This window comes from Streptomyces triticisoli, assembly GCF_003270085.1.
In the GTDB taxonomy this organism is placed as follows: domain Bacteria; phylum Actinomycetota; class Actinomycetes; order Streptomycetales; family Streptomycetaceae; genus Streptomyces; species Streptomyces triticisoli.
Window position 1 is genome coordinate 1 of the sequence record NZ_QFDQ01000220.1, and the last position, 46235, is coordinate 46235.

Genomic DNA, 46235 nt, shown 5'->3' on the forward strand with positions numbered 1-46235 from the left:
GTCGTCCGGGGGTCGTCCGGGCGCCGCGGTCCCGGCGGGGCCAGGGGCCAAGTCCCGCCCGGCGGGCGGTGGTGCGCGCCAGGCCGTGCGCAGTGCGGCCCCGTGCGCCTGGGCGGCAGCGGCAGCGGACGGTACGGGCCGTACACCGGCGTCCCGGGCACTCACACCCAGGCAGCGGTACCGTTCGGCCGGCCCCTGTCCGGCCAGTACCCCGCCCCGGTGGCAGCCCCACCGCGCACTCCGCCCACCCGGTGGCAGCCGGCCGCGCGCCCGTGCGACCGCCCGGCCTCCTGCACGTCCTCCTCTTGGGGCTCCCTGGGAGGGGGTTGCACGGGGGGCTTGCGACACGCTTCGTGCGCCTCCTGTGCGCCCTATATCGACACTGAACCTTCCTTCGATAGGCTGTAGGTAACCCACCCGCCGCATATGCCCTCGCATATGGCGCGGCGCCGCGTCGTCTCCGCGGCCTGAGGGTTCTCGTGCCCATCGAGTGTCCACCGAGTGTCATTCGACCATCACGCAGCTCAAGGAGAGTCAACGAGCGATGGCCGGTCCAGCGTTCCGCGCCGCCGCCGTCCGGGTGCGCGTCCCCGCCACCAGCGCCAACCTCGGCCCGGGCTTCGACGCCCTCGGCCTCGCGCTGGGGCTCTACGACGACGTGGTGGTCCGGGTGGCCGACTCCGGGCTGCACATCGACATCGCCGGCGAGGGCAGCGAGACGCTGCCGCGCGACGAGAAGCACCTGCTCGTCCGCTCGCTGCGCACCGCCTTCGACCTCCTCGGTGGACAGCCGCGCGGGCTGGAGATCGTCTGCGCCAACCGCATCCCGCACGGCCGCGGCCTGGGCTCCTCCTCCGCCGCCATCTGCGCCGGCATCGTCGCCGCCCGCGCCGTGACCATAGGCGCCGAGGCCAGGCTCGACGACACCGCGATGCTCGAGCTGGCCACCGAGATCGAGGGCCACCCGGACAACGTGGCGGCCTGTCTGCTGGGCGGGTTCACCCTGTCCTGGACGGAGGCCGGCGCCGCCCGGGCCATCAGGATGGAGCCCTCCGATTCCATCGTTCCGGTGGTTTTCGTACCGGCGAAGCCGGTCCTCACCGAAACCGCCCGCGGCCTGCTCCCGCGCACCGTGCCGCACGTCGACGCCGCCGTCAACACGGGCCGCGCCGCCCTGCTCGTCGAGGCCCTCACCCGGCGCCCCGAGCTGTTGCTCCCGGCCACCGAGGACCGCCTCCACCAGGAGTACCGCGCCCCGGCCATGCCGGAGAGCGCCGCCCTCGTGGAGCGGCTGCGGGCCGACGGCATCGCCGCGGTCATCTCCGGCGCCGGGCCCACCGTCATGGCGCTGGCCGACGCGGACACCGCCGACAAGGTGGAGCAGTTGGCGGGCGCCGACTGGGCCGCCAACCGGCTGAGTCTCGACCTGAAGGGAGCCTGCGTACTGCCGCTCGCCGCCGGTACGGAGAGCTGAAAGTCGGTGATTGCCGGATTTGGAGAGGGGGAATGTTTGTTGGATCCGGTAGTGTTAACCTCAAGTCTGCACCCGACCGCACCATGGCGAGGTGCTTTGTGTCCCCGTCCGGGACAGACATTCCTCCGGGAGCCCCCCGAACCGCACTGCGTGGTGTACGTCGTACCTGGGTAGTACGCCGTACGCGCACACTGAGCGGTCCACCGGGCGCGCTCCGGAATCGGTGCGACCACGCCACGTGACACAGCGAAACTTGGTGCCACGGATCGTCGAGGAAGCGCCAATCACCAGAAATTCTTCCGCCGCTTTGGCGGACCACCGCCGGGCACGGTCCCCACGCAAGGACCGAAGCCGGACAGCACAACCGGTCGCCGAGCCATGAAGGCCGACGTCCGCTCCAGGGAAGGACCCTTCGTGAGCGACACCACCGATCTGATGGGCGCACGTGTCGAGGAGACCGCTGCCGCGCCTGCCACGGACGCCTCCGCGCCTGCCACGGGTGCCGGCTCCCGGCGTCGCCGCGGTACCGGCCTCGAGGGCATGGTGCTGGCCGAGCTGCAACAGGTCGCATCCGGCCTCGGTATCAGGGGCACCGCGCGCATGCGCAAGAGCCAGCTGATCGAGGTCATCAAGGAGGCGCAGGCGGCAGGAGGCGCCCCCGCCGCGAAGGCCGCGCCCGCCGCGGAGGACGCCACCGAGAACAAGCCGAAGCGCCGCGCCACCTCCCGGGCCCGTACGGGCGAGGAGGCCGCACCCGCCCAGAAGGCGGAGACGAAGGCGGCCGAAGCCCCCGCCGAGAAGGCGGACAAGGCCGACAAGGCCGTGGCCCAGAAGCAGATCGAGATCCCCGGCCAGCCGGCCAGCGAGGACGTTCCCGCCGAGCGCCGCCGCCGGGCCACCGCCGAGGCGGGCGCCCCGGCGAGCAGCGCCGAGACGGTCGCCGCCGAGGCGAAGAGCGAGCCGCAGAGCGAGTCGAGGGCCGAGACCTCCGCACAGCCGCAGCAGCAGGACCAGCACTCCCAGCAGCAGGGCGAGGCGGCCAGGGGCGACGCCGGTGACAACGGCGAGGGCCGCCGCCGTGACCGCGACCGCAGCCGGGACCGCGGCCGGGACCGCGACCGCCACGGCAAGGGCGGCGACCAGCAGAACCAGAACGGCCAGCAGCGCCAGCAGCAGAACCAGCAGCAGGGCGGCGGCGGCCGCCAGGACCGTCATCACCAGGACGACGACGACTTCGACGGCGGCCGCCGGGGCCGTCGCGGCCGCTACCGCGACCGCCGTGGCCGCCGTGGCCGCGACGACGTGTCCGAGCCGCAGATCGCCGAGGACGACGTCCTGATCCCGGTCGCGGGCATCCTGGACATCCTCGACAACTACGCCTTCATCCGTACGTCCGGCTACCTGCCGGGTCCGAACGACGTGTACGTCTCCCTCGCCCAGGTCCGCAAGAACGGCCTGCGCAAGGGCGACCACGTCACCGGCGCCGTGCGCCAGCCGAAGGAGGGCGAGCGCCGGGAGAAGTTCAACGCGCTGGTCCGCCTCGACTCCGTCAACGGCATGGCGCCCGAACACGGCCGCGGGCGGCCGGAGTTCAACAAGCTGACGCCGCTGTACCCGCAGGACCGGCTCCGTCTGGAGACCGACCCGGGCGTCCTGACCACCCGGATCATCGACCTGGTCTCGCCGATCGGCAAGGGCCAGCGCGGTCTGATCGTGGCCCCGCCGAAGACCGGCAAGACCATGATCATGCAGGCGGTCGCCAACGCGATCACGCGCAACAACCCCGAGTGCCACCTGATGGTCGTCCTCGTCGACGAGCGTCCGGAAGAGGTCACCGACATGCAGCGGTCGGTCAAGGGCGAGGTCATCTCCTCGACCTTCGACCGCCCGGCCGAGGACCACACCACGGTCGCCGAGCTCGCCATCGAGCGCGCCAAGCGCCTGGTGGAGCTGGGCCACGACGTGGTCGTCCTGCTGGACTCCATCACCCGCCTGGGCCGCGCCTACAACCTCGCCGCCCCGGCCTCCGGCCGCATCCTGTCCGGTGGTGTGGACTCCACGGCCCTGTACCCGCCGAAGCGCTTCTTCGGTGCGGCCCGCAACATCGAGGACGGCGGCTCGCTGACCATCCTCGCCACCGCCCTGGTGGACACCGGGTCCCGCATGGACGAGGTGATCTTCGAGGAGTTCAAGGGCACCGGCAACATGGAGCTCAAGCTCGACCGGAAGCTCGCCGACAAGCGCATCTTCCCGGCCGTCGACGTCGACGCGTCCGGTACGCGCAAGGAGGAGATCCTGCTCGGCGCGGAGGAGCTCAACATCGTCTGGAAGCTGCGGCGGGTGCTGCACGCGCTCGACCAGCAGCAGGCGATCGAACTGCTCCTGGACAAGATGAAGCAGACCAAGTCGAACGTCGAGTTCCTGATGCAGATCCAGAAGACGACCCCGGCGCCGGGCAACGGCGACTGAGGCAGGCGCATCAGCTGAAAGGGCCGCTCCCGTGCCATGGGGGCGGCCCTTGTGCTTGGCGGGACCTGTGCCGCGGAGCGTTGTGCAACCTTTTTCCGGTTTCCCCCGTCTGACCGTAAGGGTGACGATGGTCAGGTATGGGCTCGTCGACCGGGCCTGGCCCCGGGAACACGGGGTAGCCGACCGGATACGAGACCTGAGGAGCACATGTCCGCCGAGAGCACGCCGGGCCCCGGCATACCGGAGGAGACCGGCGACACCAGTCCCCGCCGCCGTGCCAGGGGCCGACGCCGCAAGCCCCGCACCGGGCGGCGCAGGGCCCTGACGGTCGCGGCCTGGACCGCCGCGGGGATCGTCGTGCTCGGCGGCACCGGAGTGGGCTACCTCTACTTCAAGCTCAACGGCAACCTGGAGACGGTCGACATCAACCAGGTCCTCGGCACCGACCGGCCCACCAAGGCCGACAACGGCTCCGAGAACATCCTCGTCCTCGGCTCCGACACCCGGTCCGGCGGCAACAGGAAGCTGGGCGGCGGCCCCGACGACGGCAGCGCCCGCTCCGACACGGCGATGATCGTGCACGTCTACGAGGGCCACCGGAAGGCCGGCGTCGTCTCCATACCCCGCGACACCCTCGTCGACCGCCCCGAGTGCACCGACGCCAAGGGCGGTACGCACCCCGCGGCCCACGGCGTGATGTTCAACGAGTCGTACTCCACCGGCGGCGCCGCCTGCGCCGTGAAGACCGTCGAGTCGATGACCGGCATCCGCATGGACCACTACCTGGAGGTCGACTTCAGCGGCTTCCGGAGACTCGTCGACGAACTCGGCGGCGTCCCGATCACCACGACGAAGAACATCGACGACCCGAAGAGCCACCTGGACCTCGAGGCCGGCACCCACACCCTCGACGGCCGGCAGGCCCTCGGCCTGGTCCGCACCCGGCACGGCGTGGGCGACGGCTCCGACCTCGGCCGCATCCAACTCCAGCAGGCATTCCTCAAGGCCCTGGTCGACCAGGTCGAGCAGGTGGGCCTCTTCACCAACCCGAAGAAGCTCTACGACCTCGGCAACACCGCCACCAAGTCCGTCACCACCGACTCCGACCTCGGCTCGGTCAACGCCCTGATCTCCTTCGCCGACAGCCTCAAGACCATCGGCTCCTCCGACATGACCATGATCACCATGCCGGTCCAGTACGACCCGGCGAACAGGAACCGGGTCGTGGTGGAGAAACTCAAGGCCAACCAGGTCTGGCAGGCCTTGAAGAACGACCAGCCGATCCCCAGGGCGGCCACCAAGGGAACGGCCACCGGCGAAGCCAAGGATGTGGTGACTCCCTGAGGGGCGCGGGGCTGTACCGACATGCGGCTCTGCCGCGTGGGCGCGAACAACCCACAACAACCCGCCCCCGCCCACAACAACCCGCCCCCGCCCACGACGAAACCGCCCACCCCCATAGGCGCAATCCCGCCCTCGCCCCGCAGGGACCCGCGGGGAATACACGACCGAACCCCCCGGTTTGGGGAGATGGCCCCAGTCCTGGCAGACTGGAGCGTCGGCTCCGGTTCACGCACCGCATCCCGCGGCTGCGACCCGGCGCCCTCCAGGATCGGTAGGAGAACCCCTTGAAGCGCGACATCCACCCCGCGTACGTCGAGACGCAGGTCAGCTGCACCTGTGGCGCGTCGTTCACGACCCGCAGCACGATCGAGTCCGGCACCATCCGGGCCGAGGTCTGCTCCGAATGCCACCCGTTCTACACGGGCAAGCAGAAGATCCTCGACACCGGTGGCCGTGTGGCCCGCTTCGAGGCCCGCTTCGGCAAGAAGGTTGCCGCCGGCTCCAAGAAGTAGCGAGCCCCTTTCCGCCGGTCCATGGCCGCGCCCCTGCCGGGGAGTGCGCCGGGACCGGCGTTTTTGGTCGCTCGCCTTCCCCTTCCCCGCAGCACCCGCAGAACAGCAGGCAGTACAGGAGCCGAAAGATGTTCGAGGCCGTCGAGGAACTCGTCGCCGAGCACGCCGACCTGGAGAAGAAGCTCGCCGACCCGTCGGTCCACTCCGACCAGGCCAACGCGCGCAAGCTCAACAAGCGCTACGCCGAGCTCACCCCGATCATCGCCACGTACCGCTCCTGGAGGCAGACCGGCGACGACGTCGAGACCGCGCGCGAACTGGTCGCCGACGACCCGGACTTCGCGGCCGAGCTCAAGGACCTGGAGCAGCAGCGCGAGGAGCTGACCGAGAAGCTGCGACTCCTGCTCGTCCCGCGCGACCCCAGTGACGACAAGGACGTCATCCTGGAGATCAAGGCCGGCGCCGGCGGTGACGAGTCGGCGCTCTTCGCCGGCGACCTGCTGCGCATGTACCTGCGCTACGCCGAGCGGGTCGGCTGGAAGACCGAGATCATCGACGCCACCGAGTCCGAGCTGGGCGGCTACAAGGACGTCCAGGTCGCGGTGAAGGCCCGCGGGCAGAGCGAGCCCGGCCAGGGCGTGTGGGCCCGGCTGAAGTACGAGGGCGGGGTGCACCGCGTGCAGCGGGTGCCGGCCACCGAGTCCCAGGGCCGTATCCACACCTCCGCCGCCGGTGTGCTGGTCACCCCGGAGGCCGAGGAGGTCGACATCGAGATCAGCCCGAACGACCTGCGCATCGACGTCTACCGGTCCTCGGGCCCGGGCGGGCAGTCCGTCAACACCACCGACTCCGCCGTGCGCATCACGCACGTCCCGACCGGAGTCGTCGCCTCCTGCCAGAACGAGAAGAGTCAGCTGCAGAACAAGGAGCAGGCACTGCGTATCCTGCGCTCCAGGCTGCTCGCCATGGCGCAGGAGGAGGCGGAGAAGGAGGCCGCCGACGCCCGCCGCAGCCAGGTCCGCACCGTCGACCGCTCCGAGAAGATCCGCACCTACAACTTCCCGGAGAACCGCATCTCGGACCACCGGGTCGGCTTCAAGGCCTACAACCTGGACCAGGTCCTGGACGGCGACCTGAACGCGGTGATCCAGGCCTGCGTCGACGCGGACTCGGCAGCCAGGCTCGCGGCCGCGTAAGGCACACAGGCGCAGGACGCAGGACGCAGGACACAGCACGTAGGACGACGTACGAGTACCGGAGGACCAGCGGTGCAGCAAGGAATCGGGGGGCGGCCCCCCAGCCCCCGCAGCGTGCTGCTCGCCGAGGTGGCCCGGGCCACGCAGCGGCTGGCCGACGCCGGCGTGGACTCGCCGCGCACCGACGCCGAGGAGCTCGCCGCGTTCGTGCACGGCGTCAAGCGGGGCGAGCTGCACTCCGTGAAGGACGCCGACTTCGACGCCCGGTACTGGGAGGTCATCGCCCGCCGCGAGCAGCGCGAGCCGCTGCAGCACATCACCGGCCGGGCCTACTTCCGCTACCTGGAGCTCCAGGTCGGCCCCGGCGTGTTCGTGCCCCGGCCCGAGACCGAGTCCGTGGTCGGCTGGGCGATAGACGCCGTACGGGCCATGGACGTCGTCGAGCCGTGCATCGTCGACCTGTGCACCGGCTCGGGCGCCATCGCGCTCGCCCTCGCCCAGGAGGTGCCGCGCTCGCGCGTGCATGCCGTGGAGCTGAGCGAGGACGCGCTGGAATGGGCCCGCAAGAACGTCGAGGGCTCCAGGGTCGACCTGCGCCAGGGCGACGCCCTGACCGCGTTCCCCGACCTCGACGGCCAGGTCGACCTCGTCATCTCCAACCCGCCGTACATCCCGCTCACCGAATGGGAGTACGTCGCCCCCGAGGCCCGCGACTACGACCCGGAGCTGGCGTTGTTCTCCGGGGAGGACGGCCTCGACCTGATCCGCGGCCTCGAACGCACCGCGCACCGGCTGCTGCGGCCCGGCGGAGTCGTCGTCGTCGAGCACGCCGACACCCAGGGCGGCCAGGTGCCGTGGATCTTCACCGAGGAGCGGGGCTGGGCCGACGCCGCCGACCACCCCGACCTCAACAACCGGCCGCGGTTCGCCACCGCCCGCAAGGCACTGCCGTGACGCCCGCACAGCCCCCCACCAGCACTTCGACCCAGCAGGACGCGTACGAGGAGGCCCGCTGACCATGGCACGGCGATACGACACCAACGACGCCACCGACCGCGCGACGGGCCTGCGCGAAGCCGCGTCCGCCGTCCGCCGGGGCGAACTCGTGGTGCTGCCCACCGACACCGTCTACGGCATCGGCGCCGACGCCTTCTCCTCCGAGGCCGTGGCCGACCTGCTCGCGGCCAAGGGCCGGGGACGCACCATGCCCACCCCCGTCCTCATCGGCTCCCCGAACACCCTGCACGGGCTGGTCACGGACTTCTCCGAGATGGCCTGGGAACTCGTCGACGCCTTCTGGCCGGGCGCGCTGACGCTGGTCGCCCGGCACCAGCCGTCCCTGCAGTGGGACCTGGGGGACACCCGGGGCACGGTCGCCGTGCGGATGCCGCTGCACCCGGTCGCCATCGAACTGCTCACCGAGGTCGGCCCGATGGCCGTCTCCTCGGCGAACCTGACCGGCCACCCCGCGCCGGAGAACTGCGACGCCGCGCAGGAGATGCTCGGCGACTCCGTCTCCGTCTACCTCGACGGCGGCCCGACCCCCGGCAACGTGCCGTCCTCCATCGTCGACGTCACCAGCCGGGTGCCCGTGCTGCTGCGCGAGGGCGCCCTGTCCCCGGAGGAGCTGCGGAAGGTCGTACCCGACCTCGAGGTGGCGAATTGACGGCGCCCGAATCCCCCAAGCTCTCGGCTGCGCTCGAGCAGGGGGGACCCCCATGCGCGGCATAGGCGACACCTTCCGCATCCTCCACGTCAGCACCGGCAACGTGTGCCGCTCGCCCATCACCGAGCGGCTGACCCGGCACTTCCTGGCGGACCGGCTCGGGGACCCCCGGGGCGGCGGGCTGATCGTGGAGAGCGCGGGCACCTGGGGCCACGAGGGCGCGCCCATGGAGGCCAACGCGGAGACCGTGCTGGCCGACTTCGGCGCGGACGCCTCCGGCTTCGTGGGCCGCGAACTCCTGGACGAGCACGTGATCATGGCCGATCTCGTGCTGACCGCCACCCGCGACCACCGCGCCCAGGTCATCTCCATGGGCCACTCGGCGGGTCTGCGCACCTTCACCCTCAAGGAGTTCACCCGCCTGGTGCGGGCGATAGACCCGGCCACGCTGCCTCCCCTGGAGGACGGCGCGGTCGAACGCGCCCGCGCCCTGGTCCGCGCCGCCGCCGCTCTACGCGGGTGGCTCCTGGCCCCCACGGCCGAGGCGGACGAGGTCCACGACCCCTACGGCGCCCCCCTGCCCTTCTTCCGCTCGATCGGCGACGAGATACACCAGGCGCTGGACCCGGTGGTGACGGCGCTGACGGGGGTGGCCGCGCGGGCTTGAGCGGGGCGGGGCCCCACACAAGCGTCCGGTGACGGGACAGGGCGGTGGGCCGGCGGGTTCACGGGACCGTCCGTCACGGCACCGCGCCGTCACAGCGCCCCCGAAACCCCCGGCCTCGTATGCCCGCGTCCGTGACCCCGTGGGCCCGACAGGACCTGGGGGCCAACGGCGCACCCGGACGGCACCGGATCACACGGGCCCGACGAGGCCGTGATCCCCCCCGTGCGCCCGGGAGGGCCCGAGGGCCGCGCGGGGCCCACGAGCCAAGGTTTCCCGGTGTGATGGGAGGTCCTGGGGGGTGTGTGGGGTCTGTGGGGCTGGGTTTCCCGGTGTGTCGGGACGCCCGAGGACCGCGCGGGCCTTGTGAGGCCCGGGGTTCGCGGTGTGCCCGGGACGGCGTAAGGGTCGCGCGGGGTGGTGGGGGGCGGGCCTACATTGGACGTACGTCACCGTCGACCGTCCGGAGCGCGTCATGTCGGTCATCCCCGTTCTCGAGGCAGACGTCCTGCGGCGGCAGGACCCCGAACTGGCCGACATCCTGCTGGGGGAGCTGCAGAGGCAGTCGACGACGCTGCAGCTGATCGCCGCCGAGAACTTCACCTCGCCGGCAGTGCTGGCCGCGCTCGGCTCGGCGCTGGCGAACAAGTACGCCGAGGGCTACCCCGCCGCCCGGCACCACGGCGGCTGCGAGATGGCCGACGCCGCCGAACGCCTCGCCGTGCAGCGGGCGAAGGACCTGTTCGGCGCCGAGCACGCCAACGTCCAGGCGCACTCGGGCTCTTCGGCGGTCCTCGCCGCCTACGCGGCGCTGCTGCGCCCCGGAGACACCGTGCTCGCCCTCGGACTGCCGCACGGCGGCCACCTCACCCACGGCTCGCCCGCGAACTTCTCCGGCCGCTGGTTCGACTTCGTCGGCTACGGCGTCGACGCCGAGACCGGACTCATCGACCACCTCCAGGTGCGCACCCTCGCCCACGCGCACCGCCCCAAGGCGATCGTGTGCGGGTCGATCGCCTACCCCCGCCACATCGACTACGCCTTCTTCCGCTCCGTCGCCGACGAGGTGGGCGCCTACCTGATCGCCGACGCCGCCCACCCCATGGGGCTGGTGGCCGGGGGAGCGGCGCCCAGCCCCGTGCCGTACGCCGACATCGTGTGCGCCACCACCCACAAGGTGCTGCGCGGCCCGCGCGGCGGGATGATCCTGTGCGGCGGCGAGCTCGCCGAGCGCGTCGACCGCGCCGTCTTCCCCTTCACCCAGGGCGGCGCGCAGATGCACACCATCGCCGCGAAGGCCGTCGCGTTCGCCGAGGCCGCGACCCCGGCCTTCGCCGCCTACGCCCACCAGGTCGTCGCCAACGCACGGGTGCTCGCGGCCCGGCTGGCCGCCGAGGGCCTGAACGTCACCACCCGCGGCACCGACACCCACCTGATCACCGCCGACCCGGCGCCGCTCGGCGTCGACGGGCGCACCGCGCGCGGCCGTCTGGCCGCCGCCGGGATCGTCCTCGACTGCTGCGCCCTGCCGCACGCCGGCGCCCGCGGGCTGCGCCTGGGCACCGCCGCGGTGACCACCCAGGGCATGGGCCAGGGCGAGATGGAGTGGATCGCCGTACTGTTCGGCAAGGTGCTGCGCGGCGAACTCGACGGGGCCAGGGCACGTGAGGACGTGCGTGAACTCACCGGCCGGTTTCCGCCATATCCCGGCTGAGGTGGGGTAGACGCCCAGTCGGAGGGTCGCTTCCTGAATCTGTGGTGGTTTCCACCTGTTCCGCACGGGATCGGTTCGGGCTGGACCGCAACCCTCGGGTTGGAAGCCCCCCTCCTTCAGGCAGGGGAGCGGAGTCACACATATGCCTGCGTCGCTAGCTCGCTAGGCTGAGAGCCTGTCGTCAAACTTCTGTCGTTCGCCCGAAGGGCAGGCGGGAGCTTGACGACAGGCTCTGAGACGGCCAGCGAGACCTGTGGGGAAGCCCGTGCGTGAATACCTGCTGACGCTCTGCATCACGGCCGCGGTGACGTATCTGCTGACAGGGCCGGTACGGAAGTTCGCGATCGTGGCGGGGGCGATGCCGGAGGTCCGGGCACGTGACGTGCACCGGGAGCCCACTCCCCGGCTCGGCGGAATCGCGATGTTCTTCGGGTTGTGCGCGGGCCTGCTGGTCGCCGGCCACCTCACCAACCTCAGTCAGGTCTTCGACAAGTCGAACGAGCCACGCGCGCTGCTTTCCGGGGCCGCCCTGATCTGGCTGATCGGCGTCCTCGACGACAAGTTCGAGATCGACGCACTGATCAAGCTGGGCGGCCAGATGATCGCCGCCGGTGTGATGGTCGTGCAGGGTCTGACGATCCTGTGGCTGCCGGTGCCGGGCGTGGGCACGGTCGCGCTGACCCAGTGGCAGAGCACCCTGCTGACGGTGGCGCTGGTCGTGATCACCATCAACGCGGTCAACTTCGTCGACGGACTGGACGGTCTGGCCGCCGGCATGGTGTGCATCGCGGCCGTCGCGTTCTTCATGTACGCCTACCGGCTGTGGTACGGGTACAACATCGAGGCCGCCGCCCCCGCCACACTCTTCGCCGTCATCCTCATGGGCATGTGCCTGGGCTTCCTGCCGCACAACATGCATCCCGCGCGGATCTTCATGGGTGACTCGGGGTCCATGCTGATCGGCCTGGTCCTGGCGGCGGGCGCGATCTCGGTGACCGGGCAGATCGACCCGGATGTGATGAAGCTGTTCTCCGGCTCAGAACGCAACACCGTGCACCAGATGGTGCCGGTCTACATCCCGCTGCTGATGCCGCTGACGATCATCGCCATTCCGGCCGCCGACCTGGTCCTGGCCATCGTGCGGCGCACCTGGCACGGACAGTCGCCGTTCGCCGCGGACCGGGGGCATCTGCACCACCGCCTGCTGGAGATCGGCCACTCGCACAGCCGGGCCGTGCTGATCATGTACTTCTGGTCGGCGCTGATCGGCTTCGGCGCGCTGGCCTACTCGGTCAACTCCGCGTCCATGTGGATCGTGCTGGGCGTCGCCCTGCTCAGCTTCGTCGGGCTGGTGCTGCTCCTGCTGCCGCGCTTCACCCCGCGTGCGCCGCGCTGGGCCGAGCAGCTCGTGCCGCCGCGCTACCGGCACCCGCGCCCGGCCACGGCGCCGGACGCCTCCAGGCCGGCGGCCGCGGAGCCCCTTGCCACGGCTGATGTCACGGGGACTTCCGGCGTACGGGTCCGGGCCGGCGTGGCCGGCGTCAACGGAGCGACCGCTCTGGGCGCCCGTTCGCGTCTCCTGGACAGGCGCAAAGCAGGAACGTCACGCTGAGGGTCGAGGCCGAGCGTCAAGGCTGAGGGTCAAGGTAAGAATCTGACTAAGGCGTTGCCCAGTCATGGGGTTGTGAATCCGGGCAATATTGGACATATTGGTCCAGGTTTTGCGCAGGTGTGTGGCGTGAGCCTCGACTGTGAGGGTGCGCACACCCGGCGGGTAAAGACCTCATCAAATAGTTTGTGATACCGTTCACGAGTATCCCGGACAGAGTCGAAGGCCCTGAGTGCAACGGTCCTTCGGGGCCGAGGTTTCTCTCTCGACGCCGGGACTACGCTCGTCCCATGACGACACCCTTCCCCCAGTGATTTGCGGAGTCGCCGCCATGCCCTCCAGTGACGCCCGGACCCTGATCCAGGCTGCCGTGCCCACTGCTGCCGTAGGCGCGGTCGCCGTCGCGATCGGCGGCGCCGTCGAAGGCGGCAAGGGTGCGATCGGAGCGGTCATCGCGACAGTGCTCGTGATCCTGCTCATGGGGGCGGGTCTGTACGTCCTCCAGTGGACCGCCAAGTCACTGCCGCATCTGTTCCAGGCGATGGGGCTGATGATGTACATGGCGCAGATCCTGCTGATGTTCACCTTCATCGCGCTCTTCAAGAACACGACGCTGTTCCACCCGAAGGTCTTCGCCCTCGCGCTGCTCGTGTGCACCCTGACCTGGGTCGCCGCGCAGGCACGCGCCCAGATGAAGGCCAAGATCCTTTACGTGGAACCCGATTCGACGACGGGCGAGAAGAAGGAGACTCAGGGGCACTCGTCGTGAGACGTAGGGCCGGGATAAAGGTGCATCAGAGATCCTGCTATCGTCCGGTGCCAACTGCGGCATCGCGGGCGCGGGCATCCGAGCTGACGCCTGCAATATCGCGAGGCGAGATGCCCCACAGTCGCCCCCACATCCGTAACACCAGTCCCGTGCCGATCCGCGGCCCCGTGCCGCGCCGACACCACGAGGTTGCCGAATCCATGCGCCACGCCGAAGGAGCCCGCGGTGAGTGCTGACCCGACGCAGGTGCTCGCCTTCGAGACCGACTGCCACATCTTCGCCGACTGTGGCTTTCCGTCTCCCGGGCTGCACTCGTTCCTCTTCGAGCCCCTCTGGGGCAACGGCGACAGCAACGTGTACTTCAACAAGACGATGCTGCTGGCGCTGCTCGGGTCGATCATCGTGATCGGCTTCTTCTGGGCGGCCTTCCGCCGGCCCCAGGTCGTCCCCGGCAAGCTGCAGATGGTCGCCGAGGCCGGCTACGACTTCGTCCGCCGGGGCGTCGTCTACGAGACGATGGGCAAGCGCCAGGGCGAGAAGTACGTCCCGTTCGTCGTCGCGCTGTTCTTCTTCGTCTGGATGATGAACCTCTGGTCGATCATCCCGTTCGCCCAGTTCCCGGTGACGTCGGTCATCGCGTACCCGATGGTGCTCGCGCTGGTCGTCTACCTCGTGTGGGTCTCGCTGACCTTCAAGAAGCACGGCTTCGTCGGCGCCCTGAAGAACTTCACCGGCTACGACAAGTCGCTCGGTGCGGCACTGCCGGTCGTCATGCTGATCGAGGCCTTCTCGAACCTGCTCGTCCGGCCCTTCACCCACGCCGTGCGACTCTTCGCGAACATGTTCGCGGGCCACATCCTGCTGGTGCTGTTCACCATCGCCAGCTGGTACCTGCTGAACGGCATCGGGATCGCCTACGCCGGCGTCTCGTTCCTGATGGTCCTCGTGATGACCGTCTTCGAGCTGTTCATCCAGGCCCTGCAGGCGTACGTCTTCGTCCTGCTGACCTGCACCTACATCCAGGGCGCGCTCGCCGAGCAGCACTGAGCGTCCCGAACCCGCCCCCAATCGTCCGGTGGCGCACCCCCACCGGCTCGTGAAGAAAAGGAAGAACTGGCATGTCCCAGACCCTCGCCGCCGTCACCGGCTCGATCGCTTCCATCGGCTACGGCATCGCCGCCTTCGGCCCCGGCATCGGCGTCGGCATCATCTTCGGTAAGGGCACCGAAGCCATCGCCCGTCAGCCTGAGGCGGCCGGCCTGATCCGTGCCAACCAGATCCTTGGTTTCGCCTTCTGTGAGGCGCTGGCCCTCATCGGCCTGGTCATGCCGTTCGTCTACGGCACGTGATCTCTGATCCACGACCGGCTCACTAGACGAAAGGCACACTGATATGAGCCCACTGCTTCATATCGCGGCTGAGGGGGAGCTTCAGAACCCCCTTGTCCCGCCGATTCCCGAGGTCGTCATCGGCCTGCTCGCCTTCGTCATCGTCTTCGGTTTCCTCGCCTGGAAGCTCCTCCCGAACATCAACAAGGTTCTGGAGGAGCGCCGCGAGGCGATCGAGGGCGGGATCGAGAAGGCCGAGGCCGCTCAGACCGAGGCTCAGAGCGTGCTCGAGCAGTACAAGGCCCAGCTCGCCGAGGCCCGGCACGAGGCCGCGCGCCTGCGCCAGGAGGCGCAGGAGCAGGGCGCCGTGCTCATCGCCGAGATGCGCGCGGAGGGCCAGCGGCAGCGTGAGGAGATCATCGCCGCCGGCCACGCACAGGTCGAGGCCGACCGCAAGGCCGCTTCGGCGGCGCTGCGCCAGGACATCGGCAGGCTGGCCACCGACCTGGCCGGCAAGCTCGTCGGCGAGTCCCTCGAGGACCACGCCCGGCAGAGCCGTGTGATCGACCGCTTCCTCGACGGGCTCGAGGAGAAGGCCGAGGCCGCTCGATGACCATGCACGGAGCGAGCCGTGAGGCTCTGGCCGCTGCACGTGAGCGTCTCGACGCGCTGACGGACTCCACGTCCGTGGACGCCGCACGGCTCGCCGAGGAACTGGCGGCCGTCACCTCGCTGCTCCACCGCGAGGTCGGTCTGCGCCGGGTCCTCACCGACCCGGCGCAGACCGGCGAGGCCAAGGCCACGCTGGTGCAGCGCCTGCTCGGCGGCCAGATCGGCGGTACGACCGAGGACCTGGTGTCCGGCCTGGTGCGCTCCCGCTGGTCGCAGCCCCGCGACCTGGTGGACGCGCTGGAGGAGCTGGCGAGCATCGCCGACCTCACCGCGGCGCAGCGGACCGGTGCGCTCGACGACGTCGAGGACGAGCTGTTCCGCTTCGCGCGGATCATCTCGTCGAACACCGGACTGCGCTCGGCCCTGACGGACCGGGCCGCGACCGCGTCGGCCAAGACGGAGCTGTTGAACCGGCTGCTCGGCGGCCGGGCCGACGTGACCACGGTGCGTCTGGTGACGCGCCTTGTGACCGCGCCGCGGGGACGTAGCCTTGAAGCGGGACTGGAGTCCCTCGCCAAGCTCGCCGCCGACCGGCGCAACCGCATGGTCGCCGTCGTCACCTCGGCGGTCCCGCTGAGCGGCACGCAGAAGCAGCGCCTCGGCGCCGCTCTCGCCAAGCTCTACGGCCGTCAGATGCACCTGAACCTCGACGTGGACCCCGAGGTCGTCGGAGGGATCCGGGTGCAGGTCGGCGACGAGGTCATCAACGGCTCTCTCGCCGACCGGCTCGAAGACGCCGCCCGCCGCATGACGAGCTAGCAGCAACTCAACACAAGACGTACACGACGGCCCTGGTTGGGCCGTGCAGAGGATTCACCTCGTTATTGGGGGGAGTCCCCATACCCCCCAAGTGAAACTTCGGGCCCAACAAGGAGAGCAGGGAACCCAGATGGCGGAGCTCACGATCCGGCCGGAGGAGATCCGGGACGCGCTGGAGACCTTCGTCCAGTCGTACAAGCCGGACGCGGCCTCGCGCGAGGAGGTCGGTGCGGTCACCCTTGCCGGCGACGGCATCGCGAAGGTCGAGGGCCTGCCCTCGGCCATGGCCAACGAACTGCTGAAGTTCGAGGACGGCACCCTCGGCCTCGCCCTCAACCTCGAGGAGCGCGAGATCGGTGCCATCGTCCTCGGTGAGTTCAGCGGCATCGAGGAGGGCCAGCCGGTGCAGCGCACCGGTGAGGTCCTGTCCGTCGCCGTGGGCGAGGGCTACCTCGGCCGCGTGGTGGACCCCCTCGGCAACCCGATCGACGGCCTCGGCGAGATCGAGACCGAGGGCCGCCGCGCCCTCGAACTGCAGGCCCCCACGGTCATGCAGCGCAAGTCGGTGCACGAGCCGATGGAGACCGGCTACAAGGCCGTCGACGCCATGACCCCGATCGGCCGCGGTCAGCGTCAGCTGATCATCGGCGACCGCGGTACGGGCAAGACCGCCCTCGCGGTCGACACGATCATCAACCAGCGCGACAACTGGCGCACCGGCGACCCGAGCAAGCAGGTCCGCTGCATCTACGTCGCCATCGGCCAGAAGGGCTCCACCATCGCGTCGGTCCGCCGCGCGCTGGAGGAGAACGGCGCGCTGGAGTACACGACCATCGTCGCCGCCCCGGCGTCCGACCCGGCCGGCTTCAAGTACCTGGCGCCCTACACCGGGTCCGCCATCGGCCAGCACTGGATGTACCAGGGCAAGCACGTCCTGATCATCTTCGACGACCTGTCCAAGCAGGCCGACGCCTACCGCGCCGTGTCGCTGCTGCTGCGCCGCCCGCCGGGCCGCGAGGCCTACCCGGGCGACGTCTTCTACCTGCACTCCCGGCTGCTGGAGCGCTGCGCCAAGCTGTCCGACGCCATGGGTGCCGGTTCGATGACCGGTCTGCCGATCGTCGAGACCAAGGCCAACGACGTCTCGGCGTTCATTCCGACCAACGTCATCTCCATCACCGACGGCCAGTGCTTCCTGGAGTCGGACCTGTTCAACGCCGGTCAGCGCCCCGCGCTGAACGTCGGTATCTCCGTCTCCCGAGTCGGTGGTTCCGCCCAGCACAAGGCGATGAAGCAGGTCTCCGGCCGTCTGCGCGTGGACCTCGCCCAGTTCCGTGAGCTGGAGGCGTTCGCCGCCTTCGGTTCCGACCTGGACGCGGCCTCCAAGGCCCAGCTGGAGCGCGGTCAGCGCATGGTCGAGCTGCTGAAGCAGGACCAGTACCAGCCGATGGCCACCGAGGACCAGGTCGTCTCCGTGTGGGCCGGTACCACCGGCAAGATGGACGACGTGCCGGTCGCCGACATCCGCCGCTTCGAGAAGGAGCTCCTCGAGTACCTGCACCGCAAGGAGCAGGGCCTGATGACCTCCATCAAGGAGGGCGGCAAGATGTCCGACGACACGCTGCAGGCCGTCGCCGAGGCGATCGCCGACTTCAAGAAGCAGTTCGAGACGGGCGACGGCAAGCTGCTCGGCGAGGACACCCCGGCCGCTGCCGCCAAGTGACGTAAGGAAGGGACCTGACTCATGGGAGCCCAGCTCCGGGTCTACAAGCGTCGCATCCGTTCCGTCACCGCGACCAAGAAGATCACCAAGGCGATGGAGATGATCGCCGCCTCGCGCGTCGTCAAGGCGATGCGCAAGGTGTCGGCCTCCACGCCGTACGCGCAGGAACTGACCCGCGCGGTCACGGCGGTCGGTACCGGGTCCGACGTCAAGCACCCGCTGACCACGGAGGTGGAGAACCCGACCCGTGCCGCGGTCCTGCTCCTCACGAGCGACCGCGGCCTGGCCGGCGCCTTCAACTCCAACGCCATCAAGGCGGCGGAGCAGCTGACCGCCCGCCTCGAGGGCGAGGGCAAGCAGGTCGACACGTACATCGTCGGCCGGCGCGGTGTCGCCCACTACAACTTCCGTGAGCGCAAGGTCACGGAGTCGTGGACCGGCTTCACCGACGAGCCCGCGTACGCGGACGCCAAGACGGTGGCGGCCCCGCTGATCGAGGCCATCAAGACGGACACCGAGGACGGCGGCGTGGACGAACTCCACATCGTCTACACCGAGTTCGTCTCGATGATGACGCAGACGGCGACCGGCGCCCGGCTGCTGCCGCTGCGCCTCGAGGAGGTCGCGGAAGAGGTGGCGAAGAAGGACGAGATCCTTCCGCTGTACGACTTCGAACCCTCGGCGGAGGACGTCCTCGACGCGCTGCTGCCGCGCTACGTGGAGAGCCGTATCTACAACGCGCTGCTCCAGTCGGCCGCTTCCAAGCACGCCGCCACACGGCGCGCGATGAAGTCGGCCACCGACAACGCGGGCGAGCTGATCGACAACCTCGCCCGGCTTGCCAACGCGGCCCGCCAGGCCGAAATCACCCAGGAAATCAGCGAGATCGTCGGTGGCGCGAGCGCCCTGGCCGACGCGACCGCGGGGAGTGACAAGTAATGACCACCACTGTTGAGACGGCCACGGCGGCGGGCCGCGTCGCTCGGGTCATCGGCCCGGTCGTCGACGTGGAGTTCCCCGTCGACGCGATGCCGGACATTAACAACGCCCTTCACGTCGAGGTCGCCGACCCGGCGAACGCGGGCGAGAAGAAGACGCTGACCCTGGAGGTCGCCCAGCACCTGGGTGACGGCATCGTCCGCACGATCTCCATGCAGCCCACCGACGGCCTGGTCCGCCAGTCCCCGGTGACGGACACCGGCTCCGCCATCTCCGTCCCGGTCGGCGACTTCACCAAGGGCAAGGTGTTCAACACCCTCGGTGAGGTGCTGAACGTCGACGCCGAGTACGACGGCGAGCGCTGGCCGATCCACCGCAAGGCGCCGAACTTCGACGAGCTCGAGTCGAAGACCGAGATGTTCGAGACCGGCGTCAAGGTCATCGACCTGCTGACCCCGTACGTCAAGGGCGGCAAGATCGGTCTGTTCGGCGGCGCCGGCGTCGGCAAGACGGTGCTCATCCAGGAGATGATCTACCGCGTCGCCAACAACCACGACGGTGTGTCGGTGTTCGCCGGTGTCGGTGAGCGCACCCGTGAGGGCAACGACCTCATCGACGAGATGACCGAGTCCGGCGTCATCGACAAGACCGCGCTGGTCTTCGGTCAGATGGACGAGCCCCCGGGCACCCGTCTGCGCGTCGCGCTGGCCGGCCTGACCATGGCCGAGTACTTCCGCGACGTCCAGAAGCAGGACGTGCTGTTCTTCATCGACAACATCTTCCGCTTCACCCAGGCCGGTTCCGAGGTCTCCACACTGCTCGGCCGTATGCCGTCCGCGGTGGGTTACCAGCCGAACCTGGCCGACGAGATGGGTCTGCTCCAGGAGCGCATCACCTCGACCCGCGGTCACTCGATCACCTCGATGCAGGCGATCTACGTCCCCGCCGACGACCTGACCGACCCGGCCCCGGCCACCACCTTCGCCCACCTCGACGCGACGACGGTTCTCTCCCGTCCGATCTCCGAGAAGGGCATCTACCCGGCCGTGGACCCGCTGGACTCCACGTCCCGGATCCTGGACCCGCGCTACATCTCGCAGGACCACTACAACGCGGCCATGCGCGTGAAGAACATCCTGCAGAAGTACAAGGACCTCCAGGACATCATCGCGATCCTCGGTATCGACGAGCTCGGCGAGGAGGACAAGCTCGTCGTCCACCGGGCCCGTCGCGTGGAGCGCTTCCTGTCCCAGAACACCCACGTGGCCAAGCAGTTCACCGGTGTGGACGGCTCGGACGTGCCGCTGGACGAGTCGATCACCGCGTTCAACGCGATCTGCGACGGCGAGTACGACCACTTCCCCGAGCAGGCGTTCTTCATGTGCGGTGGTCTTGAGGACCTGAAGAAGAACGCGAAGGAGCTGGGCGTCTCCTGAGCCACGTGCTCACCGGAGGGGGCGGGCGCGTCCCGCCCCCTCTCTCACTCCCTTTAGAATTGACCCCAACACCCGGCAGTCCCGCCGGGTGGTGACCCGAGGAGCCACCCTTGGCTGCTGAGCTGCACGTCGAGCTCGTCGCCGCCGACCGCCAGGTCTGGTCCGGCGAGGCCACCCTGGTCGTCGCGCGCACCACGTCCGGCGACATCGGCGTCATGCCCGGTCACCAGCCGCTGCTCGGTGTGCTGGAGTCGGGCCCGGTGACCATCCGTACGAGTGAAGGTGAGACGGTCGTCGCCGCGGTGCACGGCGGTTTCATCTCCTTCGCGGACAACAAGCTGTCGCTGCTGGCGGAGATCGCCGAACTCGCGGACGAGATCGACGTCAAGCGCATCGAGCAGGAGCTGCAGCGAGCGAAGGCGGAGGGCGACGTCCATGCCGAGCGTCGCGCGGAGGTCCGACTGCGCGCTGCGACGGCGAGCTGAACCAAGCCAGCCGTGCGATGACGTCACTCAGCCGCGGCCGGTACCGGAGCAATCCGGAACCGGCCGCGGCTGAGGTGAATGTGGGTGTTTTTTCCGTTCCATTACCTAGGAGACGAGGAGGTCGGTGTCGATGGTCCTCGCTCTGACTGTGTGCGGGCTGGTGGTCCTGCTCGTGGTGGTGGGACTGTTCGTCTTCGGGCTGCGGCGCAGGCTGATCCAGCGCTCCGGCGGCACCTTCGACTGCAGTCTGCGCTGGGACGTGGCGGAGAAACCCGACACCAGCGGCAAAGGCTGGAGCTACGGCGTCGCCCGCTACAACGGCGATCGCGTGGAGTGGTTCCGCGTCTTCTCCTACGCCCCCCGCCCGCGCCGCGCCCTGGAGCGCGAGTCCATCGAGGTGGCCGGCCGGCGTCTCCCCGAGGGGGAGGAAGAGCTCGCCCTGCTCTCCGACGCGGTCGTCCTCACCTGTCTGCACCGCGGCACCCGCCTGGAGCTCGCCATGAGCGAGGACGCCCTGACCGGCTTCCTGGCCTGGCTGGAGGCGGCGCCGCCCGGGCAGAGGGTGAACGTGGCATAGAGACGGGGAAAGCTCCCCCGGACCTCGTCCGGGGGAGCTTTCCTGTCGGTCCGCTCGGTCCGCTGCGGGCGGGAGCCCTTACGACAGACCGCTCCTCATGGCGCTCACCAGTTCACCGCCTGCGGTGTCACCGCTGAACTCCCAGAAGAAGGCGCCGCCGAGGCCCTGGCTGTTGGCCCAGGCCATCTTCGACTTGATGGTGGCCGGAGTGTCGTAGGACCACCAGTTGCTGCCGCAGTGCGCGTAGGCCGTGCCCGCGACGGTGCCGGTGGCCGGGCAGCTGTTCTTGAGGACCTTGTAGTCCTCGATGCCCGCCTCGTAGGTGCCGGCCGCCGCGCCGGTCGCCGTGCCGCCCGGGGCGGACTGGGTGACGCCGGTCCAGCCGCGGCCGTAGAAGCCGATGCCGAGCAGCAGCTTGCTCGCCGGCACGCCCTTGGACCTGAACTTCGCGATCGCGTCGGCGCTGGTGAAGCCCTGCCGGGGGATGCCGGCGTACGACGTCAGCGGCGAGTGCGGAGCCGTCGGGCCCTTGGCGTCCCAGGCGCCGAAGAAGTCGTAGGTCATCACGTTGTACCAGTCGAGGTACTGGGCGGCGCCGCCGTAGTCGGCCGCGTCGATCTTGCCGCCGCTGGTGGCGTCGGCGGTGACGGCCGCGGTGACCAGGGCCTTCGAGCCGAACTGGGCGCGCATGGCCTGCATCATGTTCTTGAACGCGGCCGGGCCGCCGGTGTCACAGGTCAGACCGCAGGCGTTCGGGTACTCCCAGTCCAGGTCGATGCCGTCGAAGACGTCGGCCCAGCGCGGGTCCTCGACGAGGTCGTGGCAGGACTTCGCGAAGGCGGTCGGGTTCTTCACGGCGTCGGGGAAGCCGCCGGACCAGGTCCAGCCGCCGAAGGACCACAGCACCTTGATGTGCGGGTACTTGGCCTTCAGCTTGCGCAGCTGGTTGAAGTTGCCGCGCAGCGGCTGGTCCCACGTGTCGGCGACGCCGTCGACGGACTGGTCGGCGGTGTAGGCCTTGTCGTAGTCGGCGTAGGAGTCACCGATGGTGCACTTGCCGCCCTGGACGTTGCCGAAGGCGTAGTTGATGTGCGTGATCTTCTGGGCGGAGCCGGAGGTGACCAGGTTCTTCACGTGGTAGTTGCGCCCGTAGACGCCCCAGTTGGTGAAGTAACCCAGGTTGATCTTGGATCCCGGGGTGCCGCCGCCGTCGTCGCCGCCACCACCGCCGGTGGTGCGCACGGCGACCGAGCGGCTGACCGGGCCGGTCTGGTCGGCCGTGTCCCGGGCCTGGACGCTGTAGGAGTAGTCGGTGCCGGCGGTCAGACCGCTGTCGGTGTACGAGGTCGTCGTCACCGTCGCGACCGTCCTGCCGTCGCGCAGCACGTCGTAGTTCTTGACGCCCTTGTCGTCGGTGGCCGCGCTCCAGCTGAGCCTCACCGAGGTGTCGGTGATGTTCGAGGCGGTCGGGGTGCCCGGCGCGGAAGGCGGGTTGTCGCCGGGGACCGTGCCGCCGCCGTCACAACTTCCGCCGTTGAGCTTGCAGTTGCTCGGGGAGCCGGAGCCGGCGCCGTTGAAGCCGAAGGAGACGGAGGCGCCCGGGGCGAGGGTGCCGTTGTAGGACTTGTTCCTGGCGGTCCAGTGGGTGCCGGAGGACGTCACGTCCGCGTCCCAGGCGGAGGTGACGGACGTACCGGAGGGGAAGTCCCACTCGATCGTCCAGGAGCTGATCGTCGTGGTGCCGGAGTTGGTCACCGTCCACTTGCCCTCGAACCCGGAGCCCCAGTCCTGGGTCTTGGCGTAGGTGGCGGTGGCGGACGTCGCGGCCTGGGCGGGACTCGCGAGGCCGACCAGGCCGGCCAGGGGGAGCAGCAGGGTCGCGAACCCGGCCGCGGCTCTGTGTCTGAAGCGCATGGCGCGCCTCCCTTTTCGGGGGTTGTCGTCGGGGGCATGACTGAGCCATCACGCCCTCAGTGCCGCGAGGATAGAAAGGTCTGGACCACAGGTCAATAGGTCTGGACCACTATGGTTCAATGGCGTACTGGATCCCCAACTCCTGCGCCAGCACCGCCGCTTGCACCCGGCTGCGCAGCCCCAGCTTGCCCAGCAGCCGGCTGACGTGGGTCTTCACGGTGCCCTCCGCCGGCTCCAGCCGGGCGGCGATCCCGGCGTTGGACAGCCCCTCACCCAGGCATGACAGCATCTCGCGCTCGGGCGCTGCGCCGGGCCGGCAGATGGTCGTAGGCCGGCCAGGCGGTCAAGGAGGGTGCGCTCGCACGTGCGCTGCGGATATGAACGACTCCGTATCGGTGCGCGAGGCCCAGGCCGGCCTGGGCCTCGCGGCAGAGGAGAAATCCACCGTCATCACGCGTGACAGCACCCTGGGGCAGCGATCGTGCCCATCGAGGAGTACAACGCGCTGGAGGAGGCCGCCGACGAGTTGCTCGCGCGCAAGGCCCTGCAGACCCTTGAGGGCGAGGTCGGCGCGCCCAGCACCGGCTTGGCGCAGGTGGGGGCAGACATGACGTGGGCGGACGCATCGCCCTCCACTTGTGCGCCCTGACGTCAACCGCCTCTCGGCGATGCTTGCAGCCGGCGATCAGCGCGGGGCGGGTGTGGGGGGCTCTGGGCGGGAGCCGTGTTCACCGCTCCCCGCCGGGCACCCACAGGATGTCCCCGTTCTCCTTGTTCGCCGTGCGGGCCAGGATGAACAGCAGGTCCGACAGGCGGTTGAGGTAGGTGGCCGTCAGCGGGTTCATCGTGTCGCCGTGGGTCTCCATGGCGGCCCAGGTCGAGCGTTCGGCCCGGCGGACCACCGTGCACGCCTGGTGGAGCAGGGCCGCGCCCGGGGTGCCGCCGGGGAGGATGAAGGAGCGGAGCTTGTCCAGCTCGGCGTTGAAGCGGTCGCAGTCCGCCTCCAGGCGGTCGATGTAGAACTGCTCCACCCGCAGCGGCGGGAACTCCGGGTTCTCCACCACCGGGGTGGACAGGTCCGCGCCCACGTCGAACAGGTCGTTCTGCACGCGGGTGAGGACCTTCACGACCTCCGCTTCGAGCCCGCCCAGCGCGATCGCCGTGCCGATCACCGCGTTCGCCTCGTTGGCGTCGGCGTACGCCGAGATCCGCGGATCCGTCTTGGCGACCCGGCTCATGTCCCCGAGGGCGGTCGTGCCCTTGTCCCCGGTCCTGGTGTAGATGCGCGTCAGATTGACCATGCGGCCAGCGTAGTCACACCCCGGCCGTGCGGCGCTGTCACCGTCCCCGTCCCCCGAACTCGCACCACACCACCTTGCCGGGGCTGCGCCCGCTCACACCCCACCGGTCCGCCAGCTCCGCCACCAGCAGCAGCCCGCGCCCGCCCTCGCCCGGCTCCCCGGCGTCCGGCTGCGGCACGGCCGGTACGCCGTCCCCGCTGTCGTGCACCTCGACGCGCAGCCCTCCGCCGTCGTACGGCAGCAGCCGCAGCAGGAAGCCGCGTCCGGGCGGTACGCCGTGCACCAGGGCGTTGGTGGCGAGTTCGCTGACGCACAGCAGGACATCGTCCGCGCGTTCGGCCATGCCCCAGTCCGTGAGAGCGACGCGCGTGAACGCACGTGCGGCCGGTACGGACTGGCGTTCGCGGCGGTAGAGCCGCTCACGTGCGGTCGGGAGTCGGGTTTCCGTGTTCACCCGACGAGAGTGACGTTCCGTGGCCATCATGGAACAGTGCGTGTATCCGTACGGCTGGTGTGTACGCATACGCGACAGTGAACGTACGCACGTTGATGGGGAGTTCGGCCGCATGAGCACCACGACACGGTCAAGGGCACGCAAGAACGCCTCGGCGATGAGGATGGTGGGCGCACTGCTCGCCATCTTCCGCGAGGCCTCCGGGTACACCCAGCGGTCGCTGGCCGAGCGGTTCGTCGTCAGCGAGCAGCAGATCGCCTCCATCGAGCAGGGCCGACGCCCCCTGAAACCGGACCTCGCCGAGCTGCTCGACGAACTCCTCGACACCAAGGGCGTGTTGAGCGAGGCCCTGAAGTACATGCCGGAGGTGGATCTCGTACCGCTGTGGGCGGAGGAGTATCTGGACCGGGAGCGGGAGGCGATCGCGATCTCGTGGTACGAGAGCCTGCTCGTTCCCGGCCTGCTGCAGACCGAGGCGTACGCGCGGGCTGTCTTCCGCAGCCGGGTGCCGGTTTACGACGAGGACAAGATTGAGAAGTTGGTGGCGGCGCGCATCGAGCGGCGCGAGATCCTGCACCGCAAGGTGCCGCCAACTGCGAGCTTCGTGGTCTGGGAGGCGGCACTGCGAGATCGTCTGGGTGGAAGGAAGGTGTACGTCGAGCAGTTGCGGCACCTGCGTGAGTACGCCGACCTGCCCGGGCTCGCGCTCCAGGTCTTGCCGTTGGGGCGCACTTCCCACGCCGGACTCAATGGCCCGTTCATCCTGCTGGAGACTCCCGAGCATCAGCGGCTCGCCTATACCGAGACTCAGCGTGGCAGTCAGCTGATCGCCAATCCCGACGAGGTAGGGATCCTGACCCAGAAGTATGCGATGCTGCGGACGCAGGCCCTCAACACCGAGGACACAAGGGATCTGTTGGACCGTCTTCTGGGAGAGGCATGAGCAGCAGGGCACTTGAGTGGTTCAAGTCCAGCTACAGCGGCAGCGAAGGTGGCGCTTGCCTCGAAGCCGCCTACAACTGGCGCAAGTCCAGCTACAGCGGTGACGAAGGTGGTGCCTGCCTCGAAGTAGCCGCCCACCCCGCCGCCGTCCACCTCCGTGACTCCAAGATCCCCGCCGGACCGCACGTCACGGTCGCGCCGGCGGCCTGGGCCGCGTTCCTGGGTCGCTACGCCGTCCGAGGGGCCCGGTGACCCTCGCCGGTGTGACGTCCGTCATTTGAGACGTGACGCGCGTTACTTACCGGTCACACGGGCCCGCGTGAGCGCTAGTGTCCGCCCTGGAGTCATTCGTCAACCGCGAGTAAGCGCTCGCGCGGTCGTTTCCCAGGGGAGTCGTCAGTGGCACGGAAGCTCGCCGTCATCGGGGCCGGTCTCATGGGGGCCGGCATCGCCCAGGTCTCCGCGCAGGCGGGCTGGGACGTCGTCCTGCGGGACGTCACCGACGAGGCGCTGAGGCGTGGCACCGACGGCATCAAAGCCTCGTACGACAAGTTCGTCGGCAAGGGCAGGATGGAGGCGCACGACGCCGACGCCGCCCTCGCCCGGATCACCGCCACCACCGACCTGGACGCGGCCGCCGACGCGGACGTAGTGGTCGAAGCCGTCTTCGAGAAGCTCGAGGTCAAGCACGAGATCTTCCGTACGCTCGACAAGCTCGTCCGCGAGGACACCGTGCTCGCTTCCAACACCTCCGCCATCCCGATCACCAAGATCGCGGCCGTGACGGAGCGTCCCGAGCGGGTCGTCGGCGTGCACTTCTTCTCGCCGGTGCCGATGATGCAGCTCGTCGAACTGGTCCGCGGCTACAAGACGAGCGACCAGACGCTCGCCAGGGCCCGCGAGTTCGCCGAGTCGGTCGGCAAGACCTGCATCGTCGTCAACCGGGACGTGGCCGGTTTCGTGACCACCCGTCTGATCTCCGCCCTCGTGGTGGAGGCGACCAAGCTGTACGAGTCGGGTGTCGCCACCGCCGAGGACATCGACCTCGCCTGCAGGCTGGGCTTCGGGCACGCCATGGGCCCGCTCGCCACCGCCGACCTCACCGGCGTCGACATCCTGCTGCACGCCACCAGCAACATCTACACCGAGACCCAGGACGAGAAGTTCGCCCCGCCGGAGCTGATGCGCCGGATGGTTGACGCCGGTGACATCGGACGCAAGAGCGGGCAGGGCTTCTACAAGCACTGACACCGCGCCGGGGTCACTGGGATCACCCTTCAGGGTGAATTTGGTATCGGTTCGCTTACAGCCAGCAACCACACTGCCGCAGAAACAGTCAGAGGTTGCACAGCCACTGTCAACGGAGTACGCCACCGCACTCACGGGGAGCACATATGTACATCAGGGGCGACCACGCCGAGCTGGTCGTCGGGGGCCGCCTCGACGTCCGCAGCGCGGCGGACGCCCGTACGGTCCTGCACTCGGCCGTCGACGGCGGCGCCGGAGACCTGGTGCTCGACCTGTCCGAGCTCGACTCCTGGGACGCCACCGGACTCGGTGTGATCATGGGTGCCCACCGGCGGGCCGGCCGCTGCGGCCGGCGATTGGTGCTGCGCGGCGTACCGCCGCAGATGCAGCGCCTGCTGGTGGCCACCCGGCTGCACCGCATCCTCGCCATCGAGGGCGGCATCGGCCTCGAGTCCCTGCCCCGCGTCTAGACCGCCGGACCCTGGACCGCTCCGGGCTTCCGTCCCGTACAGGTGTGAAGCGGGCCACGCGGGAGACCCGGACGCAGGTCGGCGAACCGTACGTCGCGCGCAATCCTCACGAGACTGTGATGTCTCGGACGGCCCGGTACCCCGGGGTGTCGTAGATACTGTGCGAAGGTTTAGGGTTCGGTCGCCCGCTGCCCAGAAACCCTCGAGCGGGACCGGACCAGAAGCGACAGCGCGGTGAGCGGCAAGGCCGGGAGGGGCCGGCCACGGTCGGCACACGACGCTTTTGGGGGGCTTGGAACCTATGGACCCGAACATCCGGGAACCCGAGGACATGGGCCATGACGGCGACGGCCACGCGCCGCGTCAGCGCCCGCCCAGGGAATCCCTCGCACCCGACTTCACGCCGCACGCGCCCGCACTGGCCCGCACGGTGCAGCTCGTCACGGGCGACTTCCTGCTCACCGTCAACCCCGTCGACGGCAGCGAGATCGAGGCCTGCCCGCCCGGAGAGCGCCCCGAGCGGCCGCGGAAGTACGACGAGGCCGAGCGCGCCGAGATCGAAGCCGCGGCCGAGCCGCCCCTCCCGCCGGGCCAGGACCCCTCCACGCAGCCGCTCCTGGAGCGTCAGGACGAGCGCGAGCAGCTGGTACGGCTGCTCGCCCGCGGCCGCTCCGTACGCCTGACCGGGCCGGGCGGCTCCGGCCGCACCAGCCTGCTCGACCTCGTCGCCGACGACTGCTCGGACCTCGCCCCCGACGGCGTCGTCCGCCTCACCGGCTTCCGCCGCAGCGCGAGCGACCTGCTGCGCGACCTCTTCCACGCCGTCCACAGCGCGCCCGGCCACCGGCCCGACGAGGACGAACTGCGCGCCTGCGTCCGCGAGATCGGCGCGGTCGTCGTCGTGGACGACATCGAGTTCGGCGGCAGCGCGCTGGACGAGTTGCTGGAGGCCACCCCCGAGTGCGCCTTCCTGGTCGGCGCCACCCCGGACGTGCCCGCGCCGTCCGCCGAGTCCGACGTCGAGGAGGTCGTCCTCAGCGGGCTGGACCGGGCCGGCGGCGTGGAGCTCATCGAGCGCGGCGTCGGCCGGGTGCTCACCGAGGCGGAGTCCAACTGGGCCGGCGACCTCTGGTTCGAGTCCGAGGGCCTGCCCCTGCGCTTCGTCCAGGCCGGGGCCCTGCTGAGCCAGCACGACCGACTGCGGGCCAGTGCCGGCGCCGTCGACGAGTTCGGTGTCTTCGAGGACGCGCCGCCCGCGGACGCCCCCCTCGACGGGGGCGCCGGCGACGACGTACCCCTGCCGTCGCTGGGGGAGGCCGCCGCGCCCGCGCCGCTGCTCGCGTCCCGGCTGAGCGCGGCCGCGCGTGACACCCTGCGGTTCGCCGTCGCGCTCGGCGGCGAGGTGCCCCACCAGTCGCACCTGCCCGCGCTGGCCGGCGACACCCACGCCGACGCCGCGCTCGGCGAGCTGGCGCGCTGCGGCCTGGTCTCCCCGGTCGGCTCCCGCTACCGGCTCGCCGCCGGGGTGCTGACCCAGCTGGAGGCCGCCGGCTACGGCGAGGACGCCGCGGACCGGGCCCTCACCGCCGCCCAGCACTACGCCTGGTGGGCCGGGCACCCCTCGGTCACGCCCGAGAGGGTGTGCGCCGAGGCGGACGCCGTGCTCGCCGCGCTGGCGGTGCTGGTGCCGCAGACCACGCCGGTCGACGAGGTCGAGGGGAGCCCCGCCGTACAGCTCGCCCGCACGGCCTCGCCCGCGTTCGCCGCGGGGCTCGACTGGAACGCCTGGGAGCGGGCGCTGCGGTTCGGTGCCGAGGCCTCCCGGCTCGCCGGAGACGTAGGGGAACAGGCCTACTTCCACCACGAGTTGGGCATCCTCGCGCTCTGCGGCGGCCGGCTGGACCGGGCCCGCGCCGAACTGGAGACCGCCATCGGGCTGCGCGGCGCGCTCTCCGACAAGCGCGGCACCGTCGCCGGGCGCCGCGCCCTCGCCCTGGTCGCCGACCGCTCCGGTACGGCACCGGGCGACGCGTTCGTGGCGGGCCCCGGGGCGATGGCGGGGGAGGAGACGCCGGGCGCCCGCACCGAGAAGCCGGCGTCCGCGCCGGGCGGAGCCCCCGCGCCCTTCCCGGCACTCCAGCCGTCCAGCGGCACCCCCACCACGGTCCTGGGCCCGGGCACCCCGGCCAAGCACCGCGCCGGCATCAGGGGCCTGGCCCGGCGCAACCTCGTGGCGGCCGGTGCGGGCGCGCTGCTCGCCGCCGTCCTCGGCACGGTGGTGACGCTCGGCGCCACCTCCCACAACGACGCCAACACCCCCTCCGACAAGGTCGGCGTCAACCCGTCCGCCGGCCAGGACACGGACGACGGCACCCTGGAGGCCGACACCCCGGACCAGGACGACAGCAACATCGGCGACACCGGCACAGCCACCAGCCGCCCGACCAGCCCGGGCCCGGACGGCACCTACGGCACCCCGGACGACCCGACCCCGCCGTCCGGTGCGGGGCAGCCCTCGACCGGCCCGGGCGCTTCGAAGGGGACGGGCGGCGGTACGTCGCCGAAGCCGTCCTCGTCCAGGTCGACGCCGGCTTCTCCCCGGCCGCCCACCACGAAGCCCTCTTCGTCGACGAGCGCGCCGACGGACGACTCGTCGTCGCCCGGCACACCGACGGACGAACCGTCGTCGCCCGACACGCCGACCGACACCACGTCACCGAGCACATCGGACGCGGCCGGCGCTCCGACTTCCACCACTCCGACCACGGCCGAGGCCCCGGCCGCCTCCAGCAGCTCCGCGAGCGCCCCGGAGAGCGAGGCCGCAAGCTCCCCGGCCGGGCCGGACGGCGTGATCTGAGCCGGATCGGCAACAGCCGGGGGCCGGGTCCGTGCGGACCCGGCCCCCGTGCGTTTCCCGTTCAGAACAGCCGCGTTCAGAACAGCCGCAGCTTGTCGTCCTCGACGCCGCGGAGCGCGTCGTAGTCCAGGACCTGGCAGTCGATGCCGCGGTCGGTGGCGAGGACCCGGGCCTGGGGCTTGATCTCCTGGGCGGCGAAGACGCCGCGGACCGGGGCGAGGTGGGGGTCGCGGTTCAGCAGCTCCAGGTAGCGGGTGAGCTGTTCCACACCGTCGATCTCGCCGCGCCGCTTGATCTCGACCGCGACCGTCCGCCCGTCGGCGTCCCGGCACAGGATGTCGACCGGGCCGATGGCCGTCATGTACTCACGGCGGATCAGCGTGTAGCCCTCGCCGAGCGTCTCGATGCGGTCGGCGAGCAGTTCCTGGAGGTGCGCTTCCACGCCGTCCTTGATCAGCCCCGGATCCACGCCGAGTTCGTGCGAGGAGTCGTGGAGGATCTCCTCCATCGTGATGATGAGCTTCTCGCCCGCCTTGTTGACGACCGTCCAGACGCCCGCCTCCTCGCCCGTGCCCTCCTTCAGCGTGCACGGCGGCGACATCCAGTTCAGCGGCTTGTAGGCGCGGTCGTCCGCGTGGATCGAGACGCTGCCGTCCGCCTTGACCAGGATCAGACGGGGCGCTGACGGCAGATGGGCGGTGAGCCGGCCCACGTAGTCGACGGAGCATCGGGCAATGACGAGGCGCATGGTCGGCAACGCTACTCGACGCACGGCGGTGCGCGCGATTCGCCCGGGAGAGGGCCCGGGAGAGGTCTGCCCGCCGCCCGCCCCGCTCCCCGCGGACCGTCCCTTTTCTACCTTGATAACCCGTGTTCATTCATGGCCGATTGTGTGCCCAACCCGACCGGCCTGTACGTGCATTCTCCTGGTGAGCCTTCATTCTTGTGCATACCGTAGTCAACGGGAGGTCGTGATCTGTGTACTCACCGTGTTCGGTATCGCGAACCCCCTTACCTGTCCGGCAACCCCCGCTGTTCCGGGGGTGCGAGAGGAGAACCCATGTCGCTCGACGTCTCACCGGCCCTACTCGAACAGGCCGAGCGAGGCGAGGTCGACGAAGCTGCCTTCGTCGACTGCGTCCGGACCTCCCTGCCCTACGCATGGGAGATGATCAGCTCCCTGGTGGCCCAGCTGAAGGTGGACGGCGGCCAGTTCGCCGACAACCAGACGCCCCCGCCGGACGAGCAGGCACGGGGTCAGCTGCTGCGTGCGCTCGCGAGTGACGCCATACGCGGTGCGCTGCAGCGTCACTTCGGTGTGCGGCTGGCCTTCCAGAACTGCCACCGGGTGGCGGTGTTCCCGCTGGACGCCTCGGTCGACGAGACGCTCGCCCGGTTCACCTCGGTGCGCAACCAACTGCTCAACCAGTCTCCGGAGCTGCGGGACTGCTGAGGCCGTGAGTCGCTTGCTTGCCGCTCCGCCCGTGGGAGGTGCATGGAGTACAGGGGCGGCAAGCCACCCGCGAGGCGCTCCCGCTCAACGGAGGTGGGGCAGTACCTCGGTGCCCAACCGTCGTACGTTCTCCTCCGTCGCCGCCAGGTCGCCCGAGCCCTCCACGAGCAGGGCGAAGCGGGAGACGCCGGTCCGCTCGGAGGTCGCAGCGAGCCGGTCGGCACACAGCCGGGGGGTGCCCACCGGGTGCAGACCGCAGAGCAGTTCGGTGTACTCCAGCGGATCGCGCATCCGGCGGGTCCGGCCGTCCACGGTGACATGGGCGTCCAGGCCCTGTTTCAGCCATCCCGGCATCGCCTTCAGCAGCGCCTCCACCGCGTCCGTGCGCCGGTCCGCGATCTGGCAGACGCCCGCCGAGACATGGGCGGCGCCCCGGACCTCCTCGCCCGGCCGGCCCGCCGCCCGCGCGCACCGCTGCCACAGGGCGACCATCTCGGCCTTCTCCTCGTCCCCGACGTGCATGCCCAGCAGCATCGGCAGCCCGCGCTCGGCGGCCAGGCGGACGCTCGCCGGGGAGGTGCAGGCGACGACGACCTCGGGGCCCTCCGCCTCCGCCGGCGTCTCCGTCAGCGCCTCCGACGGGCGCGGTACGACGGGGACCTCACGGAAGGTGAATCGTTCCCCCGAGGCCGACACCGAGGGCTCGCGCAGCCAGCGCAGCAGCAGGTCCAGCGACTCCGGGAATCCCTTCTCGTACGCCTCCAGCCCCGTGCCGAACACCTCCAGGTCCACCCAGGGGCCGCCGCGCCCCAACCCCAGCGAGAACCGCCCGCCGCTCGTCACGTGCAGCAGCGCGGCCTGCTCGCCGAGCGCGACCGGGTGGGCGGTGGGCAGCACGCTGACCGCCGTACCCACCCGCAGGCGGCGGGTGCGGCCGAGCAGCAGCGCGGCCAGGGTGATCGCCGACGGGCAGGTCCCGTACGGCACGAAGTGGTGCTCGGCCAGCCAGACCGCGTCCAGTCCGGCCTCCTCGGCGACCTCGGCGGAGCGGACCGCCCGGTGCAGCGCCTCCCCCTGGCCCTGCCCAGGGAACTGGGCCGCCAGCACGAAAGTTCCTACGCGCATTGCTCTTTCCTGCTTCCTCGGCTCCGACACGGAGCTCCCCACCGGGCATAACCGTGCGACACGTGCCGAAGTCACGGTCTGGCGGAGAGATTTGCGGATTGTCTGCGGATTGTCCGCGGGAGGGGGTGCGGGCGGTGCAAGGAGTGGCGCGGGAAGGGGACTTGTGGGGGTCGGTTCCGTACGTCTGCCCGTGGCGGTGGCGCGTAGTCTGGAGGAGGCTCATTTTTCCGTACAGTTCCGTGAGGTGTTCCGTGTCCCCGCGTCGCAACCGACCCAAGGGTGGAAGAGGCGCTGCCTCGTCCGGACGGAGCGCCGAGGACGATTCCACGGGCCGCTACGGCGGTTGGCAGTCCACCGAGAGCTGGCAGGGCGATGACTGGAGCGTGCGCCAGGTCGCGGGCGCGAGCGCCCAGGGCAAGACGTACCGCTGCCCGGGCTGCGACCAGATGATCGCCTCCGGCGTCCCGCACGTGGTGGCCTGGCCGCAGCACGCGGGCGTGGACGACCGCCGGCACTGGCACAAGGCGTGCTGGAACGCGAAGGACCGCCGCACCACGCGGGTGCAGCGGTCCCGTAACGCGCCGCGGTTCTAGGCCCTGGGACGGCTCTGCCCGGCCCTGGACGGACCTGTCCGGCCCTGGGCGGTCAGACGTCCCGCTGCTGCAGCAGCGCGCAGGCGCCGGCGAACGCGGCGGCCGTCACGCCCAGGATGATCCACAGCGGGTCCCAGCCGGACGGGCCGGAGTCCCTGAGCGGGCCGTCGGAGTTGGCGTAGAAGATGGCCAGCTGGCTGGGGATCGAGTAGTTGAACAGGGCCTCCTGCACCTTCTCCAGCGACTGCGCGTACATGAACGCCGCGATGACCAGCGGGGCGAGCACCGCACCGATCATGATGGTGATGGCACCCGCCGAGTGTCGCAGGATCGTGCCCATCACCAGCGAGAGCAGGCCGAGCAGGGCCATGTAGAGGCTGACGCCGACCGTGCCTTTGAGCCACTCCTCACCGGTCGGCTGCCGGGCACCGTTGCCGGTGAGCAGGGCCGTCTGTGCGAGGGCGACCACCCCGGCGGAGAACAGGGTGACCGTGAACGCGACGAGGAAGAACACCACGGCCTTCGCCGCGAGCACCCGCGTGCGGCTCGGGCACGCGGTCATCGTGGTGCGCACCATGCCGGTGCCGTACTCCGAGGCCGTGGTCAGCACACCGAGCGTGATGATGCAGACGCTGCCGACCAGCAGCCCGAAGAAGCCCAGCGCCAGCGGGTTCTCGCCGCCCTGGTACTCCGAGGACGAGTTGACGATGATCAGCCCGAACAGCAGCCCGATCCCGAGCACGAGCAGCACGTACACACCGAGCGTCCACATCGTGGACCGCACCGACCTGATCTTCGTCCACTCGGAGGCGAGGGCGTGCCCCAGGTGCGTACGCACGACGGGGATCGGCGAGGTGTAACCGTCCTCCCAGGCGGACGGCACGGCCTGCGGCAACGGAGTCTGCGGCGTACTCATCGGGCGTCCTCGGGCTTGACGGAGTCGGAGGCGGGGGCGGCCTGCGGTGCGGCGGCGGTCTGGCCGGCCGGGGCGGCAGGTGCGGTCGGCGGGGCGGCCGGAGTGGCCGCCGGGCCCTGCGGTGCGGTGCCGGACCGGGTGGGCGCCTGCGGGGTCTGGGGCGTGTCCTGCGCGTACGGGTTCGGGGCGCCCGCGCCCGGAGCGCCGTGGGGGCCCGGCTGTTCCGTGCCCGGGGCGCCGTACGGGTCCGGTGCGGGCGGCCGGCCGTCCTGCTGGGGTGGTGGTGGGGCGTACCAACCGGGCTGGCCCTGGCCGGGGACCGGTACGGGTGGTACGGCGCCGGGTGGCAGGGGCCGCATCAGGCCGGCCTTCTGGTCGGTGCTCGAGCGGTAGTCGACGGCCGCCTGGGTCATCCGCATGTACGCCTCCTCCAGCGAGGCCTGGTGCGGCGACAGTTCCCACAGGCGTACGTCCGCCTCGTGCGCGAGGTCGCTGATGCGGTGCATCGGCAGCCCCGTCACCCGCAGCGCGCCGTCCTGCTCGGGCAGCACGTGCCCGCCCGCCTCCGTCAGCGCCGACGTCAGCTTCTCCCGCTGCTGCGGCTCGGTGTCGGGCGTACGGACCCGGGCGAAGCCCGCGGAGTTCGCGGCGATGAAGTCCTTCACGCTCATGTCGGCGAGCAGCCGCCCGCGCCCGATGACGATCAGGTGGTCGGCGGTGAGCGCCATCTCGCTCATGAGGTGACTGGAGACGAACACGGTCCGCCCCTCCGCCGCCAGCGACTTCATCAGATTGCGCACCCAGAGGATGCCTTCGGGGTCGAGACCGTTCACCGGCTCGTCGAACAGCAGCACCTGCGGGTCGCCCAGCAGCGCGGCGGCGATGCCGAGCCGCTGGCCCATGCCGAGGGAGAAGCCCTTGGACCGCTTCTTCGCCACCTCGTACAGCCCCACCACGCCCAGCACCTCGTCCACCCGGCGGGCCGGGATGCCGGAGAGCTGGGCCAGGCACAGCAGGTGGTTGCGCGCGCTCCGGCCGCCGTGCACGGCCTTGGCGTCCAGCAGGGCGCCGACCTGACGGGGCGCGTTCGGCAGCCTGCGGTACGGATAGCCGCCGATCGTCACCGTCCCCCTGGTGGGGTTGTCCAGACCCAGGATCATCCGCATGGTCGTCGACTTGCCCGAACCGTTCGGTCCCAGGAAGCCGGTGACGGCGCCCGGTCGCACCTGGAAGGAAAGGTCGTCCACGGCGGTCTTGTCGCCGTAGCGTTTGGTCAGGCCGACTGCCTCGATCATGCTCCGCACCCATCGAAAGGTTCAGGTCAGCGGGGCACACGCCCCCCGTAAGGGTTAGGAGGATAACCGGGCGCTGACGGTTCCACCCAAAAGAAAGTAAAAGCTCCCGGTCGTCAGGCGTCCCGCTTCCGCAGCAGCAGGTAACCGCCGGCGAGCGCCGCGATCACCCACAGTGCCATGATCCCGAGACCGCCCCAGGGGCCGTAGGGCGTGTCGTCGCCGACCGGGGTGACCACCTGCATGATGTGGCTGCCGGCCTGGTCGGGCAGGAACCGGCCGAACTTCTTCGTCGCCTGGACGGCGCCGAGGATGTTGGAGATCAGGAAGAAGAACGGCATCAGGATGCCCAGCGACAGCATCGGCGAGCGCAGCATCACGGCGATGCCCATGGAGAACATCGCGATCAGCGCCATGTACAGGCCGCCGCCGATGACCGCCCGCAGCACGCCCTCCTCACCGATCGAGGTGCTCAGCGAGCCGAGCAGCGCCTGCCCGAGGAAGAACGCCGCGAAGCTGGTGACCATGCCGACCACGAGCGCCAGCACGGTCGCCACCGCGACCTTGCTCGCCAGGAGGGAGCCGCGCCGCGGCACGGCGGCCAGCGAGGTGCGGATCATGCCGGTGCTGTACTCGTTGGTCACCACCAGCACACCGAACACGATCATCGCCAGCTGGCCGAGCCCCATGCCGGCGAAGCTGATGTAGGTCGCGTCGAAGGAAAGCCGGTCCTGCTCCCCCATGTTGTCGAACTGCTGCCTGGCCAGGGCCGAGACCAGCATGCCGAGCGCGATGGTGACGACCGCGGCCAGCGACAGGGTCCACACGGTGGACGCCACCGACCGGATCTTGGTCCACTCGGACCTGATGACCTGGGTCGTCATGGCTCAGCTCTCCTTCTTCATGTCCGCGACCGCGGGCTGGACGGGCGCCGCGGCGGGCTCGGCCTGCCCCGCCTGCCCCGTCTGTCCGGCCTGCCCCGCCCGCTCGGCCTGCCCGGTGTGCGCGTGGTACTCCACCGACCCGGCCGTCAGCTGCATGAACGCTTCCTCCAGCGAGGACTGCCGACTGCTCAACTCGTGCAGCACAACACGGTGCCGGGCGGCCAGCTCGCCGATGCGCTCCGCCTCGCCGTCCTCCACCTCCAGCAGTCCGCCGTCCTGCTCCACGGCCGTGATCCCGGCCGTGGACAGCACGTCGAGCAGCCGCTCACGCTCCGGGGTGCGAATCCGGACGTAGCACCGGGAGTTCCGCTCGATGAAGTCGGCCATGGACGTGTCCGCGAGCAGCCGGCCCTGGCCGATGACCACCAGGTGATCCGCCGTCAGCGCCATCTCGCTCATCAGGTGCGAGGAGACGAACACCGTACGGCCCTGGGCGGCGAGCGACTTCATCAGACCGCGGATCCAGTGGATGCCCTCGGGGTCGAGGCCGTTGACCGGCTCGTCGAACATCAGGATCCGAGGGTCGCCGAGCAGCGCGGCGGCGATGCCGAGCCGCTGGCTCATGCCGAGCGAGAAGCCCTTCGCCTTCTTCCGGGCGACCGGGGTCAGTCCGACCGTGTCCAGGACCTCGTGCACCCGGCGGTCCGGGATGCCGTTGCTCTGCGCCAGGCACAGCAGGTGGTTGTAGGCGCTGCGCCCGCCGTGCACGGCCTTGGCGTCCAGCAGGGCGCCCATGTACGTCAGCGGGTCCTTGAGTTCCTGGTAACGACGGCCGTCGACGCGCACGTTCCCGGCGGTGGGGTGGTCCAGGCCGAGGATCATCCGCATGGTCGTCGACTTCCCGGCGCCGTTGGGCCCCAGGAAGCCGGTGACGGTGCCCGGCCGGACGGTGAAGGTGAGGTTGTCGACCGCCAGCTTCTCCCCGTAACGCTTGGTCAGCCCCTCAAGCTCGATCATGCGGCCCACGCTAGAACAGCCGCGAAGCTCCCCGCCAGTCCTTCAGGCGGAGAGCTTCGCGACATATCAGCCCTTGTCGGGCCCGGTAATGCAGCTGTTACCGGGACTGCTGGGCAGGAACACCACGGGAGACCGGCTCGTCCTCGGCCGGCGTGCCCGCGGCGGCCACCGCGGCACCGGTGAGGGTCGCCAGCATCTCGCGCACGTTCGTCAGCTGGGCGTTGATGGAGTCGCGGCGGTTGGTCAGCGCGGCGAGCTCGCGCTCGGACTCCGAACGGATGCGGTCCGCCTTGGCGTTGGCGTCGGCCACGATGTCCTCGGCCTGACGCTGCGCCGTCTCCACCGTCTGGCGGGCGCGGCGCTCGGCGTCGGTGCGCAACTTCTCCGCCTCCAGGCGCAGCTGCTCGGCGCGGTGCTCGATCTCCGCCAGCCGCTTCTCCGCCTTGGCCTGACGGGACGCCAGGTCGCGCTCGGACTGCTCACGCCGCTTGGCGAGGTTCGTCTCGAAGTCGGCGGCGGCCTGCGCGGCCTTGGCGCGGGTCTCCTCGAAGAGGGCCTCCGCCTCCTCCCGCTTGGACTGCGCGTCCTTCTGCGCCTCGGCACGCAGCTGGGAGGCCTCGCCCTGGGCCTTCTCGACGATCCGGACGCCCTCGTCCTCGGCCTTGGCCTTGCGCTCCGAGGCGTAGGACTCGGCGTCGTTGCGGACCTGCTGGGCCGCGGACTCGGCCAGCTCGCGGTGCTGCTCGGCCGCGCGTCGGGCCTCCTCACGCAGATCCTTGGCCTCCTCCTCGGCGAGGCGGAGGATCTTCTCGACCCGCGCGCCGAGACCCGCGTACGACGGCTCCGCGTCGTTGACCTGGGCCTGGGCGTTCTGCGTCTCGAGGTGGAGCTCCTCGATGCGCTTCTCCAGGGCGGTGATGCGGGCGAGGGCACTGTCACGGTCGGAGACGAGCTTGAGGATACGTTCGTCCACCTGAGCGCGGTCGTACCCACGCCGCACAAGCTCGAAGCCGTAGGGGGAAGTGTCGCTCATGGGGTTCCTGTCGAAAGAGACCGGTGAGGTGATAGGTGGAATCCTAGGGGCCGAAGCGGTGTGTCATCGAGCGGATACGTGTTTGATCTGGAGAATGACACCTCTTTTGAGTGGCTGACCGCCGGAAGGCTTGCCAAGAAGCGGGCCAAAGCCCCCCGAACGACCGGAATCCGACCCCAAGGCTAGCCCTCCGATGCCTTGCCGCCCGACCGGGGTGCCCCCACCGTCGCGCCCGCCTTGACCCCGCCGTCCTTTCCGGACGACGGAGCCTCGAACGACTCCAGTGCCTCCAGGACGTCCTGGACCCGGGAGATCTCGGTGTTGATGTCCTCGCGCCGGCGCACCAGGACCTCCAGCTCGCGCTTGCCTTCCTCGACCGTGCGCCGCGCCTCGCGGACCGCCTCGGCCTTCAGCTCCTCGGCCTCCTTCACGAGCGTCGCCTTCTTCTGCTCGGCCTCCTTCAGCAGCCCCTCGGCCTTCTTCACCGCGGCGATACGCACCTTGCCCGCCTCGGAGTTGGCCTCCGACACGATTTCCTTGGCCTTGGCCTGCGCCTTGGCCAGCTGCTCCTCGGCCGCCTTGATGAGCGCGTCGCAGCGGTCGCCCGCCGACTTCATCGTCTCGGCGGCCTCGCGGCGGGCCCGCTCGTGCAGCTCCTCGATCTCGCTCGTCAGACGCTCGCGCAGCTCCTCCGCGCGCTCCCGGATCAGGGTGGCGTCCCGGCGGGCGCCGACGAGCAGCTCGTCCGCGTCCGTACGGGCCTTCTCCACCGCCGCGTTGCCCTCGATCCGCGCCTCGGACAGGATCCGGTCGGCCTCCTTGCGGGCCGCGCCCACCATCGTGTCGGCCTGGGACTCCGCCTCCGCCGTCGTCTTGACCGCGCTCGCCTGCGCCTCGGTGAGCAGCTTGTCGGCCTCGGCCGTGGTCTCCGTGATGAGCGTGTCGACCTGCTCGGCGGCCTCCGAACGCCGCTTGTTGGCGTCCTTGCGGGCCTCGTCCAGGGTCCGCTCGGCCTCCGCGCGGGCCGTGGACACCAGCCGCTCGGCCTCCGCCGCCGCCTCGGCCCCGACCCGCTCGGCCTCCCTGCGGACCCGCTCGGCGTGCGCCTGCGCGGAGCCGACCGTCTCGGCGGCCTCGGCGCGCAGCCGCTCCGCGTCCCCGGTGGCGTCCGAGATCAGCCGCTCCGCCGTGGCGACGGACTCGGTGCGGACCCGGTCCGCCTCCGCGACCGTCTCCGACTGCAGCCGCTCCGCCTCCGAGCGTGCCTCGGAGATGAGCGTGTCCGCCTGGGTCGCCGCCTCCGAACGGATGCGGTTGGCGTCCTCACGGGCCTCCGCCCGGGTGCGCGAGGCGTCCTGCTCGGAGCGCGCGACGAGGTCGGAGGCCTCCGTACGCACCCGCTGGGCGTGCTCGGCGGCATCGGCGCGGAGCCGGTCCGCCTCCGCGATCGCCTCGGACACCGTGCGCTCGGCCAGAGCGTTGGCGGCCTCGGTCTCCTCCTGCGCCTCGCGCCGCAGCCGGCCCGCGTCCTCACTGGCCCGCTCCCGCTCGGCGTAGGCGTCGGCGCGGACCCGGTCCGCCTCCTCCTCGGCCTCCCGGCGGGTACGGTCCGCCGCGTGCTCGGCGGCCGAACGCAGCCCGGCGATCTCCTCCTGCGCCTGCTCGTGCAGCCCGGCCACGGAGTCCCGCACCTGCTGGGCGTGGAGTTCGGCGGCGGACACCATCTCGGTGGCGCGCCGGTCGGCCTCCTCCACCAGACGGGTGGCCTCGGCCTGCGCCTCCTCCACGCGCTTGCGCGCGGAGGCCAGCAGCTCCTCGCTCTGCTCGCGGGCCCGCTCGCGCTCCTGGTCGGCCTCGGCGCGCGCGTCACCGAGCAGCTCCTCGGCCTCGCGGCGGCGCCGGGCCGCCTCCTCCTGGGCGGCGGCCAGCGTCTCGGACGCCTCCGCGCCCAGCCGCTCGGCCGCGGCCTGCGCCTCCGCGCGGGCCCGGTCCGCGGTGTCCTGGGCCTCCGCCTTGAGCCGCTCGGCCTCGGCCGCGGCCTCCGACCGCAGCCGTACGGCGACGGCTTCGCCCTCCGCGCGGGAGGCGGACGCGTCGGCGGCGGCCTCGGTGCGCAGCCGATCGGCCTCCGTCTCCGCCTGCTGCTGCAGCGTACGGATCCGCTCGGCGGCCTCGGCCCGCAGCCGCTCGGCCTCCTCCGAGGCCTCACGGCGGATACGGGAGGCTTCCTCGCGTGCGTCGGTCAGCGCCTGCTCGGCGGTGGCCAGGCGCTCCTCGGCCTCGGTGTGCAGCCGGGTGAGGTCCTCGGTGGCCTCCGCCTGCCGGGCCGCCACCGCCTGCTCGGTCTCCTCGCGCAGCTCGCGCGCGGCCCGCTCGGCGTCCGCCCTGACCGACTCGGCCTGCTCGGCGGCCTCCTCGCGGTGCCGCTCGGCCTCCTTGCGGGTGCGCTCCAGGGTCTCCTCGGCCTGTCGGCGCAGCGTGGTGGCCCGTTCGATGGCCTCGGTGCGGACCTTCTCGCTGTCGCCCTGCGCCGTGGAGCGCAGCTCGTCGGCGTCGGCCTTCGCCTTGGCCAGCAGCTCCTCGGCGGACTTGGCCGCCTCCTCGATCTGCACCACGGCCTCGCGCCGGGCCTCGGCGCGGATCCGCTCGCCCTCGGCCACCGCGTCGGCCCGCAGCTGCTCGGCCTCGCCGCGCAGCCGGCGGGCCTCCTCCTGCAGCTCGACCGTCTTGGCGCGGTACTCCTTGGTGTCGTCCTTGGCGGCGCCCTTGAGCTGCTCGGCGATGCCCTGCGCCTCGGCGCGCAGCCGGTCCGCCTCGGCCTCGGCCTCCTTGCGGATCCGCTCGGCCTCCTCGGCCGCCGCCTTGGTGGTCCTCCTGGCGTCCTCCGACGCCCTGTTCAGCACGTCCTCGGCGGTCTTCGCCGCCTTGGACAGCTGGGTGGCGCTCTCCTCGGCGGTGATCGTGCGGGCCTTCTCGGAGGCCTCCGCGACGATCTTCTCCGCCTCGGCACGGGCGTCCGCGACCAGCTGCTCGGCCTCGGACTTGGTGGTCTCGGCCTCCTTGGTGGCCTCCTCGACCAGCCGGGCGACCTGCTCCTTGGCCGTACGTGTGCGCTGCTCGTTGGCCGACTCGGCACTGGAGAGCGCCCTCGCCGCGGCCTCCTTGGCCTCGACGACCAGCTTCTCCGCCTCGGTCTGCGCCTTGCGCAGCGCCTCCTCGGCCTCGGTCATGCGCTGCTCGGCGGCCCGGCTCAGCTCGGCGGCCTGGCGGCGGGCGGCGTCCGACTCGTTCACCGTGGAGCTGCGCAGCTGCTCGGCGTGGTCGGTGGCCTCCTGGGCCTGGGTGGAGGCGGCGTTCAGCAGCCGCTCGGCGTCGGTGCGGGCGCGGCGCAGGATCTGCTCGGCCTCCGCGCGGGCCGACTCGGCCTCGCCCTGCAGCCGCTGCCGGGCCTCCGCGGTCAGCCGCTCGGCCTCCGCGCGGGCCGCGGCCATCGCCTGCTCGGCCTCCGCGCGGGACTCGTCCAGCAGCCGGCGGGCCTGCTGCTCGGTGCGGGCCCGCAGCTGCTCCGCCCACGCCACGTTCTCGTTGACGTGCGACTCGACGGTCTGCCGGCGCTCGGCGAGCTCCTGGTCGAGCTGCTGGCGGCGGGTCACCGCCTCCTGGTGCAGCTCCGCCTGCAGCCGCGCGGCCTGCTCGGCGTGCTCCTGGAGAATGCGCTGGGTCTGTGCCCGGGCCTGGCTCAGCTCGCGCTCGGCGTCCGCGCGGATCTGGTCGGCCTGCATCTGCGCGTTGCGCAGCAACTGCTCGGCCTGGTAGCCGATGTCACCGCCGTCGTAGGCGGGCCGGGACATGAGGGTGCGGCGCGCCTCGTGCAGCTTGGCGCGCAGCACCTCGACCTGGTAGCCGAGGTCATCGGCGTGCTGGATCGCCTTTTCCCGCTCGGTCTTCAGCCGCTCCATCTCGGCCTCGAACCGAGAGAGGTGGTCGACGTCAGCCGCCGGCTCTCGCTCCTGGCGTTCGTAGCCCCGCACTGCGCGGTCCCATCCGTCCCCTGGTCGCAAGCCTGTCCAAACGAGCTCCGTCCATCCGCCGAACGGGGCCCCCGGGGAATGGTGTCAGATCAACGGCGGAGCACGGGCTGCCGCCCCGACGCACGTCCCCCGAAACCCGGACCCCGGAAAGCGGCCATCCCCGTTCCGGGGACGGCCGCCCCCAACCCTACCGGCCCTTTTGTACGTGAGTCAGTGCCCAGTCGACTCAACCGGCGCCGAATTGGACCCTCCCCCAGCTGAAGCAAGGGGATTCCTGGCTCAAGCAGCTCGTTCGCTCGACGAGCGGGCGAGTCCGACGCTCCCAGCACCAGCCGGGACGGAACCTGCCCGGTTGCCCATCAGGACAAGGAGACGCGCGTGCTCGGCTCTCGCACGCACGGCAGTGAGCGTACCCGGCCGTGAGGGCACTCTTCCGCCATTCGGGGCAAACCCTCAGGGGGTTCGGGAGGTGACCAGTTCTGTCAGCACACCGTGACAATCCTTGGGGTGCAGGAAGGTGATCCGTGACCCCATGGAGCCGCGTCGCGGCTCCTCGTACAGAACGCGTACGCCCTTCTCCCGGATGGCCGCGGCGTCCGCGTCGACATCCGCCGTACCGAAGGCGATGTGGTGCACGCCCTCGCCGTTCTTCGCCAGCCACTTGGCGACGGTGGAGTCCTCGCGGGTGGGCTCGAGTAGCTGCAGGTAGGACGCCCCGCCGTCGGACGTCTCGTTGATCTTGAGCATGGCCTCGCGCACGCCCTGCTCCTCGTTGACCTCGGTGTGGAACACCTCGAAGCCGTACGTGGCCCGGTAGAACTCGACGGTGGCGTCGAGGTCGTGGCAGGCGATCCCGATGTGGTCGATTCGCGTCAGCATGGTTTCAGTGCAGCGCGCATCGGGTGGTTACGCAACGTGCGCGCGATCACACCGGCCGCCGGATGACGGGGCGGACAACCCCTCAGTACATTCGAAGTAAACCCTCGTTCACTCCTCGGCTGTCCAGCCGGAAGGGGATCGCAGCTCATGTCTTCTGGAACCTCAGCAACGTCCGGAACGAACAACTCGGTGATCGTCGCGGGCGCCCGTACGCCCATGGGACGACTGCTCGGCTCGCTCAAGTCCTTCTCCGGAGCCGACCTCGGCGGCTTCGCGATCAAGGCCGCCCTCGACCGTGCGGGGATCGGCGGCGACCAGGTGCAGTACGTCATCATGGGCCAGGTGCTGCAGGCCGGGGCGGGGCAGATCCCGGCACGCCAGGCCGCGGTCAAGGCAGGCATCCCGATGAACGTCCCGGCACTCACCGTCAACAAGGTGTGCCTGTCCGGCCTGGACGCCATCGCGCTGGCCGACCAGCTGATCCGTGCGGGTGAATTCGACGTGATCGTCGCCGGCGGCCAGGAGTCCATGACCAACGCCCCCCACCTGCTGCCCAAGTCTCGCGAGGGCTACAAGTACGGCGCCGTGCAGTTGCTCGACGCCATGGCCCACGACGGCCTGACCGACTCCTTCGAGAACATCGCCATGGGCGAGTCGACCGAGAAGCACAACACCCGCCTGGGCATCGAGCGCGCCGAGCAGGACGAGATCGCCGCCCTCTCCCACCAGCGGGCCGCCGCCGCGCAGAAGAACGGCGTCTTCGAGGCCGAGATCACCCCCGTGGAGATCCCGCAGCGCAAGGGCGACCCGGTCCTGTTCAGCAAGGACGAGGGCATCCGCGGCGACACCACCGCCGAGTCGCTGGGCAAGCTGCGCCCGGCCTTCACCAAGGACGGCACGATCACGGCCGGCTCCTCCTCGCAGATCTCCGACGGCGCCGCCGCCGTGGTCGTGATGAGCAAGGCCAAGGCGCAGGAGCTGGGCCTGGAGTGGATCGCCGAGATCGGCGCCCACGGCAATGTGGCCGGCCCGGACAACTCCCTGCAGTCGCAGCCGTCCAACGCGATCCTGCACGCCCTGAAGAAGGAGGGCCTGGACGTCTCCGACCTCGACCTCATCGAGATCAACGAGGCGTTCGCCGCGGTCGCCGTGCAGTCAATGAAGGACCTCGGCGTGTCCACGGAAAAGGTGAACGTGAACGGCGGCGCCATCGCCCTGGGTCACCCGATCGGGATGTCCGGCGCCCGTCTCGTCCTGCACCTGGCCCTGGAGCTGAAGCGGCGCGGCGGCGGCGTCGGCGCGGCCGCGCTGTGCGGCGGCGGCGGTCAGGGTGACGCGCTGATCGTCCGGGTACCGAAGGGGTAACGGACACCGACACCGAAGGCGCAACGGACGCCGAGGGCGCAAGCCCCCCTTCGACCGCCCCCTCGTACGACCCCCTCGAACGCGCACGGCGTACGAGGACCAAGTGAACGGAGTTGTGATGCAGGACGTCTCCTCTCTGGTGGCCCAGGCCAGGGAAGGCCGGCCGAGGGCCGTGGCCCGGCTGATCTCCTTGGTGGAGGGGGCGTCCCCGCAGTTGCGGGAGGTCATGCGGACGCTCGCCCCGCTCACCGGCAACGCCTACGTCGTCGGCCTCACCGGCTCCCCGGGCGTGGGCAAGTCGACGTCCACCTCGGCGCTGGTGACGGCGTACCGCAAGCAGGGCAAGCGGGTCGGCGTCCTGGCCGTCGACCCGTCCTCGCCCTTCTCCGGCGGCGCCCTGCTCGGCGACCGCGTCCGCATGTCGGAGCACGCCTCCGACCCGGGCGTCTACATCCGCTCCATGGCCAGCCGCGGCCACCTGGGCGGCCTCGCCTGGGCCGCCCCGCAGGCGATCCGCGTACTGGACGCGGCGGGCTGCGACGTGGTCCTGGTCGAGACGGTCGGCGTGGGCCAGTCGGAGGTGGAGATCGCCTCCCAGGCGGACACCTCGGTCGTCCTGCTGGCCCCGGGCATGGGCGACGGCATCCAGGCGGCCAAGGCCGGCATCCTGGAGATCGGCGACGTCTTCGTCGTCAACAAGGCCGACCGGGACGGCGCGGACGCCACCGCCCGCGAGCTGAACCACATGCTGGGCCTCGGCGAGGCCCGCGGCCCCGGCGACTGGCGCCCGCCCATCGTCAAGACGGTGGCGGCCCGCGCCGAGGGCGTCGACGAGGTCGTGGAGGCCCTGGAGAAGCACCGCGCGTGGATGGAGGAGCGCGGCGTCCTGGCGGAGCGGCGCCGGGCCCGTGCCGCCCGCGAGGTGGAGACGATCGCGGTCACCGCCCTGCGCGAACGCATCGGCGACCTCCACGGCGACCGCCGCCTGGCCGCTCTCGCGGAGAGGATCGTGGCGGGAGAGCTGGACCCGTACAGCGCGGCGGACGAACTGGTGGCGGGCCTGACACGGGCCTAGCCCACGGGCAGAACGACAGGCGGGCCCCTCGGGGCCCGCCTGTCGTTCTG

Annotated in this window: 42 protein-coding genes and 1 pseudogene; 30 read left to right on the top strand and 13 right to left on the bottom strand. The window is 70.7% G+C overall.

Features of this window, described 5'->3' with window-relative positions:
- Positions 1-544: 544 nt before the first annotated feature.
- From thrB to DEP02_RS27050, 20 genes are all read left to right on the top strand, one after another.
- On the top strand, positions 545-1474 hold the full coding sequence (thrB, locus tag DEP02_RS26955) for a homoserine kinase (RefSeq protein ID WP_112470285.1): 930 nt from the start codon (positions 545-547) through the stop codon (positions 1472-1474).
- A gap of 414 nt (positions 1475-1888) precedes the next feature.
- Positions 1889-3943, top strand: a complete 2055-nt coding sequence (gene rho / locus DEP02_RS26960) for a transcription termination factor Rho (RefSeq protein WP_112470323.1) — start codon at positions 1889-1891, stop codon at positions 3941-3943.
- A gap of 207 nt (positions 3944-4150) precedes the next feature.
- Positions 4151-5287, top strand: coding sequence for an LCP family protein (locus DEP02_RS26965; RefSeq protein ID WP_112470286.1), 1137 nt, complete (start codon positions 4151-4153; stop codon positions 5285-5287).
- A 284-nt stretch (positions 5288-5571) separates the two neighbouring features.
- On the top strand, positions 5572-5799 hold the full coding sequence (rpmE, locus tag DEP02_RS26970) for a 50S ribosomal protein L31 (RefSeq protein ID WP_112470287.1): 228 nt from the start codon (positions 5572-5574) through the stop codon (positions 5797-5799).
- Between the two features lie 128 nt (positions 5800-5927).
- Positions 5928-6995, top strand: coding sequence for a peptide chain release factor 1 (gene prfA, locus DEP02_RS26975; protein ID WP_112470288.1), 1068 nt, complete (start codon positions 5928-5930; stop codon positions 6993-6995).
- A gap of 114 nt (positions 6996-7109) precedes the next feature.
- The gene (prmC, locus tag DEP02_RS26980) at positions 7110-7949 is read left to right on the top strand and encodes a peptide chain release factor N(5)-glutamine methyltransferase (protein WP_112470289.1); all 840 of its coding nucleotides are present in this window, start codon (positions 7110-7112) and stop codon (positions 7947-7949) included.
- A gap of 64 nt (positions 7950-8013) precedes the next feature.
- Complete coding sequence (locus DEP02_RS26985) at positions 8014-8661, top strand: L-threonylcarbamoyladenylate synthase (RefSeq protein WP_112470290.1); 648 nt, start codon at positions 8014-8016, stop codon at positions 8659-8661.
- Between the two features lie 52 nt (positions 8662-8713).
- Positions 8714-9328: an arsenate reductase/protein-tyrosine-phosphatase family protein gene (locus DEP02_RS26990; protein WP_112470291.1), complete on the top strand. Its 615-nt coding sequence runs from the start codon at positions 8714-8716 to the stop codon at positions 9326-9328.
- A gap of 472 nt (positions 9329-9800) precedes the next feature.
- Positions 9801-11039, top strand: coding sequence for a serine hydroxymethyltransferase (gene glyA / locus DEP02_RS26995; protein ID WP_112470292.1), 1239 nt, complete (start codon positions 9801-9803; stop codon positions 11037-11039).
- Between the two features lie 265 nt (positions 11040-11304).
- Positions 11305-12651, top strand: coding sequence for an MraY family glycosyltransferase (locus DEP02_RS27000; protein ID WP_112470293.1), 1347 nt, complete (start codon positions 11305-11307; stop codon positions 12649-12651).
- 328 nt (positions 12652-12979) lie between these two features.
- The gene (locus DEP02_RS27005) at positions 12980-13417 is read left to right on the top strand and encodes a Cg1360 family ATP-synthase-associated protein (protein ID WP_112470294.1); all 438 of its coding nucleotides are present in this window, start codon (positions 12980-12982) and stop codon (positions 13415-13417) included.
- Between the two features lie 225 nt (positions 13418-13642).
- A complete protein-coding gene (gene atpB, locus DEP02_RS27010; RefSeq protein ID WP_112470295.1) occupies positions 13643-14464 on the top strand; it encodes a F0F1 ATP synthase subunit A in 822 nt (273 codons plus the stop codon).
- Between the two features lie 71 nt (positions 14465-14535).
- Positions 14536-14766 carry an ATP synthase F0 subunit C gene (gene atpE / locus DEP02_RS27015; protein WP_112470296.1) on the top strand — a complete coding sequence of 77 codons (231 nt, stop codon included), beginning with the start codon at positions 14536-14538 and terminating at the stop codon, positions 14764-14766.
- A 43-nt stretch (positions 14767-14809) separates the two neighbouring features.
- Positions 14810-15358 (top strand): F0F1 ATP synthase subunit B, encoded by a 549-nt coding sequence (locus tag DEP02_RS27020; protein ID WP_112470297.1) that lies wholly within the window; start codon positions 14810-14812, stop codon positions 15356-15358.
- Positions 15359-15360: 2 nt separating this feature from the next.
- A complete protein-coding gene (locus tag DEP02_RS27025) occupies positions 15361-16176 on the top strand; it encodes a F0F1 ATP synthase subunit delta (protein WP_112470298.1) in 816 nt (271 codons plus the stop codon).
- A gap of 130 nt (positions 16177-16306) precedes the next feature.
- Positions 16307-17899, top strand: coding sequence for a F0F1 ATP synthase subunit alpha (gene atpA / locus DEP02_RS27030; RefSeq protein WP_112470299.1), 1593 nt, complete (start codon positions 16307-16309; stop codon positions 17897-17899).
- Positions 17900-17920: 21 nt separating this feature from the next.
- Complete coding sequence (locus tag DEP02_RS27035) at positions 17921-18838, top strand: F0F1 ATP synthase subunit gamma (RefSeq protein ID WP_112470300.1); 918 nt, start codon at positions 17921-17923, stop codon at positions 18836-18838.
- Complete coding sequence (gene atpD / locus DEP02_RS27040) at positions 18838-20274, top strand: F0F1 ATP synthase subunit beta (RefSeq protein ID WP_112470301.1); 1437 nt, start codon at positions 18838-18840, stop codon at positions 20272-20274. The genes DEP02_RS27035 and atpD overlap by 1 nt, the downstream gene beginning before the upstream one ends.
- 110 nt (positions 20275-20384) lie before the next feature.
- Entirely contained in the window at positions 20385-20759 is a 375-nt protein-coding gene (locus tag DEP02_RS27045; protein WP_112470302.1) for a F0F1 ATP synthase subunit epsilon, read from the top strand.
- 130 nt (positions 20760-20889) lie between these two features.
- Positions 20890-21336, top strand: a complete 447-nt coding sequence (locus DEP02_RS27050) for a DUF2550 domain-containing protein (protein WP_112470303.1) — start codon at positions 20890-20892, stop codon at positions 21334-21336.
- A 78-nt stretch (positions 21337-21414) separates the two neighbouring features.
- Here the strand turns inward: DEP02_RS27050 and DEP02_RS27055 are convergent, their stop codons facing one another.
- The gene (locus DEP02_RS27055) at positions 21415-23250 is read right to left on the bottom strand and encodes a glycoside hydrolase family 18 chitinase (protein WP_112470304.1); all 1836 of its coding nucleotides are present in this window, start codon (positions 23248-23250) and stop codon (positions 21415-21417) included.
- 109 nt (positions 23251-23359) lie between these two features.
- Positions 23360-23548 (bottom strand): annotated as a pseudogene (locus DEP02_RS27060) (response regulator transcription factor); the annotation flags it as partial.
- Positions 23549-23731: 183 nt separating this feature from the next.
- Between DEP02_RS27060 and DEP02_RS35600 the strand changes: the two are divergent.
- The gene (locus tag DEP02_RS35600) at positions 23732-23899 is read left to right on the top strand and encodes a hypothetical protein (protein ID WP_332872006.1); all 168 of its coding nucleotides are present in this window, start codon (positions 23732-23734) and stop codon (positions 23897-23899) included.
- A 79-nt stretch (positions 23900-23978) separates the two neighbouring features.
- Here the strand turns inward: DEP02_RS35600 and DEP02_RS27070 are convergent, their stop codons facing one another.
- Both DEP02_RS27070 and DEP02_RS27075 read right to left on the bottom strand, forming a co-directional pair.
- A complete protein-coding gene (locus DEP02_RS27070; RefSeq protein ID WP_112470305.1) occupies positions 23979-24551 on the bottom strand; it encodes a cob(I)yrinic acid a,c-diamide adenosyltransferase in 573 nt (190 codons plus the stop codon).
- A gap of 37 nt (positions 24552-24588) precedes the next feature.
- Positions 24589-25005, bottom strand: a complete 417-nt coding sequence (locus DEP02_RS27075) for an ATP-binding protein (RefSeq protein WP_112470306.1) — start codon at positions 25003-25005, stop codon at positions 24589-24591.
- A 112-nt stretch (positions 25006-25117) separates the two neighbouring features.
- Between DEP02_RS27075 and DEP02_RS27080 the strand changes: the two genes are divergently transcribed.
- From DEP02_RS27080 to DEP02_RS27100, 5 genes are all read left to right on the top strand, one after another.
- Positions 25118-25948 carry a helix-turn-helix domain-containing protein gene (locus tag DEP02_RS27080; protein ID WP_112470307.1) on the top strand — a complete coding sequence of 277 codons (831 nt, stop codon included), beginning with the start codon at positions 25118-25120 and terminating at the stop codon, positions 25946-25948.
- On the top strand, positions 25945-26199 hold the full coding sequence (locus tag DEP02_RS27085; RefSeq protein ID WP_112470308.1) for a DUF397 domain-containing protein: 255 nt from the start codon (positions 25945-25947) through the stop codon (positions 26197-26199). Before DEP02_RS27080 ends, DEP02_RS27085 begins: the two co-directional genes overlap by 4 nt.
- Before the next feature lie 147 nt (positions 26200-26346).
- A complete protein-coding gene (locus tag DEP02_RS27090; RefSeq protein WP_112470309.1) occupies positions 26347-27195 on the top strand; it encodes a 3-hydroxyacyl-CoA dehydrogenase family protein in 849 nt (282 codons plus the stop codon).
- A gap of 146 nt (positions 27196-27341) precedes the next feature.
- Positions 27342-27665: an STAS domain-containing protein gene (locus DEP02_RS27095; protein ID WP_112470310.1), complete on the top strand. Its 324-nt coding sequence runs from the start codon at positions 27342-27344 to the stop codon at positions 27663-27665.
- 301 nt (positions 27666-27966) lie between these two features.
- Positions 27967-30522 carry an ATP-binding protein gene (locus tag DEP02_RS27100; protein WP_112470311.1) on the top strand — a complete coding sequence of 852 codons (2556 nt, stop codon included), beginning with the start codon at positions 27967-27969 and terminating at the stop codon, positions 30520-30522.
- A 76-nt stretch (positions 30523-30598) separates the two neighbouring features.
- On the opposite strand, the gene nucS is transcribed toward DEP02_RS27100, so the two are convergent.
- Positions 30599-31270 carry an endonuclease NucS gene (gene nucS, locus DEP02_RS27105; RefSeq protein ID WP_198668609.1) on the bottom strand — a complete coding sequence of 224 codons (672 nt, stop codon included), beginning with the start codon at positions 31268-31270 and terminating at the stop codon, positions 30599-30601.
- A gap of 312 nt (positions 31271-31582) precedes the next feature.
- On the opposite strand from nucS, the gene DEP02_RS27110 reads away from it, so the two are divergent.
- Positions 31583-31975, top strand: coding sequence for an SCO5389 family protein (locus tag DEP02_RS27110; RefSeq protein ID WP_111006621.1), 393 nt, complete (start codon positions 31583-31585; stop codon positions 31973-31975).
- Between the two features lie 84 nt (positions 31976-32059).
- Here the strand turns inward: DEP02_RS27110 and DEP02_RS27115 are convergent, their stop codons facing one another.
- A complete protein-coding gene (locus DEP02_RS27115; RefSeq protein WP_112470313.1) occupies positions 32060-33100 on the bottom strand; it encodes an LLM class flavin-dependent oxidoreductase in 1041 nt (346 codons plus the stop codon).
- A 251-nt stretch (positions 33101-33351) separates the two neighbouring features.
- On the opposite strand from DEP02_RS27115, the gene DEP02_RS27120 reads away from it, so the two are divergent.
- Positions 33352-33693 (top strand): Rv1322 family protein, encoded by a 342-nt coding sequence (locus tag DEP02_RS27120; protein WP_112470314.1) that lies wholly within the window; start codon positions 33352-33354, stop codon positions 33691-33693.
- 52 nt (positions 33694-33745) lie between these two features.
- Here the strand turns inward: DEP02_RS27120 and DEP02_RS27125 are convergent, their stop codons facing one another.
- The 7 genes from DEP02_RS27125 to mce form a co-directional block, all read right to left on the bottom strand.
- Positions 33746-34609: a DUF2705 family protein gene (locus tag DEP02_RS27125; RefSeq protein ID WP_112470315.1), complete on the bottom strand. Its 864-nt coding sequence runs from the start codon at positions 34607-34609 to the stop codon at positions 33746-33748.
- Positions 34606-35904, bottom strand: a complete 1299-nt coding sequence (locus DEP02_RS27130; protein WP_112470316.1) for an ABC transporter ATP-binding protein — start codon at positions 35902-35904, stop codon at positions 34606-34608. The genes DEP02_RS27125 and DEP02_RS27130 overlap by 4 nt, the downstream gene beginning before the upstream one ends.
- 113 nt (positions 35905-36017) lie before the next feature.
- Complete coding sequence (locus DEP02_RS27135; RefSeq protein WP_112470317.1) at positions 36018-36785, bottom strand: ABC transporter permease; 768 nt, start codon at positions 36783-36785, stop codon at positions 36018-36020.
- A gap of 3 nt (positions 36786-36788) precedes the next feature.
- Entirely contained in the window at positions 36789-37802 is a 1014-nt protein-coding gene (locus DEP02_RS27140; RefSeq protein ID WP_112470324.1) for an ABC transporter ATP-binding protein, read from the bottom strand.
- A gap of 97 nt (positions 37803-37899) precedes the next feature.
- The gene (locus DEP02_RS27145; RefSeq protein WP_112470318.1) at positions 37900-38835 is read right to left on the bottom strand and encodes a coiled-coil domain-containing protein; all 936 of its coding nucleotides are present in this window, start codon (positions 38833-38835) and stop codon (positions 37900-37902) included.
- Between the two features lie 182 nt (positions 38836-39017).
- Entirely contained in the window at positions 39018-42866 is a 3849-nt protein-coding gene (gene scy, locus DEP02_RS27150; protein ID WP_112470319.1) for a polarized growth protein Scy, read from the bottom strand.
- A gap of 453 nt (positions 42867-43319) precedes the next feature.
- Positions 43320-43745 (bottom strand): methylmalonyl-CoA epimerase, encoded by a 426-nt coding sequence (mce, locus tag DEP02_RS27155; protein WP_112470320.1) that lies wholly within the window; start codon positions 43743-43745, stop codon positions 43320-43322.
- A 147-nt stretch (positions 43746-43892) separates the two neighbouring features.
- Between mce and DEP02_RS27160 the strand changes: the two genes are divergently transcribed.
- Both DEP02_RS27160 and meaB read left to right on the top strand, forming a co-directional pair.
- Positions 43893-45110 (top strand): acetyl-CoA C-acetyltransferase, encoded by a 1218-nt coding sequence (locus DEP02_RS27160; protein ID WP_112470321.1) that lies wholly within the window; start codon positions 43893-43895, stop codon positions 45108-45110.
- A 118-nt stretch (positions 45111-45228) separates the two neighbouring features.
- On the top strand, positions 45229-46185 hold the full coding sequence (gene meaB, locus DEP02_RS27165) for a methylmalonyl Co-A mutase-associated GTPase MeaB (RefSeq protein WP_112470322.1): 957 nt from the start codon (positions 45229-45231) through the stop codon (positions 46183-46185).
- The last annotated feature ends 50 nt before the right edge of the window (positions 46186-46235 follow it).

Bases quoted from the DNA above. Each gene is read 5' to 3' on its own strand.
- atpD (WP_112470301.1), top strand. From the start codon at position 18,838: ATGACCACCACTGTTGAGACGGCCACGGCGGCGGGCCGCGTCGCTCGG.
- DEP02_RS27160 (WP_112470321.1), top strand. From the start codon at position 43,893: ATGTCTTCTGGAACCTCAGCAACGTCCGGAACGAACAACTCGGTGATC.
- DEP02_RS27020 (WP_112470297.1), top strand. From the start codon at position 14,810: ATGAGCCCACTGCTTCATATCGCGGCTGAGGGGGAGCTTCAGAACCCC.
- nucS (WP_198668609.1), bottom strand. From the start codon at position 31,270: ATGCGCCTCGTCATTGCCCGATGCTCCGTCGACTACGTGGGCCGGCTC.
- atpE (WP_112470296.1), top strand. From the start codon at position 14,536: ATGTCCCAGACCCTCGCCGCCGTCACCGGCTCGATCGCTTCCATCGGC.
- DEP02_RS27080 (WP_112470307.1), top strand. From the start codon at position 25,118: ATGAGCACCACGACACGGTCAAGGGCACGCAAGAACGCCTCGGCGATG.
- prfA (WP_112470288.1), top strand. From the start codon at position 5,928: ATGTTCGAGGCCGTCGAGGAACTCGTCGCCGAGCACGCCGACCTGGAG.
- DEP02_RS27070 (WP_112470305.1), bottom strand. From the start codon at position 24,551: ATGGTCAATCTGACGCGCATCTACACCAGGACCGGGGACAAGGGCACG.
- DEP02_RS27005 (WP_112470294.1), top strand. From the start codon at position 12,980: ATGCCCTCCAGTGACGCCCGGACCCTGATCCAGGCTGCCGTGCCCACT.
- DEP02_RS26990 (WP_112470291.1), top strand. From the start codon at position 8,714: ATGCGCGGCATAGGCGACACCTTCCGCATCCTCCACGTCAGCACCGGC.
- meaB (WP_112470322.1), top strand. From the start codon at position 45,229: ATGCAGGACGTCTCCTCTCTGGTGGCCCAGGCCAGGGAAGGCCGGCCG.
- DEP02_RS27095 (WP_112470310.1), top strand. From the start codon at position 27,342: ATGTACATCAGGGGCGACCACGCCGAGCTGGTCGTCGGGGGCCGCCTC.
- DEP02_RS27055 (WP_112470304.1), bottom strand. From the start codon at position 23,250: ATGCGCTTCAGACACAGAGCCGCGGCCGGGTTCGCGACCCTGCTGCTC.
- DEP02_RS27035 (WP_112470300.1), top strand. From the start codon at position 17,921: ATGGGAGCCCAGCTCCGGGTCTACAAGCGTCGCATCCGTTCCGTCACC.
- atpA (WP_112470299.1), top strand. From the start codon at position 16,307: ATGGCGGAGCTCACGATCCGGCCGGAGGAGATCCGGGACGCGCTGGAG.
- DEP02_RS27115 (WP_112470313.1), bottom strand. From the start codon at position 33,100: ATGCGCGTAGGAACTTTCGTGCTGGCGGCCCAGTTCCCTGGGCAGGGC.
- DEP02_RS27140 (WP_112470324.1), bottom strand. From the start codon at position 37,802: ATGATCGAGCTTGAGGGGCTGACCAAGCGTTACGGGGAGAAGCTGGCG.
- DEP02_RS27025 (WP_112470298.1), top strand. From the start codon at position 15,361: ATGCACGGAGCGAGCCGTGAGGCTCTGGCCGCTGCACGTGAGCGTCTC.
- DEP02_RS27100 (WP_112470311.1), top strand. From the start codon at position 27,967: ATGGACCCGAACATCCGGGAACCCGAGGACATGGGCCATGACGGCGAC.
- DEP02_RS27050 (WP_112470303.1), top strand. From the start codon at position 20,890: ATGGTCCTCGCTCTGACTGTGTGCGGGCTGGTGGTCCTGCTCGTGGTG.
- DEP02_RS26985 (WP_112470290.1), top strand. From the start codon at position 8,014: ATGGCACGGCGATACGACACCAACGACGCCACCGACCGCGCGACGGGC.
- DEP02_RS27085 (WP_112470308.1), top strand. From the start codon at position 25,945: ATGAGCAGCAGGGCACTTGAGTGGTTCAAGTCCAGCTACAGCGGCAGC.
- DEP02_RS27145 (WP_112470318.1), bottom strand. From the start codon at position 38,835: ATGAGCGACACTTCCCCCTACGGCTTCGAGCTTGTGCGGCGTGGGTAC.
- DEP02_RS27110 (WP_111006621.1), top strand. From the start codon at position 31,583: ATGTCGCTCGACGTCTCACCGGCCCTACTCGAACAGGCCGAGCGAGGC.
- DEP02_RS27125 (WP_112470315.1), bottom strand. From the start codon at position 34,609: ATGAGTACGCCGCAGACTCCGTTGCCGCAGGCCGTGCCGTCCGCCTGG.
- thrB (WP_112470285.1), top strand. From the start codon at position 545: ATGGCCGGTCCAGCGTTCCGCGCCGCCGCCGTCCGGGTGCGCGTCCCC.
- DEP02_RS27130 (WP_112470316.1), bottom strand. From the start codon at position 35,904: ATGATCGAGGCAGTCGGCCTGACCAAACGCTACGGCGACAAGACCGCC.
- mce (WP_112470320.1), bottom strand. From the start codon at position 43,745: ATGCTGACGCGAATCGACCACATCGGGATCGCCTGCCACGACCTCGAC.
- DEP02_RS26965 (WP_112470286.1), top strand. From the start codon at position 4,151: ATGTCCGCCGAGAGCACGCCGGGCCCCGGCATACCGGAGGAGACCGGC.
- glyA (WP_112470292.1), top strand. From the start codon at position 9,801: ATGTCGGTCATCCCCGTTCTCGAGGCAGACGTCCTGCGGCGGCAGGAC.
- DEP02_RS27135 (WP_112470317.1), bottom strand. From the start codon at position 36,785: ATGACGACCCAGGTCATCAGGTCCGAGTGGACCAAGATCCGGTCGGTG.